The sequence below is a fragment of the Sneathiella sp. genome (genome assembly GCF_047631475.1).
In the GTDB taxonomy this organism is placed as follows: Bacteria; Pseudomonadota; Alphaproteobacteria; order Sneathiellales; family Sneathiellaceae; genus Sneathiella.
Map to the genome: position 1 here is coordinate 57672 of NZ_JBLHZT010000009.1, position 57671 is coordinate 115342.

Below are 57671 nucleotides of genomic sequence, written 5' to 3' on the forward strand. Positions count from 1 at the left end.
CTTAAAAAATCCTTGTTCTTGCCATATCGCCGCCCTAGCTTGTCATTAAGCATAAGATAGCTTCTGCAAGATATTGAAACTTAACCAATATCACAGAAGTTCCGAGCAAGTCTCTCGGAGGCGTCTGTGTTCCTGCTACACAGCAAAGCGGCGGAATTTATTCCGCCGCTTCTTTTTAATTCTCAGGCAACAAGAAACTGTTTGATGGCCTCAATGGCCTGATCCGCCTTTGAAGCATCCGGACCGCCCGCTTGCGCCATGTCAGGGCGACCGCCGCCGCCCTTCCCGCCAAGAGCTTCAGACCCGACACGGACAAGATCAACCGCATTAAACTGGCCTGTCAGGTCTTCTGTTACACTAACCACGATGGAGGCTTTGCCGTCATTCGCCGCAATCAAGACAATCACACCACTTTTCAGGGTTTTCTTGATTTCATCCGCCATCGGTTTCAAGTCCTTAGGCGGGACATCTTCCAGTAAACGGGAAGCGAACGACACATCTCCGACTTTTTCCGCAGCCTGGTCAGAACCGCCACCCGTTGCAAGTTTCTTGCGGGTTTCCTTAAGTTCTTTCTCCAGACGTTTGCGTTCCTCAATCAAACCGTTTACGCGGCTTGCAAGTTCGGCGGGTGATGTTTTAAGAACATCAGATGCGTCACTCAGGATCTGTTCGCGCTCGTTCACATAATCAAGAGCCGCGGCACCCGCCACCGCCTCAATCCGTCGAACACCCGCAGCCAGGCCTCCTTCACTGACAATCTTAACAAACCCAATGTCCCCGGTTCGTTTAACGTGGGTACCGCCGCAAAGTTCTGTTGAATAAGACTGTCCTGCCCCTTTGTTTGCATCGGGACCGCCCATGGAAACCACGCGGACTTCGTCCCCGTATTTTTCGCCAAACAGTGCCATTGCACCGGCTTTTATCGCTTCTTCCGGTGTTGTTAGATGAACATCCACCTCGGCATTGATGCGAATATGATCGTTCACATCTTTTTCGACCAGACGCAGCTGTTCCTCAGTCACAGGGCGTGGATGCGCAATATCAAAGCGCAGACGATCCTCTGCGACCAGTGAGCCTTTCTGTGTTACGTGATCACCAAGGCGCTGGCGCAAGGCTTCATGCAGCAAATGTGTAGCAGAATGGTGGGCCCGCAAACGATCACGACGATCAGAATTTACCTGTGTTTCAACCACATCAGCGACTTTTACACTTCCCGTTTCCACGGTGCCGATATGGATGAACAGATTTTCCTTTTTCTGGGTATCCTTGATGGTGACCTTAAGGCCGTTCTCAGAAACCAGGACACCTCTATCCCCTTCCTGACCACCAGATTCACCGTAAAAGGCCGTTTGGTTCAGAACAATCATAACATCGGTGCCTTCATCCGCGGCACTCACCTCTTTGCCATCGACCAAAATCGCCTGCACCTGACCTTCAGCCGTGTTGGTCTGATAGCCTAAAAATTCAGTTGCGCCTTCACGGTCATGAATATCAAACCAGATCCGATCCGTTGCGGCATCACCAGAGCCTGTCCAGGCGGCCCGGGCGGCTTCTTTCTGTTTTTGCATAGCTGCATCAAAACCGGCTTCGTCGAGGTCCCGTTCCTGACCACGCAGAATATCCTTGGTCAGATCAAGCGGGAAACCGAAGGTATCATAGAGTTTAAACGCAACATCTCCGGGCAACGCTTCATCTTCATCCAACTTGTCCGTGGCGTCTCCCAACAATTTAAGGCCACGGCCGAGGGTTTCCTTAAACCGCGTTTCTTCAAGCTTCAGTGTTTCAGTGATAAGAGATTGCGCGCGCTCCAACTCAGGAAAAGCGGATCCCATTTCCTCTACCAGAGAAGGAACAAGTTTATAAACCAGTGGGTCTTTTGCACCCAGAATATGGGCATGACGCATGGCCCGGCGCATGATCCGTCGCAACACATATCCACGTCCTTCGTTGGACGGAAGAACACCGTCAGCGATCAAGAAAGAGGACGACCTCAAATGATCAGCAATGACCCGATGCGAAACCGCAAACTCTCCATCTGAAGCAACATTCGACATATCTGCAGATGCCTGAATGATTTTCTGCATCAGATCGATATCATAATTATCATGTTTTCCCTGAAGAACAGCAGCGAGCCGCTCCAGTCCCATGCCAGTATCAATAGACGGTCGCGGCAGGTTCAAGCGATCGCCATTGGCCTGCTGTTCGAACTGCATGAAAACAAGGTTCCAGATTTCGATAAAACGATCACCATCTTCATCAGGCGATCCCGGAGGTCCGCCGGGAATACCTTCACCATGATCAAAGAAAATTTCAGAACATGGACCGCATGGTCCCGTATCGCCCATGGACCAAAAATTGTCCGACGTGGCAATTCGAATGATCCGATCGTCTTTAAGTCCGGCAATCTTTTTCCATAAATCAACCGCTTCTTCATCGTCATGATAGACGGTAACCAGCAGTTTTTCTTGCGGCAAGCCATATTCACGTGTCAGCAAATTCCAAGCGAGCTCAATGGCATTTTCCTTGAAATAATCACCAAATGAGAAATTTCCTAACATTTCAAAGAATGTATGGTGGCGCGCGGTATAACCGACATTTTCAAGGTCATTATGCTTACCCCCTGCACGAACACATTTCTGCGTTGTCACCGCACGGTCATAGGGCCGTTTTTCCTGACCTGTAAAAACGTTTTTGAACTGCACCATACCGGCGTTTGTAAACAACAACGTAGGGTCGTTCTGCGGCACAAGCGGCGAACTGGCGACGACTTCATGATCATTCTTGGCGAAATAGTCCAAAAAAGCCGAGCGAATTTCTTTTGCTGTTGTCATATCTTAAACTCCGTCGCCTTGGCGGCAGACTCATAAATCCATGCGAAAATTAATACAAACCTGATGAAGCAGGTAGCCTTGCCTTTTACCGTGCTGCAATCGTCCTGTCCAGACGGCAGCCGCCTAAAAGCTGGCATTACCCCCTTATTCCTGATATGGAGTGTGTAACTCTAGACACAACAATAAACAAAAATACTGTCAGGGCGTATCGCCCCCAGACGAGATGGAAGAACTTCGTGACATTTATAGATAAAGACCCCGCTGCGGCCATTGATACGATTAAACAGGGTTTTGAAAAATCTGGTTACATCTGTGACACACATATCGCAACCTCCATATATCTTTCCCAGAAATTGGACAAACCAATCCTTGTAGAAGGCCCTCCGGGCGTGGGTAAGACGGAATTAGCAAAAGCCACATCCGAGTTATTTGATGCCGACCTTATCCGCCTTCAATGCTATGAAGGTCTGGACGAATCCAAGGCGCTATATGAATGGAAATACGGTAAGCAGCTTTTATACACGCAGATCCTCAAAGAAAAACTGGGCGACCTGCTGGAAGACGCCCAAGGGCTGGATGCGTCGATGGACAAACTTCACCAGTTTGGCGACCATTTTTTCTCTGAACAGTTTTTAGAGGCGCGGCCTTTACTACAAGCCCTGAAATCGGAAAAACAATCTGTTCTGCTAATCGACGAGATCGATAAATCCGATCACGAATTTGAAGCTTATCTGCTTGAAATACTTTCAGATTATCAAATTACAGTCCCTGAAATCGGAACGATCAAAGCGAAAACAAAACCGATTGTATTCCTGACCAGTAACAACAGCCGGGAAATGGGGGATGCCCTTAAACGGCGCTGTCTGCATTTATATATTCCGTTTCCTGACAGTGCGCGGGAACGCCAGATCATTCAGGCCCGAGTGCCCGAGTTGGACGAGAATTTGCGTCATCAACTGGTCTCATTTGTGCAGCAGCTTCGGACACAGGACTTGAAAAAACTGCCCGCGGTAAGTGAAACGATCGATTGGGCCAGAACTCTTTTACTTTTGCATGCCGAGCAACTTGATACGGAACTGGTTCGCAACACTCTGAACATGCTTCTCAAATTTGAGGACGATATCGACAATATCGATAGCGAAGTCCCCAAAATGGTTATCGAGGCTAAAAAGGCAAACCGCTAATGGACCGGCCACTTGCTGAATTCGTTGACATGCTGCGCTATTCTGACGTCCCGGTTTCCATAGGCGAAGCCCTTGACGCAGGTCGTACCATCCAGTTGCTGGGCTATGAAGACAGAGATTTACTTAAGGCCGCATTGTCTCAAGTCATGGCCAAAACTGTCGATGAGATGAAAAGCTTTGATCGCTGTTTCGACCAGTTTTTTACAAGCAACGTCAATATCGACCTGACAGAGCTACCCGGCGAAGAAAACAGCGGGCAAACTGACGACTCGCAAGATGCCGCAGAAAACGAAGAAACTCAGTCAACGCTGGAAACCCTGAGTGATTTACCGCCCCCACCGGCAGGCGGAAGTGACGGTTCGGGAAGTGGCGGCGGAGAAAGCACCGAACCTGCCGACGACAACGCAGGTGGTGTCCCTCGAAGCCTTCTTGAAATGCTGGAACAAGGGGATCGTACGGAACTCAGTCTGGCAATGACGGCTGCCGCTGAGCGGGTCAACCTTTCAAGCATTGTTCTGATGACACAGCGCGGTCTTTTTTCGCGCCGTATCATGGAAGAAATGGGCCTCAATGATGTCAATCAGGAGATCAATGATCGCCGTCGGGAGGGAGACGATGAACGAGCCGATGCACTGGCAACCCGCCTTGATCTTCTTTTTGATGCCGTCCGGGATATGGTCGAACGTCAATTGGCACTGACGGCTGATGGCAAAGGCAATCAGTTCCGACAGGATGTTCTTAAAAAAGTAAAATTATCGAATATTGAAACCCGGGATTTCCGCCTCATGCGGGAAATGGTTCGGCGCATGGCCAAGCGTCTGACAGATATGAACTCACGGGTAAAAAAGGTGAAAAACCGGGGCCATCTGGATATCCGAAAAACCATGCGGCGAAACGTCGCTTATGATGGTTTGTTGTTTGAAACCCACTGGAAGCAAAAAGAAAAAGATCGTCCAAAGGTTCTTGCTGTCTGTGATGTCAGCGGCTCTGTTGCCTCTGTCGCCCGTTTTTTGTTGCTGTTTTTGTACAGTATGAACGAAGTCCTGCCCAATGTACGCTCTTTCGCCTTTTCTGGAACGTTGGGGGAAATAACGGACCTTTTCGATCGCTATGGTCCTGAAGAAGCCGTCCCGCATGCGATCGAGATGTTTGGTGGACGTTCAACTGACTATGGGCGCGCCATGGAAGATTTCAAAGAGCTAGTCTTCAACGAAATTGACAACCGAACGACCGTTATCATTCTCGGTGATGGTCGTTCCAATGGCGCGGATCCTCGCACTGACATTCTGAAAGAAATCAAGGCCCGGGCGAAACGAGTGATCTGGCTCAACCCTGAAAGAAAAAGTGTTTGGGGAAGTGGCGACTCGGAAATGTTGAAAATTGCCCCATATTGTACAAAAGCAGATGTCTGCAACTCTTTGAATAAACTTGAACTGGTGATCCGGGATCTTCTTAAATCCAGCTAAGCGACAGGAACAGTGCAATATGTCCCTCTTACCCGTTTTATTTTCTTCGGTTTATTTGTTGGGTCAGTCTTCTGTTTTAACCGAGGATTTTGGTATTCTATTGGACATCATGCCGAACGCTTATCCTCCGCAAGAAATAACAAAAAGAGATTTTTATCAACGGCATAAAGGAGAAGGAACCCTCCCTCCCCTTGGCCAGTCAAACTCTTCAACACCAACGTTCCGAGCGCCAAACCGCTTCATGGACCAAACTTTCACCCACGGCTCAACCCTACCGCCAGTGCCAGGCATGCCATTTCCGCGCGCGCCTTCACGCTTTTCAAGACCACGCTAGTTTTCCGCCTGACAGAAAAATCCTGACGATTTCTCCTGTTCCTTTGATAGCGTCAATGGTAACAAACAACAGGCGCCCCTATGGTATCGTAATCAGGAACCGTTTTTAAATGTTCGAAAATATTGAACTCCCTCTTCTTATTGGTTTGGTTGTCGCATTAATTTCCACCGGCGTCGTCGCTGGCGTTCTTGCGGGGCTATTAGGGGTTGGCGGCGGAATTGTGATTGTCCCGGTTCTGTTCCACATTCTTCCTTTTTTTAATGTTGATAATGATGTCCGTATCCATGTTGCTGTCGGGACATCCCTTGCCACCATTATACTAACGTCCATCTCTTCGGCCCGCTCCCATCACAAAAAAGGGGCAATCGACTGGCCATTATTAAAACGATGGGGACCAGCTATCTTTATCGGTGTTCTGGGCGGCACATGGGCTGCTAGCATTGCTGATGCCTTTGTCTTGACCCTGGTATTTGCTGTTCTTGCATTGATTGTCGCTGCGAACATGGCCTTCAGACCGGAAAATGCTCATTTGTCCGACACTCTTCCTGCATCCCCTATCAAGGAGCTTCTTGGGGTCTTTATTGGTTGGTTTTCTGCAATGATGGGCATTGGCGGTGGGACCTTTACCGTTCCGATTTTGACTTTATTCAAATATCCCATCCGTCAGGCCGTTGGAACCGCTTCGGCCATTGGGTTAATCATTGCCATTCCGGGAACAACCGGATTTTTGATCTCAGGCTTTTCGGCTGACAATCTACCGCCCGGCAATATTGGTTATGTCAATATACTGGGCTTTCTGGCAATCGTTCCGATGACCATTTTGTTTGCACCCCTTGGGGCCCATATCGCGCATTCCATCAACACAAACCGTCTCAAAAAACTGTTTGCGTTCTTCTTGTTCGTGACATCAATCCGCATGTTCTATGATTTAATGTAGATCAATGCATTTTGTAGGCGATGAAATGGACGACAAACTCAAAGCTGCTCTTCCCTTTCTCGCTGGCGATCTTGAATGGGTGATAAAAACACCCTTCATTTTGAAAGATACCCCCCAACCGGATCTTGCATCACTTGCCGAAACTGACTGCCTTCTCGAAAAGATAAGGCAGGACCCAACGCCCCTTGCGTTATATCTACAAGACATTAAGCGTCATACGCTGGGCACCTATTTCGAGTTTTTAGTCTTTTTCTGGCTAACACAATTACCAAGTGTTTCCATCCTATCAACGAACCTGCAAATACGGTCAGAAAAGCAGACGGTTGGCGAACTGGATTTGATATTTTCCTACAATGATCAAATATATCATTGGGAACTCGCTGTTAAATTCTATGCGTCCATTGGTGAAGCAAAAGAAGAGGCCAACTGGTTTGGACCGTTAAAAAAGGACACGCTGAAAAGAAAACTTGATCACTTGAGAAGCCATCAGCTTCCACTCGCCAACACAGTGGCCGCGAAAAAGAGCCTTATGGCAATGGGAGCAACCGAACTCACTTCCTATCCGTTCGTTAAAGGAATGCTGTTTAGCCCATATCATTCGGCTGAATTTATTTACCCCGTTTCTGTTTCGCCCATCTGCCAAAAAGGACAATGGATCGAGATATCTGATCTTAAAAATATCGCAAAATTCAGGGATGTTTCATTTTCATACAGACCTAAGCCCCGTTGGTTCAGTCAGATTGAACAACCGGAATGGACCCCGCCTACGAAGTCCTTTTCCCTCATTGAGGCCGCTGAAAACAGCCTGTCGCAATCAGATATCCCGGTGTTATATGCATATCGGTCACCCCACAATCCAAACATGAATGCCTATGCTTCCCTATTTATTATGCCGGATGGCTGGCAGCAAAAATCTGGCTTATGACGTTGTCGAACAGGCTATTGTCGTTTAGAAGCTGCGTCCCAATAGGTTACTTTTTACCGTGTTTTTCACGGCTGTCCTTGGGTGCCTGATCGCGTTCGTTCATTCCATAATCTCTGATAACGCTCGCGATACGTAAACGGTAGTTACTGAAAAATACATTCCGTCCAAGGGACTGGGCTTCACGATGAACTTCTGTTTTTCGCCACTGGTTTACAGCTTCTTCATCTTCGAAAAAAGACAATGACAAAATCTTGCCGGGATTTGTAAGGCTTTGAAAGCGTTCGACGGAAATAAAGCCCTTTATCTCTTTAAGCACAGGAAGCAGATCGGCCGCAGTATCCAGATACTGACCTTTAAATTCATTCTTCGGCTCGACTTCAAATATGATTGCAATCATTCCTACTCTCCAATTCCATGCGGTCCCGAAGCAAGTTTCAAAAAGGTTCTGTCTTCCTTGATTAAAAACTTTTCCCGTTGAGCAAATTCATAATTTTCTTTTCCCAATTTATCAGACATTAAACGGGCACGGTAGGCCTCATATTCCGCCAGATTTTCAATTGAATAGACACCATAGGCGAGACTACTCGACCCTTCATACGGCGAATAATACCCAATTAAATTGGCACCACAACGGGGAATGGCTTGTCCCCAATTTCGGGCATACTGTTCAAACAATTCTTTTTTTGTGGGGTCAATCTGGTAGCGAATAAAGCAGGTAATCATAAAATCTCTCCTAAAAATATAGCGTCACTTTTTGCCATATTGATCAGGCATGATGCTTCGATTATGATCGAAATATGTGGTTTTTCCTTCCCTTTTCCCTAAAACGCCAAAGAATAAATCAAACCCACAAACCCTTGATTGCGGAGAATGCCAAATGAAAGAAGGACCGGATATTGCTCTCATTGGATCGCTGATCGGTGACCCGGCACGGGCAAATATGCTGACGGCATTAATGAGCGGAAAAGCCCTGACGGCAACCGAACTTGCCAACGTTGCGGGGATCACACCACAAACCGCAACCAGCCATCTGAAACAACTTCAAACGAACGGTATGCTGATCCCACGAAAACAGGGACGGCACAAATATTTTGCCCTTGCGGATGACGACATAGCGCACTTGCTCGAAACCCTCCTCGGATATGCAGACAAAAAAGGATTTACCCGCGTTCGCACCGGCCCAAAAGACCCAGCCTTGCGCCATGCCAGAGTTTGCTACAACCATCTGGCCGGTGAGCTTGGGGTTCTTTTGATGGATTGCTTAAAATCCAAACAGCTAATTAACGGGGATGTTGAAACGGTTTACCTGACGAAAAAAGGACGTCATTTTTTAATGGATTTCGGGATTGATCCAGCCCGCATTGAAAAACCCGGTCGGCCCATGTGCCTATCTTGCCTGGATTGGAGTGAAAGGCGAAGCCATCTTGCCGGAAGTGTGGGGGATGCCTTGTTGCAGCAAATTCTATCAAGGGGCTGGGCACGCCGGGAAACGGGGAGCAGAATTATTTCGTTTTCCGTATCTGGCGAAAAAGAATTCCGGCAAACCTTTGCAAATGCTTAGAAAACAGTCTCTAAAGAAGTAAGGCGTCCTTTTTGCAAGGACTGTAACACCGTCGCAAAGCGGTGGCCGAGTGCTCCTGCATCCGGTATTTCAAAATATCGTCCGCCGCGCGCCACACACTCTGATAGCAAGGGATCCTCGATAATCGACACGCGATAATCCAGAATATATAGGTCAGTTCCCTGATTTTTCATCTCGCTACATTTCCGGTGAAAAACTTCCTGCGTTGTCTGCTCACCAAGACCGCTACCGACCATCAAAACAACTACTTTTCTGACCTCATCCAAAGACCCTGTGCGCTCTTCACTCCTCCAATGCGGTTGCCATTGATCAGATAATAATCGATCAGCCCAAACTAACGATCGCCCGAAGTCCGTATTTCCATAGCCTGCTAAAAGACTGATCTTATCGCGTACCGTTAAATACTGACCCGATAATGGCGATACTGGCTCGGCAGGACAGGCTTCCGGGGTTGCAATAAAATACTCCGGTAATCCAGTGATCTCATGCGCTCTCGTCTCGATCGATAAAATCAAGGGAAACGGTATCTCTGTCGGAACCTTATTATTTTCAGACGCCTCTCCGCCGCGCATCCCAACGCACCACCTCTGTTCTATTAGAGGCCCCACCCAAGCAACAGTGCCCGGCACGGCGGGAGGCAAATTATCAGGCCAGCTGCTAGGAGAAACCCAATCTTCATAGGGGCCCACATTTACCAATTGATCAACCGCAGGAAGCAAGGCCACTCTAATTTTCTCCTGGCTATCCGGAACAGCTGCAATTTGACTGAGCCACTTCATCGCGGCTGTTTTAAAAGACGAAAGGTGCCCGGCATCTGCTGCTGCAAGGCTTCGGTCCATCACTAAGACAATGTCGGCCATTATTGTTGACGCTTTGGATTGCGCACGTGCCTGAATGGACAAATCCGTCACATCGGCAAAACCATCCCCCAAAGACAAAGTCAGTGAAAATTCTGCTGAAACAATTACTTGCCGCAGGTCATTTGCCCGGTTGACAGAGACATTCTTGATCCGTAATCCGGTCGGATCTGAAAGTAGGAACACACTATCGGTCAGACCAGTTCTGATAAATTCTTCAACAAATGACGAGAGATGGTCATCAGCGAGGATGTCCAAATTCTGAGCCGCAAGCAGGCTCGCATCTTTCACAATCCCTGTCAGCTTAGAATGGACGGAATAGTAACGCGTATATTCAAACGCAACCGACAAAACACCGGCCAGCATTATAAAAAGCCCGGCCCAGACGATTGTCAGGGCACCTCTTTTGTCTCTTGCAAAGCTCTGAAAACCAATCAAAAGTTACTACACCCCATGCTTAAAGGCAGGCGTGCCGGAATGTCTGGAAATACTCGCGTAGTTCTTCTGACTATGCGCCCGATAAGAAGACAGATAGAAATCCTCAACAGGTGAAATGCAGGTTCGAATAACAAGAAAATCCTGGTGTGGCCAATAGACTTCCTCTCCGTCAATCGCGGTATAGGAGGGAAAAGTGCCGTGCTGATCACAGGAAACAGACGTCTCCCCTACTTCTGCCGACCAGTATTCACCGGCGCCATTCAAAGGGTCAAGCGTGATGGACGAGACCCTTATCATAATGCGCACATCCCTTTTGTAATATCCCAATGAAGCCTGGACTTGAGGTACGAGATCGGCAATATCCTGCTCATCCACTTCATCCCGTGTCGCAAGACTGGCCCCTAAACTTTCGGTTACAAGATCTACGCGGTGCATAAGCTGGATCGTTCGTAAAATATCCAGCCCAGTAAAAACAATAAGCACTAGTATTGGTAGTAGCAGAGCCGCTTCCACCAGCGCGCTTCCCTGTTCATTGGAAAAGAACCGACAGGTCAATGGGCCTCACCTTTCTGATGGCCCGACGGCGAGGCCAACGGCAATATAAACTCGCGTTGAACAAGGACATCCCCAAACAGATTTGTGACCAACGGCGTAGAGAGATCGACCGAATATTTCACATATACCTGTTGAAAGCTTTGATCATTGGTGGGCGTGACAGTGAGGTCAATTTTTTGCGGATCGACCCAGAACGGGTCGAGGTCGTCAAATACGGACATAAACGACGCCTGTAAGGACGGCGTATCGGGTTCCTGATCAAGAGGTCCTATCCGTTGAACCAGCGTTCCAAGAGAAGATTGGAGAATGCCATCCACAATCATAATTCGCCCAATATCAACAAATAATAAACTGACGATCACCAGAAATGGGCATATGCCGGCAAGTTCTAAAGCAGAAATTCCAAGACGGTTCTGCCTGAATTTTGTAATTAACCTCAAGACAACCGCTGTCATGTCGAACTCTCCCCATAAGCAAAAAGAGCCCTCAACGTTGATGCATTTTTATGGAGGCTTGCCAGTTGATAGTATGAAATCATGCGTTTGATCTCGTCGGGGCTATAGTCCAGTGACGCCACATGAACCGCAGCCTCCTGATCCCCGCTTAGAACATATGCAATGGTCAGGTTCTGACGTATGCGAACACTGGAATTTACCCCAAATGCAAGAGCGCTAAGAATTTCGATGGCAGGTTGAAAGCTGCCTGATTGAAGCAGAGACAAAGCGTAATTATTTTGTAAAGCGACGTCAGTTGGATTTGCCGTCAAGGACCGTTCATATAAAGGCTTCGATCGGTCGTATTGCCCCATCAGATCAAAGCTGATTGCCAAAAGCTTCATCGCATCGCGACTTTCAGCCTCCTGGCCCAAACATTTCTGTAATACGATCACTGCGGATGCAGGGCGCACCTGACGTAAATACAACCGGGCCAGACCCAAATAAACAACACAGTCACCTTTTTCTTGAGATAACAGCTTTTCATAAGTGGAAAGCGCCTCATTATAAGAGCCCAACTCATACAGCAACTCGGCAGAAGACTGCAGCGCGTCCGCATTGTCAGGGTCTTTTTCCAATAGCTTCTGATATAATAAGAGTGATGTGTATTTGTCCCCGTTTTGACGCAGGGCGTTGGCGACTTTCACTCCCTGAAGCTTATCTTCTTGGTGATTGGATTTAAGGGATGAACTGGTCGCCCCTAACCCTGAACATCCCCCTAACAAAAGGGAGAAACTGACAATCAAGAGCAACGCACGCATTATCCGGCTCCTCCGATTGTTCGCAGCATATTCATAAAACCAGGCCCTGCGGAAATGGCTACGACCGGCGGCAAAATCAGCAGCATCAGTGGAACACTCAAAATCACGGGTAATCTGGCGGCTTTCCGATCCAGCCTGTTAAACATCTTCTTCCGACTATCCTTTGCAACAATTGCCAATGAGGCCGCGATAGGCGTTCCGTATTTTTCGCCTTGGGAAAGTGCCACAGCAAGGTAACGAAAGGTGTCGGACCCCGTTCGCTTCACCAGCGCCGAAAACGCCTGATTCCGATCCGGAAAAAGGGCAAGTTCTGCTGACAACAACGCCAATGCCTCCGCCGTGTGTTTAGAATAGTGAACAATATGGGTTTGCACCTGTTTTAAAGCACTATCAAATGACATACCCGCTTCAACGGCGAGAACCAGCAAATCAATAACGTCAGGCGCACTTTGTTCAATGGATTGGCGTATAAGCCTGTGTCGGATGAGCCGAATACCCGCCGGCAAAAAATACCCGGCGATGGCGAAAGAAAGTAATCCCAAAAACCAGGACTGGCCGCCACTGGGCAAGGCACCTGTCACGGTATTAGATAAAATATAAACAGCGGCGCTCACCATCCCCATACTAAGGCCCAGTATCACCGGGCGAATGACGACGTTGTTTTTTCCATTCCGGTGATCCTGCAAGGACAAAGAATTGATATCAAGGCGAGTGGCATCCTCGTTCTGTGAGCCCTGCCCTAGAAACCTGTGGATCTTAATGTCCAGCCTGCGACGTAACCCGCCGCCCACTGCCATTAAATAGAGCGGTTTATTTGGGTGCGGATTTTGATAAGACGCAACCAACTGGCCAAAATGTCCCGATCCGTTCAATCGAGAGGCCCACCTTTCCCGGCGCTTATTCTGCACGCCTTTCGCGAGAAAAAAGCCTGCCAGTACAAGGCAGCCTCCGACCACCAAAAGGACGGGCAATCCTGTCTTGAATGACAGAAATATATCGGTCATTTCACGCTCCTAACCAGTATGTATAAGCTGACCACACCGAGGAAAAGGCTAGCAAAACTATAGAACAGGATAGACTGCCCACTTGGGTCACGGAACAGAAACTCGAACTGAGAAGGGTTGGTCAAATACAGCATCAAGACAGATAACCCAGCGATCCCCACAATCAGGCTGGAAGCAAGCCGGGGTTCAGCGGTAACTGATTTCACTTTTTCATCCAGTTCCTGCCGTTCGCGTAAGACACGCGCCAGGTTCTCTAGCGTATCGCCATATTGGCCGCCACTTTTACGTTGTATAGAAAGTGTCGCGACAAGGTATCTAAACTCCCGTATCTGGAACTTAACCGGAATTTCAACGAACAACCCTTCAAACGGTACGCCGATTTCAAGCAACTCGCTCACTCGTTTAAACAGGCCCGAAACGGGCTCTGGCATTTCATTGCCAACAACACAAATATTCTGTTCAAGGGAAACGCCAACCCGTGCGCCACGCACCAGAAGATCCAGTGCCTCGGGGAATTGTTCCGCCAACCGTTTCGCTCTTTGGGCTGACTGGCGTTTTGTTAACAGCAAATACCCACCCCCGACGGTCCAGAAAATGACACTTAAGAACGCCCAATGGGCCGAAGAAGGTGTTAAAAGAAGGACGGCCGCCCCAACAGTACATAAAAGCCACGCATAGGAATTCAGCGAAACGAGTACGCCAAAGCCGGTCTTTTTTAGCGGTCCGGATACCAAGGCCAAATTTTCCTTTTTTTTCACAACACCCTGCCGATTAGCCGTCAAACGCTTATTGATCTTTTGGTAACGGGCGTTTTTGTGACTTCGCAGGGCCGCAAACAAGAAGGCGCCTCCCCCTAGTATAAGAAAGCCCATCAGAAATATGGCTCCATAAATGCTGAGAAATTGGTTCATCCGCTATTCAGGACCTTTTCCAATGCGTCTCCTAAATGGTAACGTCGAACTTTGGCTTCACAGCAAGGCCGAATTTTGGAAAACACGAAATCACCTTCAAAAATCCCTTCATCTCCGCCGGCAGTTCGCTCAAAAGTGAACAGATCCTGAGTTGTAATCACATCCCCTTCAAGGCCGCTGACTTCTGTAATTGAGTGAATATACCGGTGGCCCGTATAATCTCTGGCGACATGGACGATCAGGTCCAGTGCAGAAGCGATCTGTCGTTTAACTGCGCCCGCATTGAAGTTCTGTTGATAGGACAACAACAAATCTTCAACGCGCAACAGGGCATCCCGCGCAGAGTTTGCGTGAATTGTCGACATAGAACCATCATGCCCCGTATTCATCGCCTGAAGCATTTCATGCACTTCATTCCCTCTGACCTCTCCAATGATGATCCTGTCCGGCCGCATCCTTAAGGCATTTCTCAACAGATCCCTTTGACAGACTTCACCCGCCCCTTCAGAGTTTTTCTGACGAGTTTCAAGACTAATTACATGAGGTTGCTGCAAATCGATCTCTGCCGCGTCTTCAATGGTGACAACCCGTTCTGTCACGCCAATCTCTCCGGAAAGGGCATTAAGAACTGTTGTTTTCCCGGCACCCGTTCCACCAGAAATCAGAATATTCAAATGAGCCTTTGCGGCAATTTTCAGAAAGTCCGCCATCAGTTCCGTCAGGCTCGTCTTTTGAACCAAAGAGGACAGATTGATCTGCTTGGATGGAAATTTTCGAATTGAAATAACCGTTCCGCAAACAGAAAGCGGTGGAATGATGATGTTGACGCGGCTTCCATCAACCAGACGGGCGTCCACCATTGGGCTACTTTCGTCAATGCGGCGACCCGCCGAAATAGCAATCCGCCGAGCAACCTGCAAGAGATGGGCCTCGTCACGAAAAGATAAATCCGTCTGTTCCAACTGCCCATTTTTTTCAATAAAGATACTATCCGGACCATTGACGAGAATGTCCGCGACACTCTCATTCTGTAACAGAGCTTCAATTGGCCCCAAACCAATCAGATCGTTCAGTAGCTCTGTCGCGATCTGACTTTGTTCCTGCCAATTCAACGGAATTTTTTCCTGATCCACAATCTTTGCTACGGCTTCAATCACCTTGATTGATAAGCTTTCCTTTGGTAAGGCGAGCGCTATTGCAGGATTGATCATCTTAAAAAACTGCTCCCGAACAAGGGCGCTAAGCTCAGGATCGACAATGGGCTTCGCTGATGTGACCCTGTCTGGATTGCCTTCCAGCGGGGATCCAATCCAGTCTTGCGCTTCGTCCTTTAATCCACGAAACCCGGTCTCCGGGTCAGTTTCATTTTTTCTTCCGAACATGCATCCCCTGCCTTCCTTTGAAAAATGAGAAAACAGAATGCTTCTCGTTCTTTAATTCCTGCCCACTCAATCGACCTGCCAGAAGCATAACCTGCTGTGAAAATTTACCTTTTATCTGGCTTGGAGGAACTGCATTCAGTTCTGCCTGTCCGATAGACGCGGCATCGAACGGAATAATGTGATCAATCTGCCTTTCTAAATAAGCTTCGATCTGATCTAAAGCCGGCCCTGATTTTTTTAGAGGTCTGCTGTGGTTTAAAATAACCGTCATCTGAAACGGGTGCCCCAAATCGTCAGAGCAATAATCCATTATTTTTTTTATATTTCGAATGGACTGTATGCTCGGTTCAACGATAAAGAGGCCATGATCACATAGTCTTAACGGCGTTAAACCGGTTTGCGACAAATGGTATGGAACGTCCAAAATAACATAATGGTATTTTGGTTTTAAAACCCCCAGTAATCTCGCATACTCTTCCTCTGAAAAACTCGAAGGATTGACCATTACTTCAGAGCTTCCCAAAAAATCCAGCCTTGGATTAATCTGCTGGGCCGCGCGTTGCACAAGTAAATCATCCATGCGTTCAGGATGCTTGAACAGATCAGCCGCCCCTTTATTTCCATCGAGTCCGAAAAGCAGGCTTGCTCCTCCCGACCCGACATCCAAATCCAATAACATTATTCGCCGGCCGAATTCCGCTGACAAAACATGCGATAACGAACATGCAATCGTAGTTGCCCCCGTCCCCCCGCTGGCATGAAATACGCCCAGAACTTTCCCGGCTTTGGGGTCCGATGCGGAGGCGGGCGATCCCAGAGCAATTTTTGAGATCGTCGCCTGCAATAATTCCTGCGGCAAAGGCGTTACAAGATAGTCAGAAACACCGCGCATGATTAGATTTCGGTACAATCCCACTTTGTCTTCTGAGCCAATCGCCAAGACTTTTACATAAGGAGCACAGACTTTTGCCAGCTCTTCCATGCCTGACAAGGGCATGTCGGAATGTGAAATATCAACAATTAATAGCGAAGGAGAGGGTTCCTCCCGAAAAACCCGGATGGCATCTTCCAACCCACCCTGCATTATTTGATAATTCAAAAGGTCAAAGGCCTCAAAGCAGGATTTGAGCTGCCCTTCCGTAGCGCGATCGTGAACAAAGGCCTGTATGGTCTCGATCTGGTTGTCCGGCGTTTTGAAATTCTCTGGCCTCATTGGTCGTTCACCGATATGTTCTGGCGTCCTAACGGACGCACTTTGTCCATTTTTGCATCCAGCACTGTCTTTTCTTCAAATACCCCCAATGGGTTCGCAAGGCGCCTCCCTCTCACCAGTTCAGCAGGATCTGCCAAAATCAAGGCGCGATTGGTGGCCACCGCACACCCTGACTGACCTGAGCCAAAATGGACGTTGCATAAATCGGTGGAGAGCCCCAGCCGGGTTATCTGCATCTTAAAAGCATAAAGCCCCGGCTGCTTGTCAATCATGCCAAGAAAAACAGGCTTCCTGAATTTCGTCGCCTCGATCGTTCCGACCATCCGTTTGGACATTTCCTGCTTATGCCAGTCTGATTGAGGAATAAGCATAATCTGGTGGATATTGGTTTGATCAAGGCTGCTAAAATAATCAATGAACGAAACAGACTGCGCGGTGACATACTCTTTATTGACACCGCGAAAATAAAAAGTCTCCTCTGATACAGTCTGAACCAATGCTGGGTTTACTGTTGAACTCTGAAACGTCTGTGAGGGTCTTTTGTCTGGTACACATCCTGCCAATAACAGGGTCAGGACAAGAACAAAACCCGTTGGCGTTTTCCTAGATAGTGTTAATCCCATAATCACCGTTCATATCCCTTCAATAAATATATCCGTGTGTCTTCGGTGGGGAATTTCCGGAAGGCGTATTCAGTTGTTTTAACGTCGCGGGCGATTGTTCATTCAACAGTTTTCCAGTCTTTTGAATAACATCCGGTGACGATAGGTTCAGCCCCTCCAACGGAGACCTAAAGTCATCTGTATCCCGAGGCCGAACGATATGGGCCGTTGCAATCATCACAAGCTCGGTTTCAGATTTCTGAAATTTCTGAGACCGAAACAAGGCTCCCAACACATCGATATCGGCCAACCATGGGACCTCGCTCACCAGGTTTCGTTGCTGGTTTTGCAATAAACCCGCTACTGAAAAGCTTTGTCCGCTTGCCAGCTCGATTGTCGCTTCGGTTCGTCGAATAGAAATTCCCGGAACTGTAATATTTTGAATGACAACTGCGCCCGCTGTCGACAATTCGCTCACCTCCGGGCGAATATGCAGGCGGATACGATTATTTGAAAGCACCGTTGGGGTCATATCGAGAATGACGCCGAATTTTTTAAATTCTACCGTAATACGATCGTTAGACGCTGCCACAGGAATTGGAAACTCGCCCCCCGCAAAGAAACTGGCCGTTTTTCCCGATCGTGAGGTCAGATTTGGCTCTGCCAGAACCGTCACGAGGTTATCTTCAACCATCGCATCAATCACCGCATTCAGACTTCCCGAACTTCCGTCCAGCCCAATAAGCCCACTACTACCCTGCCCGCTCAACCCCAGTTTCGGCAGGATCTTGTCGTTAAGCGTAAGCGGGTTGCGGCCTGCAATCAGTCCAATCGCAAATGAACCGGGCTTTAGAAGAATATCCCAATTGATACCCAGATCCTTGGTTGCCCTTCTGTTCATTTCCATAATTCGAACCTTCAGGTTCACTTGCAATGCAGAGGCAAGCGTCATCTTGTTGATGAGTGTCTCCTCTTTGCCAAGATAACCTTTCACCACAGACAGCATTTGATCCATAATCTGAGGATCCGACACTTCCCCAGACATCATCAAACTGCCAGGCGAAACAGAGACCGCAATATTTTCATTGGGAAACTCCGCGTTCAGAACGGCTCTCAGTCGACCCAAATCTCGCTGCACCTCTATTATTCGGTCAAACAAGATTTTGTCCCCGGCCCCTAACGCTACGATGTGGGTAATACCCGGACTCTTGCCATAAATAAAAAGTCCATTTCCCTGTGTAATCTGGACGTCCGCGATTTCCGGATTTGTAATTAAAATATCCTGTACTGGCTGGCTTGGCTTTTGAAGATGTCCCTCGTTCACATTCAAATAAAGGGTCGGACGCGCCTGAACCCCGACCATACCGAAGAAAAACAGAAATATTATTAGAAGCAGGCGGATCCTCATTGGCTTGTTCCTCGCTTCAGATCAGGCTGCCTTTCAAAAACAAACCGTTCCTGACCCCGTTGGATAATAATAGGTCGAGCAGGAATTTTTGCCGGCTGAACAAGGGCTTCCAATGATCTTTGCAACCGCTGAAGAGATGCCGAAATGATTTGCTGCTTTTTTGCATGCCCCTGTCGTGTTTGACTATTCGGCAAAACCGACACTGACAGTTGGCCCCGTGTCTTCCAGTTGCGAAAGGTCGTGACTTGCCCGTCCGGTATTTCAACGATTAAATCGGACAGGCGAGCCGCGTCCCCGGATGTTTCAGGATGGGTTTTAAGAACGCGGATATTGGATGCGAGCAGGACGGTCTCAGTTTTCGATGTCAGACCGTTCAACGCGACCGTAAGATAAAGATCCAGGTAATCACCCGGATTGATATCGACCCTGTTCAGTGCCATTTCACGGCTACTCAAAGAGAGCGCCTGATGCCCTTCTCGGAGGGTTTTTCGAAGAAACTCATTTTCGGAAATCCAGGTGATTGCGCCAACCGGTATTGGCTCCCCGCGGAGAACGGCGGCATCAACAGAAAAATATCGATCGGCACGCGCTTCAACATCGCTCAACAGATAAAATTTATACGCTGGATTAGGCCGACGCGCTCCAGATAAACTGTCAATGCCAAGAATACTGCCGGGCGCAATATCTTCTGTCACCACCGCCAGCTTCTCTAACTCAGTAATCTGGTTGTTTGCCTGTGTCGGCACGATCACACTCGACCAGCCGGGCAGCATAAACCCCAAATATACGGCGGCGCCCAAGAACAGAATGCAGCAAAAGAAAAAGATGGATGACTTCATTTTCGATTACACCACATAGGCTTGCCATATCCCGTAAGAGGCTCCGACCGCGATGGCCAGACCGTAGGGCACCGAATGTTGGTTCGGAAACAAGAACAGGCTTTCAGACATATTGAACCGAATTTTTGCCCACCCCCATAACGCCTGAGGCATTGGAAGAAGGGCAACTAACGCCAGCACGCCACCGAACAAACTTGTCAGCAGTAAGAATTCTGGCCCCGCAATAGGCCCGCACCATAGGGCAGCGGATGCCAATAATTTTACATCGCCGCCGCCAAGCCTGTTGATGGCATATAACCCGAGCAGAAATAAAAATGTAATACCGCCCCATAACAAATGAAGGGGCAGGTCAATTTTACGGGCTGACAGACCATAAAAACTGAAAAACAGAATAATCAGGAATACCGATACCCGGTTCGGTATGATCCGAAACCGCAAATCCATTACGCCAGCATAGCAAAGGAAAAAGATTGCAATGATGGGTATCAAAAACGTCATGAATTTGAGAAAAGTTAACGATTCCGGCATCGGCACCGTCCTTAACCGTTAATCGCCACTCGATGCGCCGCCACCGGCGCCACCACCAAACTGAATATTTCCCATGGCTTCGCTGACCCGGCCATAAAAGGCACTTCCCGCAGTTCCGACAACAGCCGCCGCCGCTGCTGCGAGCAGCGCATATTCCACAGATGTAACGCCGCTTTCACATTTATAAAAATTCTTAATGAAATTCATATTAAATCACCTCTTGATTGCTTTTTATTATTAAGCCCATGCCGACACACCTGTCAGTGCTGTTAATAGGCAGAGCTGTATAGACAATTCATGGCGTTCAGAACAAAGAGCCCACTTCTTTAACTAACAAAGGCCTGCAAAATGGCAAAAACATAAGAAAAACGCGCCAAATAATCAACCAAACTAATGAATCATCAAATTTTATATAAAAAATTTATATTAAAGAGTCATCAATTTTTTTCTAAAAAAGAGAATTAAAAAGTTATTTATTATCGGAAAGGTATTTAACAGATGAAAATAAAAGGCATATTAGATGGTCAACCATACCCTTATATGGAAGAAATAATTGAAGCCTTATTGCATTATTCTTCTCTATTTACGTGTGAATTTTTGATCATAGAATCACCAAATATTAAAGACCTCTAGAAACCCAATCGTAGAAATGGGGCTGCCATTTTGCCCGGCAATACCAAAATTCTTAAATAAGCGGCCAATTTCCTGGTGCATTCTGATGTTAAGGAGGCTATACCGGATTAAGATACTTAAGGTGGTTGCTTGACTCCGTATACGGAGAGGGAAGGCATAATGACGAAAGACAGCGCACGGCGCATCCTGATTTATAGCCACGACTCTTTTGGCCTGGGGCATCTGAGAAGATGCCGGACACTTGCCCATGCCCTCGTCGAACAGAACCAAAACCTGTCAGTCCTAATTTTGTCAGGCTCTCCAATTATTGGGAGTTTTGATTTTAAAGCGCGGGTAGATTTCGTCAGAATTCCGGGCATCATAAAACTGAGAAACGGTGAATATACCTCTCTAAGCCTGCACATTGATACAGAGCAGACATTGGCAATGCGTGCCTCCATCATTCGCCACACAGCAGAGACGTTCGATCCGGACATCCTGATTGTCGACAAAGAACCTTTTGGACTAAGAGGAGAGGTGGAAGAAACTCTCAGGTTCCTGAAAACAAAAGGCACGCGGCTTGTTTTGGGTCTTCGGGACGTCCTGGATGACCCCGCGCTGCTGGTGCCCGAATGGAAACGCAAAAACGTTCTGCCCGCCCTTCAGGATCTCTATGATGATATCTGGGTTTTTGGTATCGAGCAGTTATACAATCCGCTACAGGAAATCGCCCTGCCTGCAGATGTAAAACGTAAAATCACCTATACTGGATACTTGCCCCGAGCGGTATCGGTTGGCGCAGAACCTGCAATACTTGAGGAACTGGACGCACCATATGCCCTGATCACTGTTGGCGGGGGCGGCGATGGTGAAGTCCTTATTGACTGGGTCTTGAGAGCCTACGAATCTGGCAATCCGCCCCCTATCAAAGCGCTCTTTGTGTTCGGTCCGTTCATGCCGCCCGAAACGCAAAACTCTTTTCGGGACCGGATTTCAAAACTAGATATGGTAAGGGCTGTCACGTTTGACAATCATATGGAAAGCCTGATGTCCAAGGCTTCCGCAGTCGTCGCAATGGGAGGCTATAATACCTTTTGCGAAGTCCTGTCGATGGATAAAAGAGCCCTTATTATCCCGCGAACGGTCCCACGTCTGGAACAGTATATTCGGGCGACCCGGGCGGCTGAGCTGGGCCTGATCAGTGTCCTTATTGACGATGGAGTTCGATCTGCATCAACGATGACCACCGCTCTTAAACATCTTTCGCAGCAGAAAAAACCGTCCGAAACAGTAATTCCAGGGCTTCTAGACGGCCTGACAAATGTGAACCGGCTAGCACAATTGCGGTTTAATGAAAGAGACAAATCGAGAGAAAAAAATACACTTTCTTTTCGCAAAGCAGACGGATAACCCTATCCGGCAAAAACAGAGGGTATGAATTCCACAGTTGGGCCGGAAGATAACTTGGCTCGATCAAACGGTGCCAGTTTGTTGGAAGCGATGATCGAACGGATAGACGATAAATATTCTTCACCCCGTTCCGAATAGGATTTGAGAAAAGCGATCATTGATGCCCCTTTTAGCGCCTCTCCCGCATTTAATCGTCGACTACGCTCTTTTCGAAAAGCGGCATATGCCTGATTTGTGTTCAGGTTCAACATATATGCTCGGACAGAGTCTAGCGGGGTCTTGAACGAACGAATACGATAATCCCCTTTTTCTGCTCGCTGCTCTTTTGGTTTCATACCTTTGGAAAAACTCCATTGACCAAATAATGCATTGCCTTCGATGGCGAAACGTGAAGTCCCCCAACCGCTTTCTTCAATCATTTGGGCAACCCCCAAAGACACAGGAATTGGGCCAACCCGGGTTTTAAGCTGCGTCAACAATTTCCGAAGGGGGGTATCCTTGTCCAGCTTATATTTCTGCGCAAGACGCCTGACCCGTTTTTTGTCGCCGTTGTCCAACTCCGTTTTTGAAAGAAATCTCAATACTGTCTTGCGTTCCGCTTTTACTTCTTCGTTAGCGATCAGAACAAGAGGAATGGAAAACCTTAAAAACAGCGCTTTCTTTTTCTCAACTGTCACATTTTCCAAGGCATGTTCTGGCCATTTCGAAGGAATGTCCTGAAGCAAAATTCTCGGAATTTGGGCCTCCCCCGCCCGCCATTTCTCTACTGACATTTCATGAAGAGCGAAATACTTGTCCAAATCTTTAATGGTCGAAAAACGCACTGTTTCCCTGGGATGAGCATCCCCTTTGGAAGAAAAAAACCCGCCATAGTTATAATATCCAACCAGCCCGACAATCAAAATGCCAAGAACAAAAGTTACAAGAGCCTGCTTCAAAATCTATTCCCCATTTTTAAAGTGACCAGCGCACATTTTTGTCGACTGCTCCTGTACTTCTTTAGACAACTACCCAATAATAAGCCTCATTCTCTTGTACTTTAACGCATATGGTGAGCAAATGAAGAAATTCTCAATAATGGCTGCAATGATTGCCATTTTATCAGTGGGAATAACAACAACATCCTTGGCGCAAGATGCCCATGGGAATCTTCAATGTGACGCCAATTTACAAAAAGCTCAGTCAGAATTAGATCTGACCGGAAAATCTGTTCGCGCCGTCTCAATCCTAGACCGTTTGGAAACCCATGCCAGTGGCAGCATCGTCAACGGAAAAGAATATTGGGTTTCTTTTCGTGAATGCAAAGGCAACCTTGTCGTTATTTTCGACCGCAACTGCGCTCTGGAAAATATGTACACGACAGGGAATTGCACGATTGAAACGCTGCCGTCCTATTAATCACTCTATTCAGCTTTCACCACCGAGACTAGGTTCATTTTCGCGAGCCAACCTGCGATCCTGATCATTTTCCCAATGGGCATTTTAAAGGCTGTTGCCAGCTCTTGAAGCGACATTGTGTCAGCATCAGCAATGACCTTAACGAAGTCTTCGATGGTGGCAGCGTTTGGCATGATTATCGATGCCCCATTGCCCATTGTGTCACCCAGATATTTTTCGACGTTTCCTACAGCATTTTCACAAATCCTTATTCTTGTCTGAGGTTTCATCTGTTCAGTCGGATAATGCGCGAAAAGTTTAAAGGGATCGTCCCGCAACGGTACAGGTGTTCGAAAAGCATTTGTCTCCGCCTTTGTGCGGCGGTCTGCAAGATCTGTCCATAAATCCTGATAGGTCGGAATTAGAACGTTCCAGTCGTATACCGCGTTAGCCCGTGCTTTACCTGCTGCCCCCATCTTTTTCCGCAAAGCACTGTCTTCAATCAGAGTTAGGTAAGCGTTGGCGCAGTCCTGTGTGTCGACATTGGTAAACAGCCCGACCTGACCGACATACCGGTCATAGCTATCAATGCCAACCTGATATCGATAGGCCAAATCCAAACCGCATCCCGCGGCCGGCATGGTCGTTCGGACCAGCAATCCATCAATCCCGTGACGCACGGTTTCTCGATACCCATCCCAATCGGTTGCAACGATGGGCAACCCTGCGGCCATCGCCTCGACCGGTGTTATTCCAAACGTTTCCTGAATGTTATCCGACAAGGAAGTAAAGATGTCGGCAGCCTGCCAGATATTTGTACGGACGTCCATATCCCGACCATCCACAAAGATACAATTCACAGACGGACAAAATTTTCGCGCGCCACTTCTAAACTGATTTTCAATTGCCGCCGTTGCAAACCAGCCGGCTTGTACCAAATGCAATTTTTTGTTGGTTTTTGCAGCTGCAATTTCCAGCGCCTGATACATCGGAAGAGGATGCGCCTTTGCATGTGCGGCAAGTCTGCCAACATATAAAATAACAATATCATCCGCGCCAATATTGTGAGTTTCTCTGAAGCTTTTACGCCATGCCAATTTTTCTGGCGTCTCAGCAAAATCGTCACAATTAATTCCAAGAGGAATGATCGGCAGCTGGACGGGTAATTTAACCTTTCCACCATTTCTCTGCTCCAGATACTCGGAATAGTTTGCGAGCACGTGTTCAACCGTTTTTTTCACCGAAACAGATGTGCAGATCAAGGCATCCCATTCTTCAAACGGTGCAATAGCAAGATCGCCAAACGTATCCATGACTTCCATCGAAGAAATGGTATGCGTCAATCCGCAAAGGCTAAAACTATTGCTCCCGATATGTCGCCGTTGCCAGGCAAACGGACCGATTGAAGGTCCAGAATAAAACAGACACCCCGGCTCGCTCATACGCCCGAGTGTCATGGGGTTTATCCATGTTGAAGGCGGAGCCTGATCAGACCAGGACGCGATCTGGCTTTCGAATGCCTTAAATTTTCCCGGGTGGTCCGTATAGCAATAAAGCTGATCCTGAGCCCCAAACTTCAAATACCCTTTAAGAAAGCTTTCTCCAGCAGATTGTCGTCCCAGAAGACGTTCCCCGCCCGTGCTAAATCCTTCTTGCTCGTAGAAAATAGCTGCATTTCGTTTATTGCTCACCCGTTCCCCCTATACCGACCCTTTTTTCAAGGCCCGCTGAATAACTTGCGGTAGGGTAAGGGAATAACGGGCGAAAATAAATATATCCTGAAGAGAAGAGGATTATTTATTATGCATCAAAGTCTACAATGACATCATCACTTGTCGGGTGAGACTGGCAGGTAAGGACAAACCCTTCCGCGACTTCATCATCTTCAAGTGCGTAGTTCAGATCCATCCGAACCTCTCCCTGAATAACCTTGGCGCGGCATGTACTGCATACCCCCCCTTTACAAGCAAAGGGCAGGTCGACACCCTTTTCAAGGGCCGCATCCAATATGGATACACCTTCTTCAGGGATACCCACTTCTGTTGTTTGTCCGTCGAGAATTACCGAGACAGTATGTTCGGGCCCAGCATCATTCGCATGTGGGTCTTGTTTCGGTTTATTGGCGGCAGCGATCGCAGCGTCTGTTATGAACAGCTCAAAATGAATATGGTCTTTTGACAGACCGTTATCGATTAGAAAGCCCTGAACATCCATGATCATACTTTCAGGGCCACAGATAAACGCATCATCGAATGACCGGACGTCCAAAGCGCCGCCGAACAATGTTTCGCATTTCTCCCGATTTATCCGACCATTAAACAGGGCCGCATCCTGTTCTTCTCTGCTCAGTATATGAATCAGGTTCAACCGATTTTGATACTGGTTTTTAAGATCTTCAATCTGCTCAAGAAACAGAATACTCGATACCGTCCGATTACCGTATATCAGCGTCACTTTACTTTTTTCTTCGGTTTTCAAGATGGTTTTAAGAATAGAAATAATCGGTGTTATTCCGCTTCCAGCAGCGACAAGCAGATAGTTTTTCGAGTGGGTCGGATCTAGTGGTGTATTAAACCGCCCTTGCGGCACCATGACATCCATGACCTGCCCTGGTTTGAAATTTTCGTTGGCGAATGTGGAAAAAACACCATCATCAATTTTTTTAATGGCCACTTTAAGTTCTGGATCCCCAACGGCACTACAAATCGAGTAGGACCTTCTAACATCCTCCCCGTTTATTTCAGCTTTTAAGGTCAAATGCTGACCTTGCTCAAACCGATAGGCATCGCGCAGTTTTTCAGGAACATCAAATGATACAGAAATCGCATCTTTCGTTTCCCGCACAACATCTGAAATCGTTAAACTATGAAAAACACTCATATTCGTTCCCTAGACACATTTGAAATAATCGAACGGTTCAAGACAATCGACACATTTATAGAGTGCCTTGCATGCCGTCGAACCAAATTCACTAACTTTTTCTGTATTTTCAGACTTGCATTGCGGGCACCGCACTGTTTCGCGCCCCAGCAATGCCGCCTTTGCACTGGATGACGGTGGCGCAATGCCAAATTCTTCCAGTTTTTTCTTTCCGTTTTCTGAAATAAGGTCAGTCGACCAAGCAGGCGTCAACACTGTTTTTACGTTAACGTCTTTATATCCATGCAATGTCAAGGCGACCTGAATATCCTCGGCAATCGTGTCCATCGCCGGGCAGCCTGAATAGGTTGGTGTAATCGAGACCTGAACCCCGTCTGCCAGAAACGCGATACCCCGAACAATACCCATATCTTCGATTGTCAAAACGGGTATTTCCGGATCTTTCACCTGTTCCAGCACCTGCCTGACCGCTTCTATATCCCCTGTTGCATTGTTCGGTTCCATTAGACGACTACCATTTTGCGTCAGGATAGGCCCTTGGAAGAAATTGCATTTCCGCCAAAATATATCCAAGATGTTCAGAATGCTTCCCAACCTTGCTACCGCGGACGGACCAGGTCACCTCTGGACGCACCAAGGTTGCTTCTTCCAAAACGGCATCAACCATGGCATCCCATTTTTCCTGCAAGGAAGCTGTATCAACGCCGATACCAGCTTTGGCCATTGCATCGTCGACCGCATCCATATCAAACATTTCAGGTGTGAAGCCCCAAAGTTCGTTGATCGCGGTTTGCATACGTTCATGGCTTTCTTCAGTACCATCCCCTAACCGAATAACCCAGTCACTGCTGTGACGTCGGTGATAGGTTATTTCTTTCAACGATTTTACGGCAATTTCTGAGAGCGTTTGATCGGCAGAAGAACAAAGAGCTTCAAATTGCACATACTGAAAACAATCAAAGAAAAACTGACGGGCCATTGTTTTGGCGAAATCGCCGTTCGGTTGCTCGACCAATAAAAGGTTTCGCCATGCTTGCGCGTCCCGATGAAAAGCCAAAGCGTCTTCGTCGCGACCTTTGCCTTCAACCTTCCCGGCATAATCAAGCAACAGCCGAGCCTGTCCAACCAGATCCAGCCCGACATTCATCAAAGCCAGTTCTTCTTCAAGAACAGGTGCCTTACCGCACCATTCCGCAAGACGCTGACCCAAAATCAGGCTGTTATCTCCAAGTCGGACGAGATACTCGAATAAATCTTTATTATTTGACATTATCATTTCCCAAATTCAGTTCAGATCACATATGGCCAACTTCATCGGGAATGTCGTAAAATGTTGGATGGCGATACATTTTCTCGTCATTTGGATCATAAAAAGCCCCTTTATCTTCAGGGCTTGAGGTCACGATATCTTCTGTTTTCACAACCCAGATACTAACGCCTTCACTGCGGCGCGTATAAACATCACGGGCATTCGTGAGCGCCATTTCAGCGTCGGGGGCGTGCAAGCTACCGACATGTTTGTGATGCAGCCCGTTTTTACTTCGAATAAAGACCTCGAAAAGTGGGAATTCAGATTTACGTTGAGTGTCTGACATTATAATTTCCTTCGTTAAGCTGCTTTGGCAGCTTGCGCGCGTTTACGCTTTTTCTCTGCATGGGCAAGGGCTGCCTCCCGAACCCATTGACCACCATCATGGGCATCTCTGCGAGTTTGCAACCGTTCGCGATTACACAAGCCATTGCCAGCAACAACATTTGCAAACTCATCCCAATCGATTTCACCCCAATCGTAGGACTTTGTTTCTTCGTTCCATGCAAGTTTGTCATCCGGTATGCTCAGGCCCAGATAATCGGCCTGCGGAACAGTCGCATCAATAAACCGCTGACGAAGTTCATCATTGGATGTGCGTTTAATTTTCCATTTCATGGACTGGCCTGTCCTCGGGCTGTCTGCATCATGTGGCCCAAACATCATCAAAGCAGGCCACCACCAGCGATTAATCGCATCTTGGGCCATCTCTTTCTGTTCAGGCGTCCCTTGCGCCATCTTGATCATGATTTCGTATCCCTGACGCTGATGAAAGCTTTCTTCTTTACAGACTTTCACCATTGCGCGGGCATAGGGGCCATAAGAACAACGGCAAAGGGCAATCTGATTGGTAATGGCAGCACCATCAACCAGCCAGCCAATCGCGCCGATATCGGCCCAGTTCAAAGTTGGGTAATTGAAAATGCTGGAATATTTTGCCTTCCCCGTATGAAGCTGCTCATACATTTCATCGCGGGAAATACCAAGAGTCTCGGCTGCACTATATAGATACAGTCCATGTCCGCCTTCATCCTGGATTTTTGCCATTAAAATGGCTTTGCGTTTCAAGGACGGCGCCCGTGTCAGCCAGTTTCCTTCTGGCAGCATACCGACGACTTCCGAATGGGCATGCTGAGAAATTTGCCGGATCAGAGATTTACGATACCCCTCAGGCATCCAGTCTTTCGGTTCGATTTTTAGTTCAGCGTCCACTTTCGCTTGAAAGGCCTCTTCAAGCGCGGCCAAATTCTGCTCATCCATCCCGGTTTTCCTCTCCAGCTCAATCTTGATTTCTAATATGATACATAATTTTTTCAAAATCAATAAATAATGTATCATTTAAATTTGCTGAGTTCAAAAGCCCGGAATTTTTGTTTTACTTGAAAATTTGAAAAGCTTGGGTATTTTCTGGCGAACAGGAGAACGCGAATGTGTGACAAGCCAACACCAGAAGATTTATTCGAGCGCAACAAAGAATGGGCGCAATCCAAACTGGAGCTCGACCAGGAATATTTTTCGCGCTTGCGCGATATTCAGCGACCAAACTATTTATGGATTGGCTGCTCTGACAGCCGCGTGCCGGCGAATGAAATTGTCGGCATGGATCCCGGAGAACTTTTCGTGCATCGGAATGTTGCGAATATCGTACCGCATAGTGACATGAATTGTCTGGCGGTTATTCAATATGCGGTCGAGATCCTAAAGGTTGAGCATATCATTGTTACCGGTCATTATAATTGCGGCGGTATCCGGGCAGCAATCAGCGACAGTGATCATGGACAGATCGACAATTGGCTCGCCAACATCAAAGATATCCTGAAGGCAAATTACGAAGAATTATCTGCCATTGAAGACGAACAGGCCAAAGTCGACAGGCTTTGTGAGTTGAACGTCATTCAACAAGTACGCAATGTTGGCAAAACATCGATTTTGCAAAAGGCATGGCGTAACAATCAAAAAGTGACCGTCCATGGATGGGTCTACGGCTTACATGATGGCCTTATCCGTGACATGAATGTCGACATTTCGAGCATCAATCAAATCCACGAAGCTTATCAGATCAGAAGCTAAATACGTCTGCCGATTTGGCCTTTTGGCGGTCAGGCAACTTTGGACTGAAAATGAGGCGTCGACTTTTTTGGAGCAATTAGGAGCGACCGCTCGTTTTCTATCAGGTTATGAAAAAGCCGTTCGGCCGAAACACCGTCCCTTGCCATTATCTTCTCGACGGCAAGACGATACCAGCCCGCCATTCCAAATGCCTGACGCTCCAGACTGTTGTCTGTCGTTTGGTAAAGCGCCACCAACACAACATCCACCACATCATTGAGACGGCTTGCAAGGTCATTCCGGCAGCAATCAAACAGACATCCGTGGAAATTTCTGACCGCTTTAAAGAAAAGCGCCTGATCCCTGACTTCTTCAGCATCCTCCATCTGGCGTTGAAATCCATCCAGCAATGCCAGTTGATCAAGACTACCCCTTTGGGCTGCAAGATTTGCAATGCCGGGTTGAAAACATTGACGCAACTCCATCATTTGAACAACGGATCCGTGGTCCTGCTGAACTTCTGACTGCCACGCCAAAATATCTGGATCAAGAAGATTCCAGCAGCTTCGTGGCCGAACGCGTGTCCCCGCCCGCTGTTTTGCTTCCAGCAAACCCTTTGCCGTTAAAACCCTGAATGCTTCGCGGATTGCTGTTCGGCTGCCCTTGAACATTTCCAGAAATTCGCCCTCTCCGGGTAATTTGTCACCCGGCTTATAGCGACCACCAACAATATCCTGCCCCAATTCATGAACCACCCTTCCATGGATACCTCCACGTGGATAGTGCCGATTACCTAACCGTGTCATTTCCGCCCCCACTTTAAATGACGCTTTTAAACTTTGTCCGCTTACAAAATAAGCGGTACACGTTGAGATAGCATAATATTAATTAAATATAAATCAATATACTAAGTTTTTTATTATACTATAAATAAAATTTATAGATGATATATGCTGGGACCTTCACACATTTAATGTCTTGCACTTCATCCTTGGAACTGCGAAAAATTAACCCAATAGAACAGTCTTCAGAAAGGCCAATTCCGATGGATGTAAAAGCAGCTGTTGCCATAAAAGCCGGCGCCCCTCTTTCAATTGAAACAGTAACACTGGATGGTCCGAGAGCTGGCGAAGTTCTTGTTGAAATCAAAGCAAGCGGCATTTGCCATACTGATGCTTTCACACTTTCTGGCGACGATCCCGAAGGTGTTTTTCCAGCTATTCTGGGCCATGAAGGTGCCGGTATCGTTGTTGATGTCGGGCCCGGCGTTACGACGCTTGAAAAAGGCGATCATGTTATTCCGCTCTACACACCGGAATGCCGTCAATGTAGTTATTGCACCAGTGGCAAAACCAATTTGTGTCAGGCAATTCGCGAAACACAGGGTCAAGGATTGATGCCCGACGGCAGCAGTCGTTTCAAGATTAACGGTGAAAAAATTTACCACTATATGGGCTGTTCCACTTTCGCCAATTATACGGTCGTCCCAGAAATTGCGCTTGCCAAGATCCGCAAAGATGCCCCCTTTGAAAAGGTTTGTTATATCGGATGCGGTGTGACCACAGGCATTGGCGCAGTGATCAATACTGCGCAAGTCAAACCGGGCGACAATGTTGTTATCTTTGGTCTGGGCGGAATTGGTCTGAACGTTATACAGGGCGCCCGGCTTGCAGGTGCCAACATGATCGTTGGTATCGACCTGAACAACAGCAGGAAGGAGCTTGCGGCGAAATTTGGTATGACCCATTTTGTAAACCCGAACGAGGTTGAGGGAGACCTGGTCAGCTATCTTGTGGACCTTACAAAGGGCGGTGCCGACTATTCATTCGAATGTATTGGCAATGTCCATACCATGCGGCAGGCCCTTGAATGTTGCCATAAAGGCTGGGGTGAAAGCATCATCGTTGGTGTGGCAGGCGCCGGACAGGAGATTTCCACCCGTCCCTTCCAACTGGTCACTGGACGCGTATGGAAAGGCACCGCTTTTGGTGGGGCCAAAGGCCGGACAGATGTTCCTAAAATCGTCGATTGGTATATGGACGGGAAAATCAATATTGACGAAATGATCACGCATGTCATGCCGATTGAGGAGATCAACAAAGGATTTGACCTGATGCATGAAGGTAAATCCATTCGTAGCGTTGTAACGTTTGACTGACCCATGAAAACACGATCAGAACAAAGCTGCTTTGGCGGAACTCAGGGTTTTTACGAACACCGCTCACAAGAAACTGGCACAGACATGCAGTTTGCCGTTTATACACCACCGTCTGCCAAAAACGAGCCAGTTCCCGTGGTATATTATCTGGCAGGGCTGACCTGTACAGAGGAAACCGCAACCATCAAAGCCGGCGCACAGCGAGTGGCCGCGCAGCTTGGACTAATGCTTGTGATGCCCGATACCAGTCCGCGCGGCGCAATGATCGACGGCGAGGATGAGAGCTGGGATTTTGGAACCGGGGCCGGGTTTTATCTGGATGCTACCAAGGCGCCATGGTCAAAAAACTACCGAATGTATTCCTATATAACAAAGGAACTTCCTTCCCTTATTGCAGCGCATTTTCCGTCGGATAATGGACCCGCTGGCATCATGGGGCATTCCATGGGAGGCCACGGGGCACTGACGATCGGGCTGAAAAATACAGAGCAATACGCTTCCATTACCGCTTTTGCTCCGATTTGTGCGCCCAGCCAATGTCCGTGGGGCCAAAAGGCGTTTAACGGCTATCTGGGAGATAACAAAGCCGAGTGGGCCGAATATGATGCTGTTGCGTTGGTAACTAACGTTCAGACGCCGCATCCAATTCTTATAGATCAAGGAAAGGCAGATGCGTTTCTTGAACAGGAACTGAACCCCCACCTATTTGAACAGGCATGCAAGGCTGCGGACCAACCGATCATCTATCGCAGCCATTCTGGCTATGATCACAGCTATTATTTTATCCAGTCTTTTATGGAAGACCATTTACTGCATCATTCAAAGATATTGAAAGCCCTATAGCTCTTTCAGGGCTTTCTCTATTTTATCTTTGTTTGGAAGACTGGACTGCGCGCCCGCGACCGAACAGGTCAATCCTGCACCCGCGGTTGCGGCTTGCAACGCATCATGGAGATTCTTTCCATCAGACAAGGCGGCTGCGAAAACGCCAATAAAACAATCTCCGGCCGCGGTGGTATCAACTGGCGTGATCTTCATCGCAGGCACCCGCGTCAACCAACCCTCTTCTGCGGCAACAACGCCGCTTGCGCCCAATGTCAGGATGACGCATAAATCATATCGCGATGCCAGCTCAACAACCAGTTCATCGCTGGAAAGCGTATCCAGACCGTGTTGCCTGGCTATTGCCGCCGCTTCTCCTTCATTGACAACCAGATAATCCAGATCGTGCAAAACTGATTCCGGTATTAAACCCGCAGGCGCAAGGTTCAAAATACTTTTAACACCGAACTTCTTTGCCCGTGATATCAACGTCCAATTTTCTGAACTGGGGACCTCCATTTGCAACAAAAGATAGGCCGCACTTTCAAGCACATCATCACTAACCTGATCTGCCGTCGCATCATTATTGGCTCCAGAAACAACAACAATGGAATTTTCTGCATTCTGATCAACCCAAATAGAGGCACAGCCCGTCGGTCTGATCGTTCTTTTAAGAGCTGACAATTCCACCCCGTCCTCAAGCATTAATGAGACGGCTGCGCCCGCATTCACATCATCCCCCACAGCGCCGATCATTGTAACATCCGCACCGGCCCGCCGGGCTGCCAAAGCCTGATTAGCCCCTTTTCCCCCGGGGACTTGCATATACTGATCCCCAAGGATCGTCTCGCCCGGTGCCGGTAAGGACTGCATTTGATAGACTTGATCAATATTAATGGATCCGAAAACAACAATCATTTTTACTGTTAATCCCATCTGCTTAATGAAGGGGCACCCCCTCCTGTTTTGCCATCTGCTAGCTGCGGCTGATTCCGCTTGCAAAGACTTCTTCTTTCAACACCCGTTGACTAAAGGCCAAAAACAACAACCCCGGTACCGTAATTATTAACGTAAAGGCAGCAGCGACAGGATCAAGAGCCCCGCCACCACTTATTTTGGTAAACAGGAGTGTCGCCAATGTATCCACCTGTCCCTGACCAATGTAAAAGGTAAGTAGAAAAATATTGGTCGAGATCAGCACTGAAAATAACGCAGCAGCCAAAATGCCTGGCAGCATTAAAGGCATTTCAATAAACCAGAAAACCTGAATTCGAGAAGCACCTAAAAGCTCGGCCTGTTCTAACATCCCCTTGTCCAACTCCGTGTAAACAGAGGTCAAAACCCGGATCATATACGGAAGCACGGGGATAAGGTGAGCCGCGGCGACAGCAAACAGGTTCCCTTGAAGTCCAAATTGTAAAAAAATCAGTAACATCCCGATACCAAAAGCTATTTCCGGGACAATCAGGGGCGTACTGAGAAGAAGTTCGACGCCGGGCTTTCCCGCGAACCGGTGACGCGCCAGAACCCGGGCGGCTGGAATAGAAAAAAGCAAAGCCACCACGGTCACAAGAACAGCGATCAAGACTGTATTTTGCAGGGCTGGCAGCAACCTTGAAACCGGATCAAAAACATAATCCCAGGCGAGAGGGAGGCGCACGCTTTCACGTTTTTCCCACCACCAAATAGACGGTAGCAAATCAGGCCAGCCCCAGCGAAATGAAACAGACGCCACCGCAAGGGGCACGAAAGGTCCTACAATCGCCCCGATAAAAAAAGCCAACGCGATCTTCTGCCAGGTTCTTAAGCCCCGGATCATATCCGCCCCCTCTTTCTTTCAAGGCGACGGTAAAATGTCAGATATCCCAAAAGGCAAATCGCAGAAACAATTGTAATAACTGTCGTAACAGCCATCGCTGAAGGGCGGTTGGTATAGTCAGCATCATTAAATAACCGCCATGCCTCAACAGTCAGTGTGTTCGGATACCCAGCACCCAAAATAAACGGGACTTCAAAGCCACCAAAATTGAACGCAAACACGATAAGCGTTGCCCCTATCAGCGACGGCGTTAAGCGCGGAAAGGTGACGTGCCAGAAAATCTGCCAGCCAGAAGCCCCCAGCAGCATCGCACTTTCTTCCTGCTCTCGCCCCAGCACAAGCAAATTGGAATACAGCATCAGGGTCATGAAAGGGACCTGTTTCCATAGATAGACAATCATTATCCCAATACCGCTTGAGCTTTGTAAAAGGCGTGGGAACTCAGACGGGCTTTCTATAAATCCCACGGAATAAAACAGCCGCGCAAATAATCCCCCGTTTGTGAAAAGCAGCAAAACAAGGCTAACACCAACAAGATAAGGGACAACCATCGGAATCTTATACAAAAACAGGATCAGTCCACGTGCCTTGAACCGCCGCGCAAGGATCACGCTTAGTATCAGGCTCAGCACTGCCCCTAGTAGGGTCGGAACAACAGAATAATAAAATGTCAGTCCAAGTGATTTCCAAAATCCGGTTCCCGCAAATAATTGCTGGTAATATTTAACGGTCGGAAATTCATTAACGCCATATTGGGGCGCATAGCCAAAACTTTGTACAATACCTAGCGATAATGCCCCCAGAAAAAGAACGGCCAACAGTATGATCGCCGGTGCAAGCCCGGCGATAATCTTAACGGTCGAAGTTGGCGCTCTTTTTACCATGACAAATGACTATGTCTTCATCGCCTCACGGACAATCTGTTCAAAAGGTTTGCTTGAACGCCTTTCGATATACTGGATCCAGATTTTTTCAATGACCTTTACCAGCGACGCATTCGTATCGGCTACGGCCCCTTGCCCTAACTCTTCAGCCGTAACACCGTAATGAGACGGAGCCGCCGCTTTGACGGCTTTAAGATCAATGGGTGACAAAGTCTGCATATCGATACCGAGCGGGTATCCAATTGTTTTCAACTTGGACACCTGCAACGTGACAGAGGACATGATGTTCGCAAACACGAGAGCCGCAGCCGGATGCGGAGAATTCGCAGGAATTGCCAAAAAATTCTTATTTTTGATCATACCATTTTTTGGAAACGCCAAGGTTTCTGCTGTTTCTGGAAAGGATCCGTTTTCTCGCTTGTTTGCAACAAGATAGAGGCCAAACTCACAGCCCATATCGATTTCGCCGTTATTGAACATGGCCTGCAAGGCCGCTTGATTTTGAGGGAAAATGGCTTTACCACCCCCCAGAAGGTTAGGTTCTATGCGTTTTAAATAGTCGAAACCCGGGCGCACCAGTTCAGCAAAGGCCTCGGCTGTAAATTCATCAATCGATTTCTGGAAATCAACATATCCCTGTCCTGAAGGATTAAACGCATATAAGGCCGTCTGAACAAAAGTGTTTCCAACATAGTGGGGCGGTTTAACATAGGTAAAACGGCCCGGATTATTTTCCAGCCACTTTTCAAGCCCGCCAAAGTCAGTGGGGGCATCGGCCCGCTTCAATCGCGCAGTATCAATATAACAGACATACTGTTCCCCGGACCAGGGCATTTCGCGCGCCAAAGTCGGCGTTCCAAAATCAGAAAGATTTAATTGCGACGCCGGATTATTTGTATCAAAGATAAAATTTCTTGCATTGGGGACCTTATCCGCAAACGAACCAAAGAGCGCATTTTGACTGGCCAATGTATAAAAATTGTCACCGTTCAACCAAATCGCGTCAACGGTTCCCTCGCCAATGCCTTTACCGGCCTGCATTTCCGCCAGCACCAGATCAACGGCTTCACGGGTACCGGAAATCCGGGTCGTTTTTAAGGTAATTCCTTTTTTCTTCAAACGCGGAACAACAGCCGTTTCAATCCAGGCATTCAGTTCTTCGCTGCCGCCCCAGTGAAACCAGTTGATCACCCCTTCTTTCTTGGCACGGGTTTCCACTTTTCCCCAGGACATTTTCCCAGAATTAAACTGGTCTCTAAAGGTCTCCAGCTCCTTCTCAGCAGCATTGACCGGTGACAGTGCGGTGACGCCCAAAACAAAGGCCAGACCCAAAGATTGAAATAATTTCATGGAACCTTATTCCTGTTAAAATCGAATTGGTTTCTCCGGGATAACCCAAAGAAAATGAGTATCAAACTGGAGCCACACATGCGCCCCTACCGGGAAATGTTCGGCGCTCTGATGTTGAACAGCGATCATTTCTTCTGCAATTCTTACGATATAAACAACATACCCCCCGTGATAGCGTGCAGACACCACCTCGCCGCAAAGAGACCCGGTTTGAGTTCCGGACATTACAATATTTTCTGGCCGGATCATTACCGTGACCGCCTCGCCCATCGCATAGGCAGAAGCCTCCCGACAGGTAAGCTCGCCCAATGGGCAGCGGACCGTTTCACGGCCTGAAATGGTTGCGGGTAAAAAATTGGTCGCCCCCATAAATTCTGCAACAGATCGATGCCGCGGCTTTTCGAAGACATCTTTTGCGGTCCCCTGCTGCAAGGCCGATCCGTTTTCCATAACAACAACCTGATCGGCAAGCATCATTGCTTCATTCTGATCATGTGTCACGAAAACTGTTGTCAGCGACAAATCCTGTTGCAATTCTTTAATAAACAGGGCGACTTCTTCTCTCAAATTTGCATCAAGATTTGAAAGCGGCTCATCCAGCAAAAGAATTTCTGGATCCATCACTAACGTTCGCGCAAGGGCTACCCGTTGTTTCTGCCCCCCTGAAAGGGTCGTTGAAAATCGGTTTTCCAATCCCTGAAGGTGCGTTTTTTCAACAATCCACTTCAGTTTCTCATTGTTTTTATCTTTACTCCCTCCCCCCATTCTCAATCCGAATGTAATATTATCCGCCACATTGAGATGAGGAAACAGTCCGAAATTCTGAAAAACCATACCGACTTTTCGTTGGCGAACAGACAGGTCTGTGACATCCCGATCACCAAAGAGTAAGGTACCGTCATTAATCGGGTTTAGTCCGGCAATCATACGAAGGGTCGTCGTTTTACCGGACCCTGATGCCCCCAGAAGAGCCAGCATCTGACCATTGGGTAGACTTAGATCAATCGGACCGATCGACCTTCCATCCTCAAACGCGGTGACACACCCAATCAAACGCAGCCCACTCATCAAACTCTCATAATTTTTATAATATCGATTTGATTTAGTGTACTGAGTTTATTTAAGAAATCCTATCAAAACAGCGTGAAAGAAAAATTCAGGTTTATTCTCAATTCACAGCCCCGCACTTATCAAATTACAGAGATTGCCAATACCGTGTTTTCATTCTACAGTTTTCAACCAAACGATGAAAAGAAAACGGAAAGTTTCATGAATTCGATACCTGAAGGGTTTACGGCCCTCCCTCATACAACCGGCTTTATTGGGCACCTTGGCCCCTATTATTTACATCAACTCGAAGGTGGCGACTTTTTGTTTGGCTTTCAGACAGATGATCGACATTCCAATCCCAATAATGTCATTCATGGCGGCGCCCTCGTCGGTTTCGCCGATACAGTTATGGGGCATTGTGTTTTCAAATCCAGTGACAGACCTTGCGCGACCATCTCTCTCAATACTGAATTTGCGGCTGGCGCACCTGCGGGCAGCTGGATCACTGCCCGTCCAGAACTTCGCAAAAAGACAAATAGTCTAGCCTTTGTAAGAACAGATCTATGGGCTGAGGATGCGTTAATCCTGAGCGCGACAGCTGTCTTTAAACTCTTTCCCGCAAACCGGTCTTAAAGAGAGCCAACTCGGTAACGCTTGATCTGCAAGCCGGAATATCAGCGGCTGTATGACAGGCGACTTTCAAGGGGGACCACCGGCGCCTAACAAGAGCCCCCCTTCATTGATGGAAGAAGGACCAGAAATTGCGCAGAAAACGATCCGTGAACCGAACCGTTTTCTTTTCCTTATCAATACTGGTCGGGATCAGGACCAGGGCAACGAATAGGTTTTCACATTTGTGAAGCTCTTCATTGCTTCCAGAACACCTTCCTTATACCCCAAACCGGAATCCTTAATGCCGCCGAAGGGAGACATCTCAATACGATAACCAGGCACTTCCCAGACATTGACGGTTCCGACTTTTAGGTCGCGGATCAACCGCTGAATAGCAGGCCAGTTATCTGTACAGACGCCCGAGGACAGGCCAAATGCCGTAGAATTGGAAATACGGATGGCATCCTCCAGATCCGTGAAGCGGATAACCGGTGCGACGGGCCCGAATGTTTCTTCGCGGACAAGCTCACAATCAAAAGGTACGTGATCAACAACAGTCGGAGAATAAACCGCGCCATCCCGCTTGTTCCCGATTTTCAGGACCGCCCCTTTTTCAATCGCATCATTCACACGATTTTCAAATTGGATGGCAGACGCCTCGTTAATAACCGTTCCCATATCCATGGTTTCATCGAACGGGTCACCATATTTTATTTTTGCTGTTTTCTCTGTCAGCAATGCAACAAACTCATCCGCAATGCTATCAGCAACCAAAATGCGTTTCACTGCTGTGCAGCGCTGACCCGAATTTTTATAGGCCCCCGCGACAGCCAGATCAGAAGCCTTATCAAGATCCGCATCCTCCAGAACGATGAGTGGATCATTTCCCCCAAGCTCTAGAATTTTGCGTTTGTAGCCTGCTTTTTCAGCAATATATTTTCCAATTGGGACACCGCCTGTAAAGGTCACAAGTTCAGCATCTTTATTGATCAGCATTTCATCTGCGATATCTTCCGGGTGACCGGTCACGACAGAGAACATCGCCGGTGGCAACCCGGCTTCATACAGAATATCAGCCAGCAACAAAGCCGTGAGCGGAGTTTTCTCTGTAGGCTTGAGAACCATACAGTTGTTTGTTGCAATAGAAGGTGCGACTTTATGCGCAACCTGATTGAGCGGATGGTTAAAGGGTGTAATTGCGCTAATTGCCGACAATGGCTCCCGCAAGGTAAAGATTTTCCGCTCTTTACCATGAGGGGTGATGTCACAGGAATAGACCTCGCCATCGTCCAGAATGCACAAGCGGGCAGAAAGACTGAACACATCATAAGCCCGGCCTACTTCATACAGACTGTCTTTCTTACAAAGTCCGGCCTCCGCCGTAATCAGGTCAGAAATTTCATCTTTGCGTTCAACAAGCAAATCCGCTGTTTTTTGCAAAATAGCGTACCGGTCGTGCCGCGACAGGGTCGGCTGGTAATCAGACGCAGTTTGAAACGCCGCTCTTACATGCTCGACCTTACCCGCTGGAATAGTCCCGACCACCTTGTTACTAAAGGGATTAACCACATTAATAACGTCCGGTGTCGCCACTTTTTCGCCTGCAATCCGCATAGTTTCTACGCGGATGTCCGTTGGATGTCCCATTTTGGCCCCCTTTACGATTGAGCGTGGTTCAGCGCCAAATCAAAGATATCGAAATTTCGAAGAGCGCGCCCTTCTTCCAATCCGACAACAGGCTTATTACACAACAACGGTACGCGCTGTTCTGAAATACCACCATGCGAGCGAAGAGGCTCTTTCAAGGCACTTAGATCGTGGCGGCTCGCGCTGGTACCCAATACTTTATGCGCTGTAGACACAAGGATAACATCCCCGGTTCTGTCTTCTGGCAGTTCAAACTTGGCGCACCCTTCTTCACGAGAGAGGCTTTCCATAATTCCGTCCAGACCTTTCAAACGGGCAATTATCTCGTCCCGGTTTTCTTCTGGCAAATAGGCTGTAGCAAACGAGCCAAGCGCACCGTGATGAACAACATACGGATCAGTAATTGGCAGAATAACCCGTGCAGCGCCTTCTCCCAGCCATTCATCGAGAACGTCCTGAAGGAAGATAACGTCAGGCTCACCCGCGGCTGTATGCTTAGATTTCATACCATGATCCGCCGTAAGGGCAATCACCGCGCCGCGGGCATCCAATTGCTCCAGATACCGATCAAGCATAGCGTAAAATTCGTTGGCAACAGGCGTTCCTGGAGCGTGCTTGTGCTGAATATAATCTGTGGTTGATAGATACATCAGATCAGGTGCAAATTCGTCCATCAGCTTAACACCGCAGGCGAAGATAAACTCACTCAGTTCGGCGGAATATACAGACGGTACATCCCGGCCGATCCATTTGGATGCATTATCAATACCGTTTTCAGCCAAGGTCGCCTCGGCTGATTTTTCTGAGGAAAAACAGATGGCCCGGCCAGATGTCACATCCAGCCCGTTCCCCAGCAAAGTCCGCAGCTTATCCTTAGCGGTTACCACTGCAATTTTTGCACCCTTATCAAAAAACGCCTTGAAAATTGTAGGCACCCGCAGGAATTTAGGGTCATTCATCATGACTTCTGCGTCGGCTTCCACGTCATAGAAATAGTTCCCGCAAATGCCGTGAACCTTTGGCGGCTGGCCGGTAACAATGGACAGATTATTAGGGTTAGTAAAGCTCGGCACGACACAATCAGCCCGCAAGTCTGCACCGGAAGCTAACGCCTTTTCCATATAAGGCATGACACCATCTTTTATCGCCTGCTCAATATAAGCAGGCTCACTTCCGTCGATACACACGACGACAACGGGTTTTTCAGGCCAGGCATAGGTCCGATCATTTACGGAAACCGGGGCATTTGACATGGAGGGGTCCTTCACTGTTCATCACTGCTTGAATTGATTGTTCTGCACTTTAAAAACAAACAATCTTACTGGTTCTGTATTTCAGAATTGTGAGGAGTATGGAAAGGAAAGGAAAATAAATCAAATCGATATTTATAATCATTTTGATCATTTTAACTTATATAATAAAAATACCCCTCTAACGGACTGCTCCCACCAAATTGGCCCCGCGAGAAGCCATAAAATAAAGCCCCATATAATGCGTAATATCCTGTGGGTGCGCCGCTACCTCTGGAAGTCCCGCCCCGATCGCAACGTCTTTCGGCAAATCGTAGGTCGAACAGCCTTTATCATAAACGTGGATTTCCTTCAGACTTGGCATCATATCGTGATTGCGCGCGCTCAGACTGGTCAACACAAAATCCATAACGCAGATATCTGTACAAATCCCTACAACCAGAATATCTGTAAGATTATGCTGCCTGACCCAGTCAACAACGGCATTTTTCCCGGACCCATCGAATGCGCCGATAAAACCGTTAATGCAATCTTTGCGCACTAATAGAGTATTCGGGTCCGTTTCAAGCCATTTAAGCTCTGGTACAAGTTCCTCTTCACCCGTTCCCTGTTCACAATGCGGCGGGTAAGGCGGCTCTGGTTTTCCCGGCTCGTGAGTATCAAGAAATGCAAGCATGGGCCATCCTTGCCCTGTAAACAGTTTGGCCAACCGATCCGTCTCAGAGACCATAACGGATACTTGTTCATTTGGCACAGGTGGTGCCAGATTACCCGCACCAACAGACGCAAAACCGTTCACTTCATCAACAATAATTAACCCCACCCGATCGCAATCTTTTCCAAGATCAAGCTGGCCAATTGCTAATGGCATCTGATCCGCCAATGCATTTGTGATGTCCTGTTGTTTCATTATACTCCTCCGCCCATCAATTCCCGGCTTCCCTGTAGTGCAGATTATGCAGAAAAGGGATCAATTCCAGACGAACCAATCCCTTTTCTGCGGGACAGGGTCGTGTTATCCGCATTGCCCTTCAGGTGCAATAACACCCAGTTTTTTCTCAACGTTCAGGGTACCGTTCCCGGTCTTGCCGATATACATATTCATGGCGACATGATGGTCTTTCTCAGTAATCATGGCTTTACCCGTCGGGATATCAAATGACAGACCGCCCATGCCATCGATCATGGCTTCTTTATCCACTTTGCCCGCTTTTTCGATGCCTGCTTTCACCGCCATCAACGAGTTATAATGGGTCATTACATAAAAGGAGACAACGGCGTCATCGCCTGCCTGCTTGCGAATTTTAGAGACAAATTCCTGAACACCGGCTTCATCTGAATTTGCGACCATCGGCAGACCAGCATACATGCCTTCTCCTTTTCCTGGGCCAAAGGCCCCAAGATAGGTTTCCGCAAATCCCAGAAAGGCAATTGTGACTTTTTTAGTAAGTCCGAACTCTTCGGCCTGCTTGATGAAGGTAATGCCGTCTGCACCGGGCAGGGCAAACAACAAAATCTTGGCACCGGAATCCGCGATTTTACGAATTACGGATGAGAAATCTTTTACGCCAAAAGGTGTATACTCTTCGCCAATGGTCTGTCCGCCAACAGTTTTGATCATCGCGCCAGCCGCTTTAAACATATTGCGGGGCCATACATAATCAGCGCCGAACATGTAATAACTGTTTCCAACCCCTTCTTCTTTCAAAAAGGGAATGAGCGGTGCCGTATCCTGATTAGGGACCGTATTAAAGGAGAAAAGATACCGGTCGCAAATCCCCCCTTCGTAGTTGGTCGCATATAAAAGTGGGGTTTTCAGTCGTTTCATAGTGCCTGCCATCGCATCGCGGGCAGCCGATGTAATTGGACCTGAAACCGCCATAACCTCATCCCGTTGAATGACTTTTCTAGCCCGTTCCACAGAGGTTTTAGGATCAGTTTTATTGTCTTCATAAAGCACTTCCACCTTGTGCCCCATGATACCTCCTGCGGCGTTTATTTCAGAAGCAGCGAGATCCAGCCCCATCTGCGCCTGTTTACCAAACAGCTCCAACCCGCCTGAAAATGGTTGAACAGCCCCGATTTTGATTGTTTTTCCAGCGGCAATCGCTGGCATCCCAAATCCTGCTGTCGCCGCAACGGCGCCGGCTGAGGCTACAAAACTTCTACGCGAAATCTTTATCATTGATTACCCCCTAAATTTATTCGTTTACAAATGATATCTTCTCATAAAAAATAGGACATCACCAGCAACTTCTGTCACCCTTTATGTAGAAAAACCGGAACATCACAAGAGAACAAAATCAAAATGCACAAAAAAGTGATTATTTGATCAAAATTCAGGCATATTCTTATGTATACCTACGATTGTTTCATAGGTTTGCTGATGAATTTAAACTAACGACCATCTGTATACTTACGAAAATGAACAAACCTTATGGCTTTTCTTGAAATAACTTCCCTCCAGAAAAGATTCGGTGGTTTAAAAGCCGCAGACAATGTCTCCCTGTCTTTGGAAAAAGGAAGCCTGACAGCGTTAGTCGGGCCAAATGGATGCGGCAAATCCACATTATTCAACCTCATTACGGGGGCGATCAAACCAGACGCCGGGAAAATTCTTTTTGATGGTCGCAATATTACAGGCGACGCCCCGCAGCAAATTGCACGGTACGGCATTGGTCGCAAATTTCAGGTCCCCGCCATTTTCTCCGAACTGACGGTTCGTGAAAACCTGACCGTCCCCTTTTTAAGGCACCGCCGGTTATTGGGCCGCAAAACCACCGACATGAACCGGATCAACCAGATCCTGAAGACTATCAAATTGACCGACAAATCCGACAGTCCCGCTGAAATTCTCTCCCATGGTGAAAAACAATGGCTTGAAATCGGGATGATCCTTGGGCAATCCCCCTTACTCATCCTCCTGGACGAACCAACCGCAGGTATGACTGCCAGCGAAACAGCGGCTACAGCCCAGCTTATCCGGGAAATCAATATGAAGGAGAATGTAACATTACTGGTGATCGAACATGACATCGGGTTTATTGAACAACTGGATTGCCCTGTCAGTGTAATGGCCCGCGGCGCGATTTTAAAATCCGGTAATTTCAAAAGCATCAGAAACGATCCAGAAGTACAGGAATTGTATTTCGGACGCGCCGAGGCTCCTCATGCTTGAAATAAAAAATCTTAATTCCGGATATGGCGAAGCTCAGGTATTGCAGGACTTTTCCTGTTTTATTCCAGAAGGCAAAATAACAGCCCTTATGGGACGAAACGGTATGGGGAAAACCACCCTGCTTAAGACCATCATGGGCCTGATCAGAGCCAGTAGCGGCCAGATCTGCCTGCAGGATGTCCCTATTCAAAAATTGGAAACCTATAAAATTTCGCAGGCGGGGATTGGCTATGTCCCACAAGGCCGCGAGGTTTTTGAGCAATTTACCGTCTATGAAAATTTACGTCTGGCGGCCCTTGGGTCATCCCTGAAAAATCTGGAAATCCTACCGCAGATTTACAATTGGTTTCCTATTCTTGAAGAAAGAAGAGATCAAAAAGCGGGAACATTTTCCGGCGGGCAGCAACAGATTCTGGCGATTGCGCGGGCCCTCGTCACGCGGCCCAAACTACTGCTGCTAGACGAGCCTACCGAAGGAATACAGCCCAGCATTGTCCATGAAATTGGCGTAAAATTGTCTGAAATTGCCTCTACAACGGGCCTGACAGTCCTTTTGGTCGAGCAAAATGTCGACATGGTGAAAACAATGGCAAATGCCGTTGCCTTTATTGAAAATGGAAAATTAATGGAACAGGTCGACATCCATGACCTTGAAGAAAATGATACGCTTTTACAGCGTTATCTGTCGATATAGGAAGGCATTATGGACATACTTTTATCGCTGATCGATGCCGCCTCCTATATTCTGATCCTCGTCTTGATCGCCCTGGGCCTGATGATTGTGTTTGGCATGATGGGCGTCATCAATATGGCGCATGGCGAACTCTTCATGATCGGTGCCTATGTTATGGTGGTTTGCCAATCAGTGGGCCTACCGTTTATTGTTGGACTTATTCTAGCTCCGGTGATTGTCGGACTTCTTGGTTTTATCATCGAAAGCCTTCTGATCCGCCATATATACCTTCGGCCGCTCGATACTATTCTTGCGACCTGGGGGTTATCAATCGCCCTTAAACAAGCCATTGTTCTGATCTTTGGGCCGGAATCCCAAAGCATCGCCAGTCCTATAAATGAAACACTGACAGTAGGGGAATTCTCTTATCCGGCCTACCGGTTACTTGTTATGCTGGCCTCGCTGATACTGATCGGGGGTACCTTTTGGGTTTTTCTAAAAACTGATTTTGGACTAAAAGCCCGCGCCGTCATTTCGCGGCCGGACACGGCAGCCACTCTGGGCATCAACACCCGGCATCTATATCGCTGGAGTTTTGTTATCGGTACGGCCTTGGCCGGACTGGCTGGTGCACTGATAGCCCCAACCATCAGCGTGGATCCACAAATGGGACTGGGCTACCTGATCCCAGGTTTCCTTTCCATATTGGTTGGCGGCGCGGGGCCGTTGGCTGGCGTGCTCGTTGGGGGGGCTGCGGTCGGCGGGACAAACAGCCTGCTTACTGTTTGGATTTCTCCGGTTGCCGCTCAAATAGCCGTCTTTTTGCTGGCAATCCTCGTTATTCGCCTTCGCCCCGAGGGTATTTTGGGAGGAAAAAAATGAGACATCTCCTACCCATACTGATCCTTGGCGCCTTATTCGCTATCGCCCCATTTTTTCTGGGAAGTTACTGGGTTTCGCAATTGAGCTATTACCTGATATACGGATTACTGGCATTATCCTTATCGCTCGTGTGGGGTTTTGGTGGCATCCTCTGCTTTGGACAAGCCATCTTCTTTGGCATCGGGGGCTATGTTATGGCCGTCATGACCAAAGGTATGATTTCGCCGCTCCTTATCAACAGTTATCTGGGATTGTTTACCGCAGTTTTTTCATCTGCGCTTTTTGCCATTATTCTTGGCTATTTTCTTTTTGCCGGAAAAGGGATCAGCGGTCCTTATTTAGCAATCGTTACCTTGGCGATTGCCATCGTTCTCGAACGATTGATGAGTAATTGGTATGATTTGGGCGGATATAATGGTTTGCTGGATATTCCCCCGCTCAATATCGGGCTTTTCTGGTTTGATTATGAACTTTGGGACAATATTCCGATTTTCTACACGCTCCTGACAATCGTGTTCAGTGTCTTCATCGCTGTTTCCCTGCTGACAAAATCATCTTTCGGGATATTGCTAACGGCGTTAAAAACCCACGAAGATCGTCTTTCATTCTTTGGATTTAGTGTTTTACAAATCAAACTGACAGTCTTCGCCATTAGCGCGGCCATGGCTGGTCTCGCCGGTGCTTTATTTGTGACCGTGGATGGGTTTGCCTCGCCAACACTTATCGGGTTCACCCTTTCAACAGAAATCCTGATATGGGTGGCTCTTGGTGGAAAGGAAATGTTGATGGCCGCCTTTTTAGGAGCCGTTCTGACCAGATTTGCTGAAAACTGGCTATCCGAAATTTTCGGTGATTTCTGGATCCTGTTGTTAGGCAGTGCGTTTATGATCAGTGTGGTTCTATTGCCAAAAGGGCTTATTGCAACCCCTTTGGCACTCTTGGCGAAAAGAACAGGGCTTAAGCTTTAGCCCTTCGTTTTTCGGTTTCAGGCCGCAGAACCTGCCCGGTTTCATCCAGAAGAACTCCAAATCGTTCTTCTGCCTGTCCTGCTGAATAATATCCGCGCATGACATCGTCGGCGACCAGATCAGGGTCTCGCTTGAACGCCGAACCGAAGCCACCACCGCCCGGCGTGGAAACAGAAATACTATCCCCTACTTCAATTTGAATATCCTGATCTTTCGATAAATGCGGGGGAATATAATCCTTTCCATCCGCATGAACCAAGACGGTGTTTAAGCCACCATCTTTGCCGCCCAATGCACCCAGTGGCCCGTATCGACCGTGATCCATTACCATGGAAGCGCGCGCCTGACCCCGGCGTAATCTTATTTTATAATTTACGCCGAAACCGCCACGATATTCACCGGCCCCACCAGACCCTTCATGAAGGGAATATTCTTCAAACAGAACAGGGTAATATTGTTCCATGACTTCAATAGGTGTCGTCTTAGAGATCCCAATGGTCGAACAGCCATTCGACAGGCCGTCACCGCCCTGATAGCCACCATAACCGCCCCCCGAAATGACGTACATGACATAGGCTTTATCCCGTTCCGGATCATAACCGCCAACCGCCAGATTACCTGATGTGCCTGCCGGTGCCGCAAAGAGCAGATCCGGCATAACATCAACAAGCGCGTTAAACACAGCTTCCGCAATACGCTGGCTTACTTCAGCCGCACAGCCGGAAACCGGTCTGGGATATTTCGCATAGAGGAACGTTCCCTCCGGATCCGTTATTTTTAACGGCTCAAAGGTACCTGCATTAATCGGAACTTCTGGAAAAATATGTTTTATTGCCAAATAGATAGACGACTTTGTTGTAGCAATAACTGAATTCATTGGCCCCATGCAAGGGTCACTGGATCCGGACATATCAAAATGAAGCTCGCCCCCTTTGGATGTAACCTTCATGTCAATTTTTAGGGGCTCATCCACAACACCATCAGAGTCTACATAAGCGACCCCGTGATAGTCGCCATCCGGAATATCCGCGATTTTCGCGCGCATCTGTTCCGACGCCCGCGCCTTCAGTTCCTTGATCGACTGGCTGACAACATCTTCGCCATAACGATCCAGCAGATCTGTAAGGCGCTGCTCTCCAATTGATAAAGCCGCAGCCTGTGCCTTGATATCACCAATTCTTTGATCCGCTATTCGAATATTTGACAGAATAATCGACAGAATTTCCTCATCCAGCACACCTTCTTTAAACAGTTTAACGGGCGGCAGACGCAAGCCTTCCTGTTCAACCTCAGTCGCATTTGCCGAAAAGCCTCCCGGAACTGAACCACCTAGATCAGGCCAGTGCCCTGTATTTGCCAGCCAGGACCACAATTTTCCTTTGTAGAAGAAGGGCCGAACAAATTTAACATCCATAAGATGCGTGCCGCCCAAATAGGGATCATTTACAATAAAGATGTCCCCGGGCTTTACATCTTTCGCGCGCTCAATCACCGCTTGCGTCGAAAACTGCATTGTCCCGACAAAGATGGGAAGGCCCAACTCACCCTGGGCAATCAACTCCCCCGTATCCGCAGCATAAATCCCGTCTGAACGGTCGAGTGCTTCTGAAATCACTGGGCTGAAAGCCGACCTGACAAATGCCAGATCCATTTCGTTGCAAACCTGAATAAGACCGTTCTGGATCACGGCCAGCGTAATTGGATCAAGTTCTTTCATCTTACACCTCCACAATCAGGTTACCGATAGGATCTGCTGTTACCTTGCAACCGGGCTCCACAATAATGGTGGTATCCAATTGCTCAATGATTGCGGGTCCCGCAAAGTCAAGCTGGCTTGGCAACGCATCCCGTTGATAAACCGGCGTGTCGAACAATGTCCCGTCAAACATCACAGGACGCCGTGTTCTTTCAGCCTCGCCCAGGGTTTTCTTTTGGTCGCTGCCGACCAAGACAGCAAGGTCCAGGCTTTCCCGACGGCCAATAACCGCCGTATGCAAATTCACCAGGACGGCCTTGATCTCCGGTAACTCCACCGCAAAGCGCGCCCAGTATACTTCATCAAAGCGCTTCTGGAGTTCTTCGAGTGTCACATCAGGCCCGCTGATTTCGACACTCAGCATATGGCTCTGTCCTTGGAATTGCATATCGGCGGTAAAAAGAAACACCAATTCCTCGGTTTTAACCCTGTCCCGCTCGATCATTTTTTTACCGTCTTCAATCTGCTGGCGGATAATCTTTTGCACCTGATCTATATCAAGGGAAGCAAGCGGCGTATTCACCGTGTTTACAAAATCATGACGCAAGTCAGACACAACACACCCCAGTGCATTCGTGATGCCTGGCCGGGCGGGCATGACAACGCGCGGAATAGAAAGCTCTTTTGCAAGGGCAACGCCGTGCAATGGTCCCGCACCGCCAAACGCAAACAAGGCAAAGTCACGTGGATCATGCCCCCGCGATAGACTGACCATGCGAATAGCGCCTGCCATTTTGTTATTGGCGACTTGAAGAATGGCCGTGGCCACCTCTTCCGCGTTCATATTGAAATGCACACCAATTTCACTGACAAAAAGATCTTTGACTTCCTGAAGAGAAACTGGACTATCGACTGACAGGAGTTTCTCTGCATCCAGACGCCCTAGAACCAGATTGGCATCCGTGATGGTGGGGCGTCGCCCGCCGCGACCGTAGCAGATCGGACCGGGTGTTGCGCCTGCGCTTTCCGGGCCCACCTGAAGCATACCTGCTGCATTGACAAAGGCAATCGAGCCCCCACCAGCACCGATCGTATGAACATCCACCATGGGTACATGGATCGGCATGCCATATTCCAGATCAAGCTCAGCTGTCACTTGCGGCACCCCATCCTGAACCAGACCGACATCAGAACTGGTCCCGCCCATATCATAGGTGATCACTTTATCAATACCCGCTGCTCGGCAGGTTGCCGCGGCCGCCATAACACCGGAGGCCGGACCGGACATCACCGTATTGACAGCGCTTTCAGCCACAATCCGCGAAGAAACACTTCCCCCGTTCCCTTGCATGACAAGCAGATCATGGGCAAATCCCTGATTGGTCAATTCATCCTGAAGACGATTGATATACCGATCCAGAACCGGACGAATTGCGCCATTGATCGCCGCGGTCGTCCCACGTTCATATTCTCGATATTCGGATAATATCTCATGACCTGCCGTCACGAACCGATTAGGCCACATCTCACGGGCGATTTCCAACGCCCGCGCTTCATGCGAGCGGTTTTTATAGGAATGTAGAAAATGAAGAACAAGGCTTTCCACATCCTGATCGATCAATTGCTTGATCGCTGCACGCAAGGCTGCTTCATCGAGCGGAATAACAACCTGGCCATCAGCGTCAATCCGTTCAGGAACCTCAAGACGGTATTCGCGGGAAATTAAGGGTTTAAACTGTCCCTTGAGCCCATAGGGCTGCGGACGGGTTCGACGTCCCAGTTCCAAAACATCGCGAAAGCCTTTGGTGGTGATCAGGCCAACTTTGGCGATCTTCCGCTCCAACAAAGCATTGGTTGTTGTCGTTGTCCCATGATTGATTGCAAAGACTTCGGAAAGCTTTGTACCAACATTTTCAATGGCGTTAATGACACCAAATGCCTGATTATCCAGGGTGGTTGGCACCTTTGTGACGGAAACTTCCCGTGTTTCCGTGTCTACGGAAATCAAGTCAGTGAAGGTACCACCAACATCCACACCAATTACTCTGCCTGTCATATGAAAATCCGTTATCGTTGATTTTTACTAATTATCGAAGACCATCGTTGGCGGAGATATCATCAACCGTCAAACCGCCTAACCGTGCATGTGGACGTCCGCCTGTTGTCATGACCAAGGCATAAACAATTTCGCCGCGCCGTGGACTATCAGGAAGGCCAACCTCCATTGCATCGAAATGGCTGCGAACGTAGGAAGCATCTTTATGGGTGATGGGTATTTCCATCCGTGCGCCCACACCAGCGACCTTTTTGGATGATGGAACAATGGCATATGCCTGACCAAGGGCTTCACGCATGGCGTAACCGCCGGCCACATGCCAGCAGGCACCATGTTCCATTTCACCATCCTCGCCAACAATCGCGCCTTTGCCATAACTACAGATTTTCTCCGGATCACCGCCCAGCGCGTTTATCAGCTGCTTCGCAACCTTAAGTCCCAACGGCTTCAGCGCTTCCATGAAGGGAGTGATATCCTCGACATATTTCCCCGCGTAAGGATTATCGACAACCGCGATGATGGATCCTCGCAAAATGGGGGCCTCAAGAACCGGGCCACCTTCATGGTAGACTTCTTCGATTTGTGTGGAAATTTTCCGCACTTTAACAAGATCTGTCATGCTATTTTCCTTATTTGAACTTTTTCATCTGATAACAGGCTGCAGCTCTGCCCTTGCAACGCGAAATACGCAGACTGAATGAGCCCAGCCTCCCTCATATTTTTGGCAACGCGCATCCCTTGGGCGAGCGCATTTTTCTTTTCCGCTTCCGTCAGCGGTCCAACGTCGGTTGTCACCATCATTTCGCCAAGATCCGTGTCGTCTCGGACGTCAAAAGCGGGCTTTTGCACAACGGCAGGACTTTTTACAAAAACATGACCCGCAATGAGCGTGGCTGCAACATCCGCTGTCGCCGCACAATTCGCCAACACCGTCACGGCATCAGCGATCCCCGGAGACAATGATCGGCCTCGCCAGCCTGAAGTTGCTACGCCGCCAATCCCGTCCTGGGCCGAGAGGGTGATTTTCGCATCAATCGATGGAGCATCCTGATTATTGACAATGCCGCTTGTAAAAACAGAGGACCCATCCAAAAATAAGGCGATATCACCACCGTTATTCACATACAATTTTTCCAGTCGGCGCCCTTTGAGCATGGCCGCTTTAACGTGATCTGCAACGGCTCCGGCAACCGCTGCCATGGCGGTAACAAAGTAATCATCTGAAAATTGACGGGCAGCATTCCATAAAGTTTGAGAAAGACCGTTCATTGCGGGCGCGGTCTTTCCTGAAACGGGCCGTTTCAGAACACTTAAATCCTCAACAAGTGTCGAAAGGATACTCGAAAAGGCGACCGCTCCCTGTTTATAGGCTGTCTCAATTTCTTCCGGTTTGCCAAAGGCTTCTGCGACAATGTCAATTGGGCCGTGCTGAAGATGTAATCTTCGCCCGTCTGCCATTAACCTGACTGTCGCCTGACCAGTCATTTTTCAGTTTCCTGCAATTTTCACTAGCCCGTCCCGGGTCAGCACATCTGAGATCGGAATGATACTGTCCATATGACCGCCCAACGCCTCGAAATCTTCACGCGACATTGAAAATTCGATTGGCGCGACCAAAGCTGGTGTCGGCACATATCCAAACGAATTTTCGGGCATTGCCATCACATCAACAATGACTGTAATTCCGCCGCCCGGCCAAATATAAGCCGGTGCGCCCCCACAGGTAACACGCGTCAAAGCCTCTTTCACCGATCGGGTCAATCGCACAGGGTTTTCAGTAACCCCCGCACGCAAAGACCCACCTGCACCTGCCATGAAAAGCACAGTGCACAAAGCAGGCTCACAATTTTCTGCAATCCGATCAACAACCAGTTTTATTTCATCCGGCATCGAGGCTGGAACCGGTTTCAGTTCCTCATCCAAAACGAAATATGCGCTGTCCTGACCTGTTGTGGAAACCATCAGTAATGTCATGCCCGGACGGGCCTTTTTCGGATCGACTTTGTCAATAATATCCAGCGGATTGGTGATATCCGTTCCGCCCCATCCAGCGCCATGCTCGGCTACCTGAAAATACCGGCCCGGCGTTGAACGTCTTCCTCGCACTTTTATCCCTGAAACAGGCATCTCTAGAAACTGTCCTGCCTGATGCTCCGTAAGGACGCCTGTAATATGATCATCGACAACGATGACCTCGTCCACTTTTCCATGCCATTGCGGCGCAAATATACCAATGGTCGCGGAGCCGCACCCGACACGCATCCGTTCTTCTTCATCCCCATCAATGATGGGCGGCTTTCCCGCCTGAACAGTTATTTTAGCGCCGCCCTCGACTTCGAGATCAACAGCATGTTTGTTACAAAGCGCCAATAAGGTATCACAAGTCACTCGCCCTTCTTTTTTGGACCCGCCAGTTAAATGACGGACGCCGCCAAGTGACAGCATCTGGCTGCCATATTCAGCCGTGGTAACATGGCCAACCTGCTCACCATCGGCATATACAGCGGCTGTTTCTGGTCCTACATATCGGTCCGTATCGATCTTTACTTTGACGCCGCAATAGCTGAAAACACCTTCAGAAACCACTGTGACCGTGTCCACACCATCCGCTGTTGCGCCAACAATAAAGGGCGCAGGTTTATAGTCCGGATAGGTAGTTCCTGAACCGACACCCGTAACAAATGTATGCCCTTTCGGAACAAGATCGCCGTTCCACTGACCACTGGTTTCAGTAAAAGGGACCTGTTTTTCAGCATTTTCAAGAACGACCAACGGGTCGACACGGGTAAGAACACCGTCCACATTGGCATATCGATCACAGGCGCCGGAACGCCCCGTACGAATTCGGCAAAGCACAGGACAGGCATCACATCGAATTAACCCATCATCTTTTGTTGCTGTTTTTGCATCACTCATTGTGCGGCCTCCTTCTTGTTAAGGGCTGCCTTTAACCGATGGGGAAGAAGCGGCGCCTCAGTGACCCGCACTCCCGTTGCATGGCGCACCGCGCCAAAAATAGCAGGCGCGGTTGGAACCAGCCCCGGTTCCCCCACGCCCTTGGCCCCAAAAGGACCCAAAGGTTCGGCATCTTCCACAATCAGTATTTCCATATCGGGCATATCCCCGAATGTCGGGATTAGATAATCATGCAGGTTTTCAGTCACACCCGGGACGAACTCTTCCATCAACGCAAGGCCCAGCCCCTGTGCAATTCCTCCGTGGATCTGACCCTCAACCAATTGTGGATTAATGGCCTGCCCCACATCATGAGCGGCAATTATTTTAATAACCTTTGTCGTCCCCAATTGTGTATCGACCTCAACGAGGGCGATCTGTGCTGCAAACCCATATGTCGCATACGGCACCCCCTGCCCGTTTTCATCAAGCGGTGATGTCGGTGGATCAAAGTTACCGGACCCAAAGAAAACATTGCCCTTCTTGATTTCGGGAAGCGTTTTAAGATCTACCTCGTGCTTCGCATTTTTGTCGGTTATCGTGAGAATAGAGCCTTCTATTGTAAAGAGGGCGTCCTCACCTGCGTTCACATGACGCAAAATCTGTTGCCGCAAGTCAAGACCCGCAAGTTCCGAAGCTTTCCCAGAGACAAATGTTTGACGTGAGGCAGAGGTTTTACCCGCATCTTCCGTTAAATCGCTGTCTCCCATGATATAATGGAAATCAGAAACCGGCAGGCCAGCCGCATCGGCACAGATCTGCGGCATAATCGTATTCGAGCCCTGCCCGATATCAACGGCACCGTTATAAAGTGTAATTTTACCGTTTTTATCGATACCCACTTCCATCGTGGAGGGATTGGAAAGCGATGTATTACCAATGCCATACCACATGGCACCAATACCCACGCCCCGTCGCAAAACACCGTCACTTTTTTCATTAAAAGCACGTGCAAGCGCGTTCATCTCGCCCCAGCCGGGTTTCAGTTCTTCCAGACAAGGCGCCATACCCGCACTGGCTTGCAAAACCTGACCGGTTGCTGTGGCCTCTCCAACCCGGATTGCATTTTTCAATCGGATTTCCAGCCGATCCATTCCAAGCTGTTCCGCCAAATCATCCATCATTGTTTCATGGGCAATGGCAGCTTGCGGAACACCGAAGCCTCTAAACGCACCTGCTGGCGGCGCATTGGTAAACAGTCCGCGGCCCGTAATATGAACATTAGGCACAAAATAAGGCCCGCTTCCATGAACGGGAACCCGTCCGGCAACCGTAGGGCCCCAAGATGCATATGCGCCCGTATCAAAGTCCGCAGTCATTTCCGCAACAACGAGCTTACCGTCCTTGTCCGCGGCAAAACGGCTTTTGACCTCCGACGGATGACGTTTGGTGCTCGCCGCCATACTTTCCGGCCGCTCATAAACATAGGCAACAGGGCGGTCGTATTTCATAGCTGCGACCGCCAGAATGGGCTGTATGGACACATCCAGCTTGCCCCCGAAACCACCTCCGACAGCCGTTGGAATAACCCGGACCCGCTCTTTTTCAACTTGCAGAACGTTCGCAATCTCATCCAGATCAATATGGACGGCCTGCGTGGTTACGGTCACTTCGACCCGGTCCCCAACCCGTTGGGCCCAACCTGCCTCAGGTTCAATATAGGCATGTTCAACAAACCGTGTTTGAAAAGACCCTTCCGTGACGGCTGCCGCCTCGTTCAATCCCAGTTCAATGGATCCTTTCGCCACATGACCGGAAATCAGGACATTCTCTGGCTTATCTTCATGCAGTTGTAACGCGTTTTTCGACCGTGCCGCATCAAGCCCAATCACTGGCTCCTGCAACAGAAACTTTATCGGCAGATCATCCAGTCCTATTGACTGAACCACGTCTTTAGTGCCGACAACAGCAACAACAGCATCACCGCGATACCGAACAACACCATCGGTTAAAACTGGCTGATCTTTACCCACAGGATAAATACCAAACCGGTTAAACGGGATATCCTTATAGGTCAGTATATCGTGAAGCCCGTTCCACGTATCAATAACCAATGACATATCATCAATTTCGACCCTGGCTGACGGATAGGGTGAACGCAGGATTCTGACCCAGAACGCATTTTCTGGAATATTATCCGCCCCATACTTTTCAAGACCATTTAACTTTTCTTCAGCGTCCAGCTTCGCAATAGACGCCCCAACCGCCTGACCGGCTTCTGGCTCAAGCGTCGTGTGCTCGCCCGCTGCGTCCATGACCGCATCGACGATTTTCTGGTATCCTGTACAACGACACAGAACCCCTCCCAACGCGTCTTCTACGGCGTCCCGGCTCGGCGTGTCATTTTCCGCCAACAAGCTACTTGCCGCCATCAGCATACCCGGCGAACAAATACCGCATTGTGCTGCACCGTGGCGACTAAAGGCCTGCTGAAGCTTGTTGAGAGAACCGGCGTGCGCCAACCCTTCAACCGTTGTTATAGATTTTCCTTCAGCCTGTATAACGGGCGTGAGACAGGAACATACCTGTTCCCCATCAAGGGTCACCGTACAAGCCCCGCAATCCCCGGCATTACAGCCTACTTTTGTGCCCGTAAGGCCCAATTGGTCTCGTAAAACCTCTGACAGGCGGGTAACGGGTTGCGTTTCAACCGATACCGTCTTCCCATTTACATTTAGCTCTATCGATCTTGTCATGATGCTGCACCCCAACTGGAAATCATACGATGAATAAGCGTTTTGGCCGCGTCTTTTCGATAAACCGCCGTTGCACGTACATCATCAATCGGGTTGAGAGATGAAAAATGAGCATCCCGAATATTTCGCGTAAGAGTGCTGTTCATTTGCTGACCAACAAGGCTGTCTTCCAGTTCGGTCAATCGGATGGCCACCTCCGAGCAGGCCCCAACAGACAAACGACAATACGTAATCGTGCCCGAGGCATCCCATTCGACCGTACCTGCGACCATCGCCAATGAAATCACCAGATATTTCCGGGACCCAAGCTTCAAAAAAGATCCTAAACTGTTAGCCGCTTGACGGACCGGTATATGTATTGCTTTCAAAATTTCAGTGGGCTGCAACGCCGTTTTCCGATTTCCCAGAACAAATTCGGATATCGACAACATACGGCTTCCTTCAGGCGAAAGGACCTCAACCGTGGCATCAAGACTTAGAAGAGCGGGTACGCCGTCAGCGGCAGGGGACGCATTGCATAGATTACCACCGATGGTCCCTGAATTTTGGATCTGACGCCCACCAACTTCTTTTGCAGCAAGCTTTAAACCATCAAAGAGTGGCGGCAGCTCAGCATTAACAATATCGGTCCAGCAAGTAGCCGCGCCGATGACCCAGCGCTGCTCGTTTCTTTCTATTCCATGCAACTCTGAAATGGCACTAATGTCCAGAATATCGTCATCCAGCTTTTGTCCCACTTTCGCTGGATAATAATCAGTTCCACCGGCAAGAACCGTCAAATGGCGACTTGGAAGCAGCGCCAATAGGTCAGACAGGTTGTCCGGCCGAAAATATTCTCCCATATTTTTCGGACCTTCTTTTTTGTATGTATACATATGATAATGAAGTATTATTCCACTATGTCAAGCGCTAGCCTCCTACAAAATTGAAATTATTGCTTCTTCTTTCTGCGACCCCATAATAAAACAGCAATAGTTCAACGGTAAAACGAAAACCTGGAAGGGGTTCACAAGTCAGGATGGTAGCCGAGTGTCCGAAATAATACTCGAAGAAAGTTGGAAAACAGAACTACAGGAAACGCTGAACC

Annotated in this window: 56 protein-coding genes (1 of these 56 only partly in view); 16 read left to right on the forward strand and 40 right to left on the reverse strand. The window is 48.4% G+C overall.

What is annotated here, in order from left to right; translation table 11 throughout:
• Nucleotides 1-182: 182 nt before the first annotated feature.
• Nucleotides 183-2831 (reverse strand): alanine--tRNA ligase, encoded by a 2649-nt coding sequence (gene alaS, locus ACJAYR_RS05665; RefSeq protein ID WP_415235696.1) that lies wholly within the window; start codon nucleotides 2829-2831, stop codon nucleotides 183-185.
• Between the two features lie 245 nt (nucleotides 2832-3076).
• Here alaS and ACJAYR_RS05670 point away from each other — a divergent pair, with 245 nt between their 5' ends.
• The 4 genes from ACJAYR_RS05670 (at nucleotide 3077) to ACJAYR_RS05685 (ending at nucleotide 7677) form a co-directional block, all read left to right on the forward strand.
• Nucleotides 3077-4015 carry an AAA family ATPase gene (locus ACJAYR_RS05670; RefSeq protein ID WP_407696681.1) on the forward strand — a complete coding sequence of 313 codons (939 nt, stop codon included), beginning with the start codon at nucleotides 3077-3079 and terminating at the stop codon, nucleotides 4013-4015.
• A complete protein-coding gene (locus ACJAYR_RS05675; RefSeq protein ID WP_415235697.1) occupies nucleotides 4015-5481 on the forward strand; it encodes a VWA domain-containing protein in 1467 nt (488 codons plus the stop codon). Before ACJAYR_RS05670 ends, ACJAYR_RS05675 begins: the two co-directional genes overlap by 1 nt.
• Nucleotides 5482-5924: 443 nt before the next feature.
• A complete protein-coding gene (locus ACJAYR_RS05680) occupies nucleotides 5925-6752 on the forward strand; it encodes a sulfite exporter TauE/SafE family protein (RefSeq protein ID WP_415235698.1) in 828 nt (275 codons plus the stop codon).
• Between the two features lie 25 nt (nucleotides 6753-6777).
• Complete coding sequence (locus ACJAYR_RS05685) at nucleotides 6778-7677, forward strand: DUF1853 family protein (protein ID WP_415235699.1); 900 nt, start codon at nucleotides 6778-6780, stop codon at nucleotides 7675-7677.
• A 46-nt stretch (nucleotides 7678-7723) separates the two neighbouring features.
• On the opposite strand, the gene ACJAYR_RS05690 is transcribed toward ACJAYR_RS05685, so the two are convergent.
• Both ACJAYR_RS05690 and ACJAYR_RS05695 read right to left on the reverse strand, forming a co-directional pair.
• Nucleotides 7724-8074, reverse strand: a complete 351-nt coding sequence (locus tag ACJAYR_RS05690; protein ID WP_415235700.1) for an antibiotic biosynthesis monooxygenase family protein — start codon at nucleotides 8072-8074, stop codon at nucleotides 7724-7726.
• Between the two features lie 2 nt (nucleotides 8075-8076).
• On the reverse strand, nucleotides 8077-8400 hold the full coding sequence (locus tag ACJAYR_RS05695) for an NIPSNAP family protein (protein ID WP_169545959.1): 324 nt from the start codon (nucleotides 8398-8400) through the stop codon (nucleotides 8077-8079).
• Nucleotides 8401-8554: 154 nt separating this feature from the next.
• Here ACJAYR_RS05695 and ACJAYR_RS05700 point away from each other — a divergent pair, with 154 nt between their 5' ends.
• On the forward strand, nucleotides 8555-9238 hold the full coding sequence (locus ACJAYR_RS05700) for an ArsR/SmtB family transcription factor (RefSeq protein WP_415235701.1): 684 nt from the start codon (nucleotides 8555-8557) through the stop codon (nucleotides 9236-9238).
• Here the strand turns inward: ACJAYR_RS05700 and ACJAYR_RS05705 are convergent.
• The 13 genes from ACJAYR_RS05705 to ACJAYR_RS05765 are packed head-to-tail and all read right to left on the reverse strand — an operon-like array spanning nucleotide 9235 to nucleotide 20458.
• Nucleotides 9235-10554 carry a hypothetical protein gene (locus tag ACJAYR_RS05705; protein ID WP_415235702.1) on the reverse strand — a complete coding sequence of 440 codons (1320 nt, stop codon included), beginning with the start codon at nucleotides 10552-10554 and terminating at the stop codon, nucleotides 9235-9237. The two genes, ACJAYR_RS05700 and ACJAYR_RS05705, sit on opposite strands and share 4 nt — an antisense overlap.
• Before the next feature lie 6 nt (nucleotides 10555-10560).
• A complete protein-coding gene (locus ACJAYR_RS05710; RefSeq protein WP_415235703.1) occupies nucleotides 10561-11109 on the reverse strand; it encodes a TadE/TadG family type IV pilus assembly protein in 549 nt (182 codons plus the stop codon).
• Nucleotides 11106-11564, reverse strand: a complete 459-nt coding sequence (locus ACJAYR_RS05715) for a TadE/TadG family type IV pilus assembly protein (protein ID WP_415235704.1) — start codon at nucleotides 11562-11564, stop codon at nucleotides 11106-11108. The genes ACJAYR_RS05710 and ACJAYR_RS05715 overlap by 4 nt, the downstream gene beginning before the upstream one ends.
• Nucleotides 11561-12364, reverse strand: a complete 804-nt coding sequence (locus ACJAYR_RS05720) for a tetratricopeptide repeat protein (RefSeq protein WP_415235705.1) — start codon at nucleotides 12362-12364, stop codon at nucleotides 11561-11563. The genes ACJAYR_RS05715 and ACJAYR_RS05720 overlap by 4 nt, the downstream gene beginning before the upstream one ends.
• Nucleotides 12364-13368, reverse strand: a complete 1005-nt coding sequence (locus tag ACJAYR_RS05725; protein ID WP_415235706.1) for a type II secretion system F family protein — start codon at nucleotides 13366-13368, stop codon at nucleotides 12364-12366. The genes ACJAYR_RS05720 and ACJAYR_RS05725 overlap by 1 nt, the downstream gene beginning before the upstream one ends.
• Nucleotides 13365-14240: a type II secretion system F family protein gene (locus tag ACJAYR_RS05730; protein ID WP_415235707.1), complete on the reverse strand. Its 876-nt coding sequence runs from the start codon at nucleotides 14238-14240 to the stop codon at nucleotides 13365-13367. Before ACJAYR_RS05730 ends, ACJAYR_RS05725 begins: the two co-directional genes overlap by 4 nt.
• 35 nt (nucleotides 14241-14275) lie before the next feature.
• On the reverse strand, nucleotides 14276-15661 hold the full coding sequence (locus tag ACJAYR_RS05735) for a CpaF family protein (RefSeq protein ID WP_415235708.1): 1386 nt from the start codon (nucleotides 15659-15661) through the stop codon (nucleotides 14276-14278).
• Complete coding sequence (locus tag ACJAYR_RS05740; RefSeq protein ID WP_415235709.1) at nucleotides 15642-16874, reverse strand: AAA family ATPase; 1233 nt, start codon at nucleotides 16872-16874, stop codon at nucleotides 15642-15644. Before ACJAYR_RS05740 ends, ACJAYR_RS05735 begins: the two co-directional genes overlap by 20 nt.
• Nucleotides 16871-17497, reverse strand: a complete 627-nt coding sequence (locus ACJAYR_RS05745; RefSeq protein WP_415235710.1) for a hypothetical protein — start codon at nucleotides 17495-17497, stop codon at nucleotides 16871-16873. Before ACJAYR_RS05745 ends, ACJAYR_RS05740 begins: the two co-directional genes overlap by 4 nt.
• 19 nt (nucleotides 17498-17516) lie before the next feature.
• On the reverse strand, nucleotides 17517-18884 hold the full coding sequence (locus ACJAYR_RS05750; RefSeq protein WP_415235711.1) for a type II and III secretion system protein family protein: 1368 nt from the start codon (nucleotides 18882-18884) through the stop codon (nucleotides 17517-17519).
• Nucleotides 18881-19723 (reverse strand): RcpC/CpaB family pilus assembly protein, encoded by an 843-nt coding sequence (locus ACJAYR_RS05755; RefSeq protein WP_415235712.1) that lies wholly within the window; start codon nucleotides 19721-19723, stop codon nucleotides 18881-18883. Before ACJAYR_RS05755 ends, ACJAYR_RS05750 begins: the two co-directional genes overlap by 4 nt.
• Nucleotides 19724-19729: 6 nt before the next feature.
• Nucleotides 19730-20251, reverse strand: coding sequence for an A24 family peptidase (locus tag ACJAYR_RS05760; RefSeq protein ID WP_415235713.1), 522 nt, complete (start codon nucleotides 20249-20251; stop codon nucleotides 19730-19732).
• Between the two features lie 18 nt (nucleotides 20252-20269).
• A complete protein-coding gene (locus tag ACJAYR_RS05765; RefSeq protein ID WP_415235714.1) occupies nucleotides 20270-20458 on the reverse strand; it encodes a Flp family type IVb pilin in 189 nt (62 codons plus the stop codon).
• Nucleotides 20459-21043: 585 nt separating this feature from the next.
• Here ACJAYR_RS05765 and ACJAYR_RS05770 point away from each other — a divergent pair.
• Nucleotides 21044-22273, forward strand: coding sequence for a glycosyltransferase family protein (locus ACJAYR_RS05770; protein ID WP_415235715.1), 1230 nt, complete (start codon nucleotides 21044-21046; stop codon nucleotides 22271-22273).
• 2 nt (nucleotides 22274-22275) lie between these two features.
• Here ACJAYR_RS05770 and ACJAYR_RS05775 read toward each other — a convergent pair whose 3' ends face one another.
• A complete protein-coding gene (locus ACJAYR_RS05775) occupies nucleotides 22276-23211 on the reverse strand; it encodes a glucosaminidase domain-containing protein (protein WP_415235716.1) in 936 nt (311 codons plus the stop codon).
• Nucleotides 23212-23332: 121 nt separating this feature from the next.
• Between ACJAYR_RS05775 and ACJAYR_RS05780 the strand changes: the two genes are divergently transcribed.
• Nucleotides 23333-23671 (forward strand): hypothetical protein, encoded by a 339-nt coding sequence (locus ACJAYR_RS05780; protein ID WP_415235717.1) that lies wholly within the window; start codon nucleotides 23333-23335, stop codon nucleotides 23669-23671.
• A gap of 5 nt (nucleotides 23672-23676) precedes the next feature.
• On the opposite strand, the gene ACJAYR_RS05785 is transcribed toward ACJAYR_RS05780, so the two are convergent.
• From ACJAYR_RS05785 to paaA, 6 genes are all read right to left on the reverse strand, one after another.
• Complete coding sequence (locus tag ACJAYR_RS05785; protein WP_415235718.1) at nucleotides 23677-25341, reverse strand: glycosyltransferase family 4 protein; 1665 nt, start codon at nucleotides 25339-25341, stop codon at nucleotides 23677-23679.
• A gap of 109 nt (nucleotides 25342-25450) precedes the next feature.
• Nucleotides 25451-26530: a 1,2-phenylacetyl-CoA epoxidase subunit PaaE gene (gene paaE, locus ACJAYR_RS05790; RefSeq protein ID WP_415235719.1), complete on the reverse strand. Its 1080-nt coding sequence runs from the start codon at nucleotides 26528-26530 to the stop codon at nucleotides 25451-25453.
• A 9-nt stretch (nucleotides 26531-26539) separates the two neighbouring features.
• Nucleotides 26540-27034: a 1,2-phenylacetyl-CoA epoxidase subunit PaaD gene (paaD, locus tag ACJAYR_RS05795; protein WP_415235720.1), complete on the reverse strand. Its 495-nt coding sequence runs from the start codon at nucleotides 27032-27034 to the stop codon at nucleotides 26540-26542.
• Between the two features lie 7 nt (nucleotides 27035-27041).
• Nucleotides 27042-27800, reverse strand: coding sequence for a 1,2-phenylacetyl-CoA epoxidase subunit PaaC (gene paaC / locus ACJAYR_RS05800; protein WP_415235721.1), 759 nt, complete (start codon nucleotides 27798-27800; stop codon nucleotides 27042-27044).
• A gap of 25 nt (nucleotides 27801-27825) precedes the next feature.
• Entirely contained in the window at nucleotides 27826-28125 is a 300-nt protein-coding gene (gene paaB, locus ACJAYR_RS05805; protein WP_415235722.1) for a 1,2-phenylacetyl-CoA epoxidase subunit PaaB, read from the reverse strand.
• A gap of 14 nt (nucleotides 28126-28139) precedes the next feature.
• Nucleotides 28140-29099 (reverse strand): 1,2-phenylacetyl-CoA epoxidase subunit PaaA, encoded by a 960-nt coding sequence (paaA, locus tag ACJAYR_RS05810; RefSeq protein ID WP_415235723.1) that lies wholly within the window; start codon nucleotides 29097-29099, stop codon nucleotides 28140-28142.
• 168 nt (nucleotides 29100-29267) lie between these two features.
• Here paaA and can point away from each other — a divergent pair, with 168 nt between their 5' ends.
• Nucleotides 29268-29909 (forward strand): carbonate dehydratase, encoded by a 642-nt coding sequence (gene can, locus ACJAYR_RS05815; protein ID WP_415235724.1) that lies wholly within the window; start codon nucleotides 29268-29270, stop codon nucleotides 29907-29909.
• 29 nt (nucleotides 29910-29938) lie between these two features.
• On the opposite strand, the gene ACJAYR_RS05820 is transcribed toward can, so the two are convergent.
• The gene (locus ACJAYR_RS05820; RefSeq protein ID WP_415235725.1) at nucleotides 29939-30694 is read right to left on the reverse strand and encodes a FadR/GntR family transcriptional regulator; all 756 of its coding nucleotides are present in this window, start codon (nucleotides 30692-30694) and stop codon (nucleotides 29939-29941) included.
• Nucleotides 30695-30933: 239 nt separating this feature from the next.
• Between ACJAYR_RS05820 and ACJAYR_RS05825 the strand changes: the two genes are divergently transcribed.
• Nucleotides 30934-32046 (forward strand): S-(hydroxymethyl)glutathione dehydrogenase/class III alcohol dehydrogenase, encoded by a 1113-nt coding sequence (locus tag ACJAYR_RS05825; protein WP_415235726.1) that lies wholly within the window; start codon nucleotides 30934-30936, stop codon nucleotides 32044-32046.
• 3 nt (nucleotides 32047-32049) lie between these two features.
• The gene (fghA, locus tag ACJAYR_RS05830; protein WP_415235727.1) at nucleotides 32050-32889 is read left to right on the forward strand and encodes an S-formylglutathione hydrolase; all 840 of its coding nucleotides are present in this window, start codon (nucleotides 32050-32052) and stop codon (nucleotides 32887-32889) included.
• On the opposite strand, the gene ACJAYR_RS05835 is transcribed toward fghA, so the two are convergent.
• The 5 genes from ACJAYR_RS05835 to ACJAYR_RS05855 are packed head-to-tail and all read right to left on the reverse strand — an operon-like array spanning nucleotide 32884 to nucleotide 37989.
• Nucleotides 32884-33786, reverse strand: a complete 903-nt coding sequence (locus tag ACJAYR_RS05835; protein WP_415235728.1) for a ribokinase — start codon at nucleotides 33784-33786, stop codon at nucleotides 32884-32886. The two genes, fghA and ACJAYR_RS05835, sit on opposite strands and share 6 nt — an antisense overlap.
• Before the next feature lie 58 nt (nucleotides 33787-33844).
• Nucleotides 33845-34687: an ABC transporter permease gene (locus tag ACJAYR_RS05840; protein ID WP_415235729.1), complete on the reverse strand. Its 843-nt coding sequence runs from the start codon at nucleotides 34685-34687 to the stop codon at nucleotides 33845-33847.
• Nucleotides 34684-35571 (reverse strand): ABC transporter permease, encoded by an 888-nt coding sequence (locus ACJAYR_RS05845; RefSeq protein ID WP_415235730.1) that lies wholly within the window; start codon nucleotides 35569-35571, stop codon nucleotides 34684-34686. Before ACJAYR_RS05845 ends, ACJAYR_RS05840 begins: the two co-directional genes overlap by 4 nt.
• 9 nt (nucleotides 35572-35580) lie before the next feature.
• Complete coding sequence (locus ACJAYR_RS05850; RefSeq protein ID WP_415235731.1) at nucleotides 35581-36921, reverse strand: ABC transporter substrate-binding protein; 1341 nt, start codon at nucleotides 36919-36921, stop codon at nucleotides 35581-35583.
• Between the two features lie 15 nt (nucleotides 36922-36936).
• Nucleotides 36937-37989, reverse strand: a complete 1053-nt coding sequence (locus tag ACJAYR_RS05855) for an ABC transporter ATP-binding protein (RefSeq protein ID WP_415235732.1) — start codon at nucleotides 37987-37989, stop codon at nucleotides 36937-36939.
• Between the two features lie 201 nt (nucleotides 37990-38190).
• Between ACJAYR_RS05855 and ACJAYR_RS05860 the strand changes: the two genes are divergently transcribed.
• Nucleotides 38191-38604, forward strand: a complete 414-nt coding sequence (locus ACJAYR_RS05860; RefSeq protein WP_415235733.1) for a PaaI family thioesterase — start codon at nucleotides 38191-38193, stop codon at nucleotides 38602-38604.
• A gap of 189 nt (nucleotides 38605-38793) precedes the next feature.
• Here ACJAYR_RS05860 and phnY read toward each other — a convergent pair whose 3' ends face one another.
• From phnY to ACJAYR_RS05880, 4 genes are all read right to left on the reverse strand, one after another.
• A complete protein-coding gene (phnY, locus tag ACJAYR_RS05865) occupies nucleotides 38794-40230 on the reverse strand; it encodes a phosphonoacetaldehyde dehydrogenase (RefSeq protein ID WP_415235734.1) in 1437 nt (478 codons plus the stop codon).
• Nucleotides 40231-40241: 11 nt separating this feature from the next.
• Entirely contained in the window at nucleotides 40242-41483 is a 1242-nt protein-coding gene (gene phnA, locus ACJAYR_RS05870) for a phosphonoacetate hydrolase (RefSeq protein WP_415235735.1), read from the reverse strand.
• Between the two features lie 178 nt (nucleotides 41484-41661).
• Nucleotides 41662-42390, reverse strand: a complete 729-nt coding sequence (locus ACJAYR_RS05875; RefSeq protein ID WP_415235736.1) for an isochorismatase family protein — start codon at nucleotides 42388-42390, stop codon at nucleotides 41662-41664.
• 105 nt (nucleotides 42391-42495) lie between these two features.
• Nucleotides 42496-43665, reverse strand: a complete 1170-nt coding sequence (locus tag ACJAYR_RS05880; RefSeq protein WP_415235737.1) for a substrate-binding protein — start codon at nucleotides 43663-43665, stop codon at nucleotides 42496-42498.
• 252 nt (nucleotides 43666-43917) lie between these two features.
• On the opposite strand from ACJAYR_RS05880, the gene ACJAYR_RS05885 reads away from it, so the two are divergent.
• The 4 genes from ACJAYR_RS05885 to ACJAYR_RS05900 are packed head-to-tail and all read left to right on the forward strand — an operon-like array spanning nucleotide 43918 to nucleotide 47181.
• Nucleotides 43918-44658, forward strand: a complete 741-nt coding sequence (locus ACJAYR_RS05885; RefSeq protein WP_415235738.1) for an ATP-binding cassette domain-containing protein — start codon at nucleotides 43918-43920, stop codon at nucleotides 44656-44658.
• Nucleotides 44651-45352, forward strand: a complete 702-nt coding sequence (locus ACJAYR_RS05890; protein ID WP_415235739.1) for an ABC transporter ATP-binding protein — start codon at nucleotides 44651-44653, stop codon at nucleotides 45350-45352. Before ACJAYR_RS05885 ends, ACJAYR_RS05890 begins: the two co-directional genes overlap by 8 nt.
• A 9-nt stretch (nucleotides 45353-45361) precedes the next feature.
• Nucleotides 45362-46213, forward strand: coding sequence for a branched-chain amino acid ABC transporter permease (locus tag ACJAYR_RS05895; RefSeq protein ID WP_415235740.1), 852 nt, complete (start codon nucleotides 45362-45364; stop codon nucleotides 46211-46213).
• Entirely contained in the window at nucleotides 46210-47181 is a 972-nt protein-coding gene (locus tag ACJAYR_RS05900; protein WP_415235741.1) for a branched-chain amino acid ABC transporter permease, read from the forward strand. The genes ACJAYR_RS05895 and ACJAYR_RS05900 overlap by 4 nt, the downstream gene beginning before the upstream one ends.
• Here ACJAYR_RS05900 and ACJAYR_RS05905 read toward each other — a convergent pair.
• From ACJAYR_RS05905 to ACJAYR_RS05935, 7 genes are read right to left on the reverse strand one after another with little or no spacing between them, the layout of a single operon-like run.
• A complete protein-coding gene (locus ACJAYR_RS05905) occupies nucleotides 47171-48898 on the reverse strand; it encodes a hydantoinase B/oxoprolinase family protein (protein WP_415235742.1) in 1728 nt (575 codons plus the stop codon). The two genes, ACJAYR_RS05900 and ACJAYR_RS05905, sit on opposite strands and share 11 nt — an antisense overlap.
• A gap of 1 nt (nucleotide 48899) precedes the next feature.
• Nucleotides 48900-50933 (reverse strand): hydantoinase/oxoprolinase family protein, encoded by a 2034-nt coding sequence (locus ACJAYR_RS05910; protein WP_415235743.1) that lies wholly within the window; start codon nucleotides 50931-50933, stop codon nucleotides 48900-48902.
• A 31-nt stretch (nucleotides 50934-50964) separates the two neighbouring features.
• Nucleotides 50965-51552 carry an amino acid synthesis family protein gene (locus ACJAYR_RS05915; RefSeq protein WP_415235744.1) on the reverse strand — a complete coding sequence of 196 codons (588 nt, stop codon included), beginning with the start codon at nucleotides 51550-51552 and terminating at the stop codon, nucleotides 50965-50967.
• Nucleotides 51549-52418: a UPF0280 family protein gene (locus tag ACJAYR_RS05920; RefSeq protein WP_415235745.1), complete on the reverse strand. Its 870-nt coding sequence runs from the start codon at nucleotides 52416-52418 to the stop codon at nucleotides 51549-51551. Before ACJAYR_RS05920 ends, ACJAYR_RS05915 begins: the two co-directional genes overlap by 4 nt.
• 3 nt (nucleotides 52419-52421) lie before the next feature.
• Entirely contained in the window at nucleotides 52422-53849 is a 1428-nt protein-coding gene (locus ACJAYR_RS05925; protein WP_415235746.1) for a 6-hydroxynicotinate reductase, read from the reverse strand.
• Nucleotides 53846-56584, reverse strand: a complete 2739-nt coding sequence (locus ACJAYR_RS05930) for a molybdopterin-dependent oxidoreductase (RefSeq protein WP_415235747.1) — start codon at nucleotides 56582-56584, stop codon at nucleotides 53846-53848. The genes ACJAYR_RS05925 and ACJAYR_RS05930 overlap by 4 nt, the downstream gene beginning before the upstream one ends.
• Complete coding sequence (locus ACJAYR_RS05935) at nucleotides 56581-57426, reverse strand: FAD binding domain-containing protein (protein WP_415235748.1); 846 nt, start codon at nucleotides 57424-57426, stop codon at nucleotides 56581-56583. Before ACJAYR_RS05935 ends, ACJAYR_RS05930 begins: the two co-directional genes overlap by 4 nt.
• Before the next feature lie 187 nt (nucleotides 57427-57613).
• Here ACJAYR_RS05935 and ung point away from each other — a divergent pair.
• The coding region annotated (ung, locus tag ACJAYR_RS05940) for a uracil-DNA glycosylase (protein ID WP_415235749.1) crosses the window boundary (this coding region is incomplete at its 3' end): on the forward strand, nucleotides 57614-57671 show 58 of its 555 nt. 497 nt of the annotated region lie beyond the right edge of the window.

Coding starts and splice junctions, on each gene's coding strand:
- alaS (WP_415235696.1), bottom strand. CDS start 2,831: ATGACAACAGCAAAAGAAATTCGCTCGGCTTTTTTGGACTATTTCGCC.
- ACJAYR_RS05675 (WP_415235697.1), top strand. CDS start 4,015: ATGGACCGGCCACTTGCTGAATTCGTTGACATGCTGCGCTATTCTGAC.
- ACJAYR_RS05680 (WP_415235698.1), top strand. CDS start 5,925: ATGTTCGAAAATATTGAACTCCCTCTTCTTATTGGTTTGGTTGTCGCA.
- ACJAYR_RS05685 (WP_415235699.1), top strand. CDS start 6,778: ATGGACGACAAACTCAAAGCTGCTCTTCCCTTTCTCGCTGGCGATCTT.
- ACJAYR_RS05690 (WP_415235700.1), bottom strand. CDS start 8,074: ATGATTGCAATCATATTTGAAGTCGAGCCGAAGAATGAATTTAAAGGT.
- ACJAYR_RS05695 (WP_169545959.1), bottom strand. CDS start 8,400: ATGATTACCTGCTTTATTCGCTACCAGATTGACCCCACAAAAAAAGAA.
- ACJAYR_RS05700 (WP_415235701.1), top strand. CDS start 8,555: ATGAAAGAAGGACCGGATATTGCTCTCATTGGATCGCTGATCGGTGAC.
- ACJAYR_RS05715 (WP_415235704.1), bottom strand. CDS start 11,564: ATGACAGCGGTTGTCTTGAGGTTAATTACAAAATTCAGGCAGAACCGT.
- ACJAYR_RS05720 (WP_415235705.1), bottom strand. CDS start 12,364: ATGCGTGCGTTGCTCTTGATTGTCAGTTTCTCCCTTTTGTTAGGGGGA.
- ACJAYR_RS05725 (WP_415235706.1), bottom strand. CDS start 13,368: ATGACCGATATATTTCTGTCATTCAAGACAGGATTGCCCGTCCTTTTG.
- ACJAYR_RS05730 (WP_415235707.1), bottom strand. CDS start 14,240: ATGGGCTTTCTTATACTAGGGGGAGGCGCCTTCTTGTTTGCGGCCCTG.
- ACJAYR_RS05735 (WP_415235708.1), bottom strand. CDS start 15,661: ATGTTCGGAAGAAAAAATGAAACTGACCCGGAGACCGGGTTTCGTGGA.
- ACJAYR_RS05740 (WP_415235709.1), bottom strand. CDS start 16,874: ATGAGGCCAGAGAATTTCAAAACGCCGGACAACCAGATCGAGACCATA.
- ACJAYR_RS05745 (WP_415235710.1), bottom strand. CDS start 17,497: ATGGGATTAACACTATCTAGGAAAACGCCAACGGGTTTTGTTCTTGTC.
- ACJAYR_RS05750 (WP_415235711.1), bottom strand. CDS start 18,884: ATGAGGATCCGCCTGCTTCTAATAATATTTCTGTTTTTCTTCGGTATG.
- ACJAYR_RS05755 (WP_415235712.1), bottom strand. CDS start 19,723: ATGAAGTCATCCATCTTTTTCTTTTGCTGCATTCTGTTCTTGGGCGCC.
- ACJAYR_RS05760 (WP_415235713.1), bottom strand. CDS start 20,251: ATGCCGGAATCGTTAACTTTTCTCAAATTCATGACGTTTTTGATACCC.
- ACJAYR_RS05765 (WP_415235714.1), bottom strand. CDS start 20,458: ATGAATTTCATTAAGAATTTTTATAAATGTGAAAGCGGCGTTACATCT.
- ACJAYR_RS05770 (WP_415235715.1), top strand. CDS start 21,044: ATGACGAAAGACAGCGCACGGCGCATCCTGATTTATAGCCACGACTCT.
- ACJAYR_RS05780 (WP_415235717.1), top strand. CDS start 23,333: ATGAAGAAATTCTCAATAATGGCTGCAATGATTGCCATTTTATCAGTG.
- paaE (WP_415235719.1), bottom strand. CDS start 26,530: ATGAGTGTTTTTCATAGTTTAACGATTTCAGATGTTGTGCGGGAAACG.
- paaD (WP_415235720.1), bottom strand. CDS start 27,034: ATGGAACCGAACAATGCAACAGGGGATATAGAAGCGGTCAGGCAGGTG.
- paaC (WP_415235721.1), bottom strand. CDS start 27,800: ATGTCAAATAATAAAGATTTATTCGAGTATCTCGTCCGACTTGGAGAT.
- paaB (WP_415235722.1), bottom strand. CDS start 28,125: ATGTCAGACACTCAACGTAAATCTGAATTCCCACTTTTCGAGGTCTTT.
- paaA (WP_415235723.1), bottom strand. CDS start 29,099: ATGGATGAGCAGAATTTGGCCGCGCTTGAAGAGGCCTTTCAAGCGAAA.
- can (WP_415235724.1), top strand. CDS start 29,268: ATGTGTGACAAGCCAACACCAGAAGATTTATTCGAGCGCAACAAAGAA.
- ACJAYR_RS05820 (WP_415235725.1), bottom strand. CDS start 30,694: ATGACACGGTTAGGTAATCGGCACTATCCACGTGGAGGTATCCATGGA.
- ACJAYR_RS05825 (WP_415235726.1), top strand. CDS start 30,934: ATGGATGTAAAAGCAGCTGTTGCCATAAAAGCCGGCGCCCCTCTTTCA.
- fghA (WP_415235727.1), top strand. CDS start 32,050: ATGAAAACACGATCAGAACAAAGCTGCTTTGGCGGAACTCAGGGTTTT.
- ACJAYR_RS05835 (WP_415235728.1), bottom strand. CDS start 33,786: ATGATTGTTGTTTTCGGATCCATTAATATTGATCAAGTCTATCAAATG.
- ACJAYR_RS05840 (WP_415235729.1), bottom strand. CDS start 34,687: ATGATCCGGGGCTTAAGAACCTGGCAGAAGATCGCGTTGGCTTTTTTT.
- ACJAYR_RS05845 (WP_415235730.1), bottom strand. CDS start 35,571: ATGGTAAAAAGAGCGCCAACTTCGACCGTTAAGATTATCGCCGGGCTT.
- ACJAYR_RS05850 (WP_415235731.1), bottom strand. CDS start 36,921: ATGAAATTATTTCAATCTTTGGGTCTGGCCTTTGTTTTGGGCGTCACC.
- ACJAYR_RS05855 (WP_415235732.1), bottom strand. CDS start 37,989: ATGAGTGGGCTGCGTTTGATTGGGTGTGTCACCGCGTTTGAGGATGGA.
- ACJAYR_RS05860 (WP_415235733.1), top strand. CDS start 38,191: ATGAATTCGATACCTGAAGGGTTTACGGCCCTCCCTCATACAACCGGC.
- phnY (WP_415235734.1), bottom strand. CDS start 40,230: ATGGGACATCCAACGGACATCCGCGTAGAAACTATGCGGATTGCAGGC.
- phnA (WP_415235735.1), bottom strand. CDS start 41,483: ATGTCAAATGCCCCGGTTTCCGTAAATGATCGGACCTATGCCTGGCCT.
- ACJAYR_RS05875 (WP_415235736.1), bottom strand. CDS start 42,390: ATGAAACAACAGGACATCACAAATGCATTGGCGGATCAGATGCCATTA.
- ACJAYR_RS05880 (WP_415235737.1), bottom strand. CDS start 43,665: ATGATAAAGATTTCGCGTAGAAGTTTTGTAGCCTCAGCCGGCGCCGTT.
- ACJAYR_RS05885 (WP_415235738.1), top strand. CDS start 43,918: ATGGCTTTTCTTGAAATAACTTCCCTCCAGAAAAGATTCGGTGGTTTA.
- ACJAYR_RS05890 (WP_415235739.1), top strand. CDS start 44,651: ATGCTTGAAATAAAAAATCTTAATTCCGGATATGGCGAAGCTCAGGTA.
- ACJAYR_RS05895 (WP_415235740.1), top strand. CDS start 45,362: ATGGACATACTTTTATCGCTGATCGATGCCGCCTCCTATATTCTGATC.
- ACJAYR_RS05900 (WP_415235741.1), top strand. CDS start 46,210: ATGAGACATCTCCTACCCATACTGATCCTTGGCGCCTTATTCGCTATC.
- ACJAYR_RS05905 (WP_415235742.1), bottom strand. CDS start 48,898: ATGAAAGAACTTGATCCAATTACGCTGGCCGTGATCCAGAACGGTCTT.
- ACJAYR_RS05910 (WP_415235743.1), bottom strand. CDS start 50,933: ATGACAGGCAGAGTAATTGGTGTGGATGTTGGTGGTACCTTCACTGAC.
- ACJAYR_RS05915 (WP_415235744.1), bottom strand. CDS start 51,552: ATGACAGATCTTGTTAAAGTGCGGAAAATTTCCACACAAATCGAAGAA.
- ACJAYR_RS05920 (WP_415235745.1), bottom strand. CDS start 52,418: ATGACTGGTCAGGCGACAGTCAGGTTAATGGCAGACGGGCGAAGATTA.
- ACJAYR_RS05925 (WP_415235746.1), bottom strand. CDS start 53,849: ATGAGTGATGCAAAAACAGCAACAAAAGATGATGGGTTAATTCGATGT.
- ACJAYR_RS05930 (WP_415235747.1), bottom strand. CDS start 56,584: ATGACAAGATCGATAGAGCTAAATGTAAATGGGAAGACGGTATCGGTT.
- ACJAYR_RS05935 (WP_415235748.1), bottom strand. CDS start 57,426: ATGGGAGAATATTTTCGGCCGGACAACCTGTCTGACCTATTGGCGCTG.